Source organism: Serratia silvae (genome assembly GCF_023282985.1).
Lineage (GTDB): Bacteria > Pseudomonadota > Gammaproteobacteria > Enterobacterales > Enterobacteriaceae > Chania > Chania silvae.
This window is the reverse complement of sequence record NZ_JAGQDC010000008.1, coordinates 114692-172362: the sequence shown is the minus strand read 5'-3', so window position 1 is coordinate 172362 and position 57671 is coordinate 114692. Positions and strand designations below refer to the sequence as shown.

The 57671-nt window shown below is 53.8% G+C and carries 50 protein-coding genes and 3 pseudogenes (1 of these 53 cut by a window edge); 33 read left to right on the top strand and 20 right to left on the bottom strand.

Annotated features, from left to right (window positions below):
* Positions 1–1839, top strand: partial view of an ornithine decarboxylase SpeF gene (gene speF, locus KAJ71_RS12285; RefSeq protein WP_248946015.1) — the 3' portion only. It extends 324 nt beyond the left edge of the window; the window shows 1839 of its 2163 coding nt (coding positions 325–2163); its start codon lies off the left edge, out of view; the stop codon is at positions 1837–1839.
* Between the two features lie 147 nt (positions 1840–1986).
* Positions 1987–3105: a GGDEF domain-containing protein gene (locus KAJ71_RS12280; RefSeq protein ID WP_248945984.1), complete on the top strand. Its 1119-nt coding sequence runs from the start codon at positions 1987–1989 to the stop codon at positions 3103–3105.
* 35 nt (positions 3106–3140) lie between these two features.
* On the opposite strand, the gene mltC is transcribed toward KAJ71_RS12280, so the two are convergent.
* From mltC to mutY, 3 genes are all read right to left on the bottom strand, one after another.
* Positions 3141–4217: a membrane-bound lytic murein transglycosylase MltC gene (gene mltC / locus KAJ71_RS12275; RefSeq protein WP_248945983.1), complete on the bottom strand. Its 1077-nt coding sequence runs from the start codon at positions 4215–4217 to the stop codon at positions 3141–3143.
* Between the two features lie 66 nt (positions 4218–4283).
* Entirely contained in the window at positions 4284–4556 is a 273-nt protein-coding gene (locus KAJ71_RS12270; RefSeq protein ID WP_024484083.1) for an oxidative damage protection protein, read from the bottom strand.
* Positions 4553–5653 carry an A/G-specific adenine glycosylase gene (gene mutY, locus KAJ71_RS12265; protein WP_248945982.1) on the bottom strand — a complete coding sequence of 367 codons (1101 nt, stop codon included), beginning with the start codon at positions 5651–5653 and terminating at the stop codon, positions 4553–4555. The genes KAJ71_RS12270 and mutY overlap by 4 nt, the downstream gene beginning before the upstream one ends.
* A gap of 180 nt (positions 5654–5833) precedes the next feature.
* On the opposite strand from mutY, the gene trmB reads away from it, so the two are divergent.
* Together trmB and KAJ71_RS12255 are read left to right on the top strand one after the other, a co-directional pair.
* The gene (gene trmB, locus KAJ71_RS12260) at positions 5834–6553 is read left to right on the top strand and encodes a tRNA (guanosine(46)-N7)-methyltransferase TrmB (protein ID WP_248945981.1); all 720 of its coding nucleotides are present in this window, start codon (positions 5834–5836) and stop codon (positions 6551–6553) included.
* Positions 6554–6814: 261 nt separating this feature from the next.
* Positions 6815–7000, top strand: a pseudogene (locus KAJ71_RS12255) (Arm DNA-binding domain-containing protein); the annotation flags it as partial.
* Between the two features lie 26 nt (positions 7001–7026).
* Here the strand turns inward: KAJ71_RS12255 and KAJ71_RS12250 are convergent.
* Positions 7027–7173, bottom strand: a pseudogene (locus KAJ71_RS12250) (IS5/IS1182 family transposase); the annotation flags it as partial.
* A gap of 157 nt (positions 7174–7330) precedes the next feature.
* Between KAJ71_RS12250 and KAJ71_RS12245 the strand changes: the two are divergent.
* From KAJ71_RS12245 to KAJ71_RS12210, 8 genes and pseudogenes are all read left to right on the top strand, one after another.
* Complete coding sequence (locus KAJ71_RS12245; protein ID WP_248945980.1) at positions 7331–7540, top strand: hypothetical protein; 210 nt, start codon at positions 7331–7333, stop codon at positions 7538–7540.
* Positions 7470–8165 carry a DegT/DnrJ/EryC1/StrS family aminotransferase gene (locus KAJ71_RS12240; RefSeq protein WP_311295004.1) on the top strand — a complete coding sequence of 232 codons (696 nt, stop codon included), beginning with the start codon at positions 7470–7472 and terminating at the stop codon, positions 8163–8165. Before KAJ71_RS12245 ends, KAJ71_RS12240 begins: the two co-directional genes overlap by 71 nt.
* Positions 8166–8169: 4 nt before the next feature.
* Positions 8170–8652, top strand: coding sequence for an NUDIX hydrolase (locus KAJ71_RS12235; RefSeq protein ID WP_248945979.1), 483 nt, complete (start codon positions 8170–8172; stop codon positions 8650–8652).
* A gap of 10 nt (positions 8653–8662) precedes the next feature.
* A complete protein-coding gene (locus KAJ71_RS12230) occupies positions 8663–9787 on the top strand; it encodes an MFS transporter (RefSeq protein WP_248945978.1) in 1125 nt (374 codons plus the stop codon).
* 79 nt (positions 9788–9866) lie between these two features.
* Positions 9867–10118 (top strand): annotated as a pseudogene (locus tag KAJ71_RS12225) (transposase); the annotation flags it as partial.
* Between the two features lie 556 nt (positions 10119–10674).
* A complete protein-coding gene (locus KAJ71_RS12220; RefSeq protein WP_248945977.1) occupies positions 10675–11001 on the top strand; it encodes a YggL family protein in 327 nt (108 codons plus the stop codon).
* Between the two features lie 80 nt (positions 11002–11081).
* Entirely contained in the window at positions 11082–12005 is a 924-nt protein-coding gene (gene glsB / locus KAJ71_RS12215; RefSeq protein WP_248945976.1) for a glutaminase B, read from the top strand.
* Between the two features lie 40 nt (positions 12006–12045).
* The gene (locus tag KAJ71_RS12210) at positions 12046–12762 is read left to right on the top strand and encodes a YggN family protein (protein WP_248945975.1); all 717 of its coding nucleotides are present in this window, start codon (positions 12046–12048) and stop codon (positions 12760–12762) included.
* A 115-nt stretch (positions 12763–12877) separates the two neighbouring features.
* Here the strand turns inward: KAJ71_RS12210 and hemW are convergent, their stop codons facing one another.
* The 6 genes from hemW to KAJ71_RS12180 form a co-directional block, all read right to left on the bottom strand.
* A complete protein-coding gene (hemW, locus tag KAJ71_RS12205; RefSeq protein ID WP_248945974.1) occupies positions 12878–14029 on the bottom strand; it encodes a radical SAM family heme chaperone HemW in 1152 nt (383 codons plus the stop codon).
* A complete protein-coding gene (locus tag KAJ71_RS12200) occupies positions 14019–14615 on the bottom strand; it encodes an XTP/dITP diphosphatase (protein ID WP_248945973.1) in 597 nt (198 codons plus the stop codon). The genes hemW and KAJ71_RS12200 overlap by 11 nt, the downstream gene beginning before the upstream one ends.
* A gap of 17 nt (positions 14616–14632) precedes the next feature.
* Positions 14633–14923, bottom strand: a complete 291-nt coding sequence (gene yggU / locus KAJ71_RS12195) for a DUF167 family protein YggU (protein WP_248945972.1) — start codon at positions 14921–14923, stop codon at positions 14633–14635.
* The gene (locus tag KAJ71_RS12190; protein ID WP_025120085.1) at positions 14920–15474 is read right to left on the bottom strand and encodes a YggT family protein; all 555 of its coding nucleotides are present in this window, start codon (positions 15472–15474) and stop codon (positions 14920–14922) included. Before KAJ71_RS12190 ends, yggU begins: the two co-directional genes overlap by 4 nt.
* Before the next feature lie 82 nt (positions 15475–15556).
* A complete protein-coding gene (gene proC / locus KAJ71_RS12185; protein ID WP_248945971.1) occupies positions 15557–16378 on the bottom strand; it encodes a pyrroline-5-carboxylate reductase in 822 nt (273 codons plus the stop codon).
* A gap of 10 nt (positions 16379–16388) precedes the next feature.
* Positions 16389–17102 (bottom strand): YggS family pyridoxal phosphate-dependent enzyme, encoded by a 714-nt coding sequence (locus KAJ71_RS12180; RefSeq protein ID WP_248945970.1) that lies wholly within the window; start codon positions 17100–17102, stop codon positions 16389–16391.
* A gap of 20 nt (positions 17103–17122) precedes the next feature.
* Here KAJ71_RS12180 and KAJ71_RS12175 point away from each other — a divergent pair, with 20 nt between their 5' ends.
* The 5 genes from KAJ71_RS12175 to KAJ71_RS12150 all read left to right on the top strand — a co-directional run bounded on the left by KAJ71_RS12175 (position 17123) and on the right by KAJ71_RS12150 (position 25239).
* Positions 17123–18115, top strand: coding sequence for a type IV pilus twitching motility protein PilT (locus KAJ71_RS12175; RefSeq protein ID WP_248945969.1), 993 nt, complete (start codon positions 17123–17125; stop codon positions 18113–18115).
* Between the two features lie 166 nt (positions 18116–18281).
* Positions 18282–18911: a response regulator transcription factor gene (locus KAJ71_RS23455; protein ID WP_283106741.1), complete on the top strand. Its 630-nt coding sequence runs from the start codon at positions 18282–18284 to the stop codon at positions 18909–18911.
* Positions 18898–22422: an ATP-binding protein gene (locus KAJ71_RS12160; RefSeq protein ID WP_248945968.1), complete on the top strand. Its 3525-nt coding sequence runs from the start codon at positions 18898–18900 to the stop codon at positions 22420–22422. The genes KAJ71_RS23455 and KAJ71_RS12160 overlap by 14 nt, the downstream gene beginning before the upstream one ends.
* Positions 22423–22546: 124 nt before the next feature.
* The gene (locus KAJ71_RS12155) at positions 22547–22987 is read left to right on the top strand and encodes a DUF1090 domain-containing protein (RefSeq protein WP_248945967.1); all 441 of its coding nucleotides are present in this window, start codon (positions 22547–22549) and stop codon (positions 22985–22987) included.
* An 83-nt stretch (positions 22988–23070) separates the two neighbouring features.
* On the top strand, positions 23071–25239 hold the full coding sequence (locus KAJ71_RS12150; protein ID WP_248945966.1) for a fimbria/pilus outer membrane usher protein: 2169 nt from the start codon (positions 23071–23073) through the stop codon (positions 25237–25239).
* On the opposite strand, the gene ruvX is transcribed toward KAJ71_RS12150, so the two are convergent.
* The 6 genes from ruvX to KAJ71_RS12120 all read right to left on the bottom strand — a co-directional run bounded on the left by ruvX (position 25202) and on the right by KAJ71_RS12120 (position 29349).
* Positions 25202–25624: a Holliday junction resolvase RuvX gene (ruvX, locus tag KAJ71_RS12145; RefSeq protein ID WP_248945965.1), complete on the bottom strand. Its 423-nt coding sequence runs from the start codon at positions 25622–25624 to the stop codon at positions 25202–25204. The genes KAJ71_RS12150 and ruvX overlap by 38 nt on opposite strands.
* Positions 25624–26187, bottom strand: a complete 564-nt coding sequence (locus KAJ71_RS12140; protein ID WP_248945964.1) for a YqgE/AlgH family protein — start codon at positions 26185–26187, stop codon at positions 25624–25626. The genes ruvX and KAJ71_RS12140 overlap by 1 nt, the downstream gene beginning before the upstream one ends.
* Before the next feature lie 65 nt (positions 26188–26252).
* A complete protein-coding gene (gshB, locus tag KAJ71_RS12135) occupies positions 26253–27203 on the bottom strand; it encodes a glutathione synthase (RefSeq protein WP_248945963.1) in 951 nt (316 codons plus the stop codon).
* A gap of 32 nt (positions 27204–27235) precedes the next feature.
* Entirely contained in the window at positions 27236–27967 is a 732-nt protein-coding gene (rsmE, locus tag KAJ71_RS12130) for a 16S rRNA (uracil(1498)-N(3))-methyltransferase (protein WP_248945962.1), read from the bottom strand.
* A 68-nt stretch (positions 27968–28035) separates the two neighbouring features.
* A complete protein-coding gene (gene endA, locus KAJ71_RS12125; protein ID WP_248945961.1) occupies positions 28036–28734 on the bottom strand; it encodes a deoxyribonuclease I in 699 nt (232 codons plus the stop codon).
* A 114-nt stretch (positions 28735–28848) separates the two neighbouring features.
* The gene (locus tag KAJ71_RS12120; RefSeq protein ID WP_248945960.1) at positions 28849–29349 is read right to left on the bottom strand and encodes a SprT family zinc-dependent metalloprotease; all 501 of its coding nucleotides are present in this window, start codon (positions 29347–29349) and stop codon (positions 28849–28851) included.
* Positions 29350–29716: 367 nt separating this feature from the next.
* Here KAJ71_RS12120 and fumA point away from each other — a divergent pair, with 367 nt between their 5' ends.
* On the top strand, positions 29717–31363 hold the full coding sequence (gene fumA / locus KAJ71_RS12115) for a class I fumarate hydratase FumA (protein WP_248945959.1): 1647 nt from the start codon (positions 29717–29719) through the stop codon (positions 31361–31363).
* Between the two features lie 305 nt (positions 31364–31668).
* Complete coding sequence (locus tag KAJ71_RS12110; RefSeq protein WP_248945958.1) at positions 31669–32556, top strand: helix-turn-helix domain-containing protein; 888 nt, start codon at positions 31669–31671, stop codon at positions 32554–32556.
* On the opposite strand, the gene KAJ71_RS12105 is transcribed toward KAJ71_RS12110, so the two are convergent.
* Together KAJ71_RS12105 and KAJ71_RS12100 are read right to left on the bottom strand one after the other, a co-directional pair.
* Entirely contained in the window at positions 32548–33522 is a 975-nt protein-coding gene (locus KAJ71_RS12105) for an XdhC family protein (protein WP_248945957.1), read from the bottom strand. The two genes, KAJ71_RS12110 and KAJ71_RS12105, sit on opposite strands and share 9 nt — an antisense overlap.
* Positions 33522–34103, bottom strand: a complete 582-nt coding sequence (locus KAJ71_RS12100; RefSeq protein WP_248945956.1) for a nucleotidyltransferase family protein — start codon at positions 34101–34103, stop codon at positions 33522–33524. The genes KAJ71_RS12105 and KAJ71_RS12100 overlap by 1 nt, the downstream gene beginning before the upstream one ends.
* Before the next feature lie 235 nt (positions 34104–34338).
* On the opposite strand from KAJ71_RS12100, the gene KAJ71_RS12095 reads away from it, so the two are divergent.
* Genes KAJ71_RS12095 through KAJ71_RS12085 form a run of 3 tightly spaced genes read left to right on the top strand, consistent with a single transcriptional unit; the run spans position 34339 to position 38917 of the window.
* Positions 34339–37128 carry a xanthine dehydrogenase family protein molybdopterin-binding subunit gene (locus KAJ71_RS12095; protein WP_248945955.1) on the top strand — a complete coding sequence of 930 codons (2790 nt, stop codon included), beginning with the start codon at positions 34339–34341 and terminating at the stop codon, positions 37126–37128.
* Entirely contained in the window at positions 37125–37676 is a 552-nt protein-coding gene (locus tag KAJ71_RS12090) for a (2Fe-2S)-binding protein (RefSeq protein ID WP_248945954.1), read from the top strand. The genes KAJ71_RS12095 and KAJ71_RS12090 overlap by 4 nt, the downstream gene beginning before the upstream one ends.
* On the top strand, positions 37676–38917 hold the full coding sequence (locus KAJ71_RS12085; RefSeq protein WP_248945953.1) for a c-type cytochrome: 1242 nt from the start codon (positions 37676–37678) through the stop codon (positions 38915–38917). Before KAJ71_RS12090 ends, KAJ71_RS12085 begins: the two co-directional genes overlap by 1 nt.
* A 168-nt stretch (positions 38918–39085) precedes the next feature.
* Here KAJ71_RS12085 and KAJ71_RS12080 read toward each other — a convergent pair whose 3' ends face one another.
* The gene (locus KAJ71_RS12080; RefSeq protein ID WP_248945952.1) at positions 39086–40462 is read right to left on the bottom strand and encodes an amino acid permease; all 1377 of its coding nucleotides are present in this window, start codon (positions 40460–40462) and stop codon (positions 39086–39088) included.
* Positions 40463–41067: 605 nt separating this feature from the next.
* Between KAJ71_RS12080 and pdhR the strand changes: the two genes are divergently transcribed.
* From pdhR to lpdA, 4 genes are all read left to right on the top strand, one after another.
* Entirely contained in the window at positions 41068–41832 is a 765-nt protein-coding gene (gene pdhR / locus KAJ71_RS12075) for a pyruvate dehydrogenase complex transcriptional repressor PdhR (RefSeq protein ID WP_021179689.1), read from the top strand.
* 165 nt (positions 41833–41997) lie between these two features.
* The gene (gene aceE / locus KAJ71_RS12070) at positions 41998–44661 is read left to right on the top strand and encodes a pyruvate dehydrogenase (acetyl-transferring), homodimeric type (RefSeq protein WP_024484020.1); all 2664 of its coding nucleotides are present in this window, start codon (positions 41998–42000) and stop codon (positions 44659–44661) included.
* A gap of 13 nt (positions 44662–44674) precedes the next feature.
* The gene (gene aceF / locus KAJ71_RS12065) at positions 44675–46564 is read left to right on the top strand and encodes a pyruvate dehydrogenase complex dihydrolipoyllysine-residue acetyltransferase (RefSeq protein ID WP_248945951.1); all 1890 of its coding nucleotides are present in this window, start codon (positions 44675–44677) and stop codon (positions 46562–46564) included.
* 358 nt (positions 46565–46922) lie between these two features.
* Positions 46923–48347, top strand: coding sequence for a dihydrolipoyl dehydrogenase (gene lpdA / locus KAJ71_RS12060; protein WP_248945950.1), 1425 nt, complete (start codon positions 46923–46925; stop codon positions 48345–48347).
* Positions 48348–48446: 99 nt separating this feature from the next.
* Here lpdA and KAJ71_RS23450 read toward each other — a convergent pair whose 3' ends face one another.
* Positions 48447–48569: a hypothetical protein gene (locus KAJ71_RS23450; protein ID WP_283106740.1), complete on the bottom strand. Its 123-nt coding sequence runs from the start codon at positions 48567–48569 to the stop codon at positions 48447–48449.
* Between the two features lie 688 nt (positions 48570–49257).
* Here KAJ71_RS23450 and acnB point away from each other — a divergent pair.
* The 7 genes from acnB to KAJ71_RS12025 all read left to right on the top strand — a co-directional run bounded on the left by acnB (position 49258) and on the right by KAJ71_RS12025 (position 57668).
* Positions 49258–51855, top strand: coding sequence for a bifunctional aconitate hydratase 2/2-methylisocitrate dehydratase (gene acnB, locus KAJ71_RS12055; RefSeq protein WP_121607801.1), 2598 nt, complete (start codon positions 49258–49260; stop codon positions 51853–51855).
* Positions 51856–52075: 220 nt separating this feature from the next.
* On the top strand, positions 52076–53737 hold the full coding sequence (gene mdcA, locus KAJ71_RS12050) for a malonate decarboxylase subunit alpha (protein WP_248945949.1): 1662 nt from the start codon (positions 52076–52078) through the stop codon (positions 53735–53737).
* On the top strand, positions 53737–54591 hold the full coding sequence (locus KAJ71_RS12045) for a triphosphoribosyl-dephospho-CoA synthase (RefSeq protein WP_248945948.1): 855 nt from the start codon (positions 53737–53739) through the stop codon (positions 54589–54591). Before mdcA ends, KAJ71_RS12045 begins: the two co-directional genes overlap by 1 nt.
* Before the next feature lie 21 nt (positions 54592–54612).
* Positions 54613–54912 (top strand): malonate decarboxylase subunit delta, encoded by a 300-nt coding sequence (locus tag KAJ71_RS12040; protein ID WP_248945947.1) that lies wholly within the window; start codon positions 54613–54615, stop codon positions 54910–54912.
* Positions 54905–55741, top strand: a complete 837-nt coding sequence (locus KAJ71_RS12035; RefSeq protein WP_248945946.1) for a biotin-independent malonate decarboxylase subunit beta — start codon at positions 54905–54907, stop codon at positions 55739–55741. The genes KAJ71_RS12040 and KAJ71_RS12035 overlap by 8 nt, the downstream gene beginning before the upstream one ends.
* Complete coding sequence (mdcE, locus tag KAJ71_RS12030; protein WP_248945945.1) at positions 55738–56544, top strand: biotin-independent malonate decarboxylase subunit gamma; 807 nt, start codon at positions 55738–55740, stop codon at positions 56542–56544. The genes KAJ71_RS12035 and mdcE overlap by 4 nt, the downstream gene beginning before the upstream one ends.
* A gap of 164 nt (positions 56545–56708) precedes the next feature.
* A complete protein-coding gene (locus KAJ71_RS12025; RefSeq protein WP_248945944.1) occupies positions 56709–57668 on the top strand; it encodes an AEC family transporter in 960 nt (319 codons plus the stop codon).
* Positions 57669–57671 lie beyond the last annotated feature (3 nt).

Sequence of the window (57671 nt, the reverse complement as noted above, 5' to 3'; positions counted from 1 at the left end):
CCGCCGTTCTTCAAAACGCTGAAAACCTACGTGGAGATGGAGAACTCAACCTTTGCCTGCCCGGGCCATCAGGGCGGCGAGTTTTTCCGCAAACACCCGGCAGGGCGCAAGTTTTTCGAGTTTTATGGTGAAACGATTTTTCGTTCGGACATGTGTAATGCCGATGTGAAGCTGGGCGATCTGCTGATCCACGAAGGTTCGGCCAAGGATGCGCAAAAACACGCGGCGAAAGTGTTCAACGCTGATAAAACCTACTTTGTACTGAACGGCACTTCTGCATCCAATAAAGTGGTGACCAACGCGCTGCTGACGTGTGGCGATCTGGTGCTGTTTGATCGCAATAACCATAAATCCAATCACCACGGCGCATTGATCCAGGCCGGAGCGACGCCGGTGTATCTGGAAACCGCGCGCAACCCGTTTGGTTTTATCGGCGGCATCGATTCCCAATGCTTTGATGAGGGCTACCTACGCGAGCAGATCCGCCATGTTGCCCCGGAAAAAGCCACTGCGACACGACCTTTCCGCCTGGCGATCATTCAGCTCGGCACCTATGACGGCACGATTTACAACGCCCGTCAGGTGATCGATACCATCGGCCATCTGTGCGATTACATCCTGTTTGATTCTGCCTGGGTAGGGTATGAAGGTTTCATCCCGATGCTGAAAGAGTGCTCGCCGCTGCTGCTGGAACTGGATGAGCACGATCCGGGTATTTTTGTCACACAATCGGTGCATAAGCAGCAGGCCGGTTTCTCGCAGACTTCGCAGATCCATAAGAAAGACGATCACATCAAAGGCCAGAAACGCCACTGCAACCATAAGCATCTCAACAATGCGTTTATGCTACATGCCTCAACCAGCCCATTTTATCCGCTATTTGCCGCGCTGGACGTCAACGCCAAGATGCATGCCGGTGCCGCTGGCCGCCGCATGTGGATGGAGTGCGTCAAACTGGGGATCGACACACGTAAACAGCTGCTGGCACGCTGCTCGCAGATGCGGCCTTTTATTCCGCCGCAGGTGGCAGGCAAGGACTGGCAGGACTACGATACCGACCTGATCGCCAACGATGCACGCTTCTTCAACTTTGTACCGGGCGAGCAATGGCACGGCTTTGCAGGCTATGCGCAAGGGCAGTATCTGGTCGATCCTTGCAAGCTGCTGTTGACCACGCCGGGGATTGATGCGGCCACTGGTCAGTACACCGAGTTCGGTATCCCGGCCACCATTCTGGCCAACTTCCTGCGCGAGAACGGCATCGTGCCGGAGAAGTGCGATCTCAATTCGATCCTGTTCCTGCTCACCCCGGCGGAGAACCCGGCGAAATTGGATCGTCTGGTGGATATGCTGGTGCAGTTTGAGCGTTACGTCGAGTCAGATGCGCCACTGAGTGAAGTCTTGCCGACGGTCTATCGCAAGAATCAGCAGCGTTATGCAGGCTACACCATTCGTCAGCTGTGCCAGGAGATGCACGATCTGTACGTCAGCTTCGACGTGAAGCAATTGCAAAAAGAGATGTTCCGCCAGGATCATTTCCCGCCGGTGATGATGAATCCGCAGGATGCCAACGTCGAATTTATTCGTGACAACGTGGAGCTGGTGCCGATCGCTCAGGCCGCCGGGCGTATCGCGGCAGAAGGTGCCTTACCTTATCCACCGGGCGTGCTGTGTGTGGTTCCGGGGGAAGTGTGGGGCGGTGCGGTACAGCGTTACTTCCTGGCGCTAGAGGAAGGCATCAACCGCTTGCCTGGCTTCTCACCGGAGTTACAGGGCGTGTATATCGAGAAGAAAGATCACGGCTGGAAACGTATTTTTGGCTATATGATCAAGTCGTAAAACCTCATCCGACTAGCCGAATTGTAGGGGCGCCGCATGCTGCGCCCACTGCGATCATCTATCCGTATGTTGCAACTGTCTATCTTGCATGACAAAGGCGGATGTCACCACTACATTGAGTAGAGTGGTATGACAACGAGTCCAACGATGAAAGAGAGTAAATACGCCGCCTGGGTCGACAAAGAAAAAAGAAAGTCCACGTTTCACAGTTTTGACTGGTTTTTGCTGGTTAACGCCTTGTTCTCTTTCTACCTGTGCCTACAGCGTCTGGGGTCAGGACTTTACCAGTCGTTAAGCCATTTTCTACGTTCAGCTCCGGCAATCACTGGCGTGATGCTGGTCGCTATCGTCACCTATATGGTATTGAGATTGTTACGGCCATACGGCGAAAATGCCCGTTGGTGCGGGCTGATCGCCAGTGTGACGGTTTTGTCGCTATGTTGGTGTGTCGCCTTTCATCATCTGATTGTCATGGGCAACGTTACCCTGGTCTACCCCTTGCTGATTGGTTTGGTGTTTGCCTCACTGATCCCGTTTTATCTTTCTCCCTTGCTGCTGTGCCTGTTTACGGTACCGATACTGACAATGTCCATCAGCGAGAATATCATCCTGCGCGGTGCGGCCTCACTGGCGAATGTGTTCTCTTATTTACTGATGCTGTTTCTGATCTACTCGGCCAAACGCATGTTGGAGAAATGGTTTATGTTGGCCATAGAGCGGGAAAGGGAGAACAAGCAGCTGATTGACCGCCTGGGGAAATTGGCTAACCGCGATCCGCTGACCGGGCTGGCTAATCGGCGCTATTTCAGCAACTACTTCGACTCGGTGTTTTCTCGGGAGGCGGAGAGTCGGGAGCCTTTCGTCATCATCCTGCTGGACGTGGATTTCTTTAAAAAATATAACGACCATTACGGCCACCAGATGGGGGATGATTGCCTGATCCGCTTGGCCGAATGCTTTGAAAACTGCGTGCGTCGTTCACAGGATCTGGTGGCACGTTACGGTGGTGAGGAATTTATCATTCTGCTGCCAAAATCCAATCGTGCCGAGGCGATAGCGGTGGCCGAAAGGATCAAGACCCAGGTTGCGGCGATCGCGATCCCGCACGAAGGCTCCGATATTGGGCAATGGGTCACGGTGAGCCAGGGGATTGCATTATGGCGAGCAGGCGTGGGGCGTGAGCAACTGGTAGAGATGGCCGACAAGGCTCTGTATCAAACCAAGGCTAATGGACGCAACGGCTATACGTTGGCTGGGGAGGAATAGCATATCTCCCCAGCCCCGTATTTCCCCACCAACGATTACTTCCGCCGGTAGTTTTTCTGCGCGTTGTTAACCTTCACCAGATAACGGCGCGATTCACCCGCCGGATGCTTGGTGGTCAGAGTCTGATAAATATCACCAGGCTGCATGCTGTTGATGATGTTTACCGCCTTGGCCTTGTCACTATTGAACACCCGCAGCACGCTGCCAGCCCCACCGTTGTAAGCGGTGATCACCGCATAACGGCGTGAGGTCGGGTTCTGAATGCCACCCAGGTAGTTGTTCTGCAAGATGGCCAGATAGGCGGTACCGGTATCAATGTTGTTCTCCGGATCGAACAGATAGCTGCGGCTTGGCGTACCCCATTTACCTTTGCTCTGGAACACGTCTTTACCGGCGGTATGCTGCACCACCTGCATCAGGCCCAGCGCATCGGAACCGCTTACCGCATACGGGTTAAAGCTGGATTCTGTCTGCATAATCGCCAGGATCAGCGACTCTTCGACGCCGTATTTCTCAGACGCCTGGCGAACCATAGGCAGATATTTGTGTGCACGTTTATCCAGGTGGTTAGGCACCAGTTGCATAGTCACCGAGTAGATCACATGCAGGCCCGAGGTGCGCCTTTTTAATTTGTTTTGCAGCAGATAGTCGGCGAAGTGCGCTGCCCGCCATTCCCAGCGGATGGGTTGGCCCTTGTTATCCAGCACCTGGCCGTACAGGAACGGCTCTTTGCTGATCTGGATATCATTGGCGTCGGAATAGAGGTCGATCGAGCCTGGATCGTCACCCATCAACAGGGTGCTGATCACCGCCTGGCGCAGATGAGCCGCAGGATCGGTGGTGGCGATGGTTTCGATGGTGATGGTGCCCGACTCAAAGTTGATGTGGCTACGGGTCTGATATTGGTCGGTATATTTGACGTAGTCCTTTGGCCCGGCGATCAGAACTTCGCTCAGCCCCCAGATGTTCTCGATATTGTGGGCAAATTGGCCCATCAGAATATCAAAGGCGTTGGTGTCTTTGACATAGGCTTCACTGACCACGTCGTTTTTTTTGCCGGAACAGGAGATCAGCAAAGGCGCTATCACTAGCAAAGCTAAAATTTTCTTCATCTTGTTAAAGCCGTATACGCGAAGAATTAAACAGGGGGAAAGGGCCAGCGCCTGGCCCGGAAAACATTATTCGCTCGGCGGCGTATAGCCTTCGATGTGGACCTCATGTCCTTCGAACAGGAAACGGACCATCTCTTGTTCCAGCAGTTTACGGTCATCCACGTTCATCATGTTGAGCTTCTTCTCGTTGATCAACATGGTCTGCTTCTTCATCCATTCTCCCCAGGCTTCCTTGGAGATTTCGTTGTAGATGCGCTTGCCGACTTCCCCTGGATAGAGCTGGAAGTCTTGCCCATCGGCGTCACGCTGCAGGAAGGTACAAAAAATGGTTCTGCTCATGCTAATTCCTCGTCAATGGCGCTGTTGCCAAATAAACCGGGTTGGGTCGGGGACTGTTTGGCCAACTGCTGTAGCAGGCGCTCAACCGGCGTGGCCAGCCCGACCGAAGGTGGCTGCGTTAAGTTATACCAGAGACCGGCACCCTCATCCATGGCGCTACCCGCTTTGTCGATGTTCAGCCACATAGGCACAATATCCAGATGGAAATGGCTGAAGGTGTGGCGGAAGGCGGTCATTTGCTCTAAACGGCTACCTTGCAGGCCGCGTTGTTGCAGCCAGAGTTCAAGATCGATCCGCGCGCTGAACTGCGGGAAGCAGAATAGCCCGCCCCACAGCCCGGCACTTGGGCGCTGTTCCAGCCAGACGTCATCACCCTGTTGCAGCATCAGGAAGTAGGCGGTTTTTTCCGGCAGGGTTTGCTTGGGTTTTTTGCCAGGGTAGTTGGCCCAACTGCTGTTGCCGTTGGCAATACAACCGATATTGAGCGGGCATAGCTCACATTTGGGTTTGCTACGGGTGCAGACCATCGCTCCCAGATCCATCATTGCCTGGTTGAACTGGCCAACCCCTTTTGCCGGCGTGACCTCTTCGCTGATTTCCCACAGGCGATTTTCCACCTCTTTTTTGCCCGGCCAGCCAGCTATGGCATAGCAACGGGCCAGTACGCGCTTGACGTTACCGTCGAGGATCGGGAAGTGCTGCCCTTGGGCCAGAGAGAGAATGGCGCCGGCGGTTGAACGGCCTACGCCAGGCAGAGCGACGATTTCTTCAAAGGTTGTCGGGAACTCACCGCCGTGCTGTGCGACAATGGTCTGCGCCGCTTTATGCAGGTTTCTGGCTCGGGCATAATAGCCAAGCCCGGTCCACAGGTGCAGCACTTCATCCTGCGGTGCTTCAGCCAAGGCACGCACGTTGGGAAAACGTGCCATAAAGCGCTGAAAATAAGGAATAACGGTGGCGACCTGAGTTTGTTGCAGCATTACCTCAGAGAGCCATACTTGATAAGGCGTTTTATCGAGTTGCCACGGCAGCGTTTTGCGGCCATAGCGTTGGTACCAGTCAAGCACGACGTGCGAGAACTGTTGCGCTTGCATCATGAGCGAGTTCGCTATCCGGCAGATAAATAATGATGCGCGATTGCAGCATAGAGTGATGGTGCTGTAAACCGGAACTTTCCGCAGTAGCACATCAGGTATGATGATGAACGCTTGCTAAAGCAAAGTATCTTTGCATAATGCGCGTTCCCCTAATTGGCAGCCAAATAGACAGAAAGCACTATGATTAATGACGTCATCTCCCCAGAATTTGATGAGAACGGCCGCGCGATGCGCCGTATCCGCAGTTTTGTTCGCCGCCAAGGGCGGTTGACCAAAGGCCAGCAGCAGGCGCTGGACAACTATTGGCCGGTGATGGGCGTGGAATATCAGGCTGAACCTGTCGATATCGCCGCGCTGTTTGGCCGTGAAGCGCCAACCGTGCTGGAGATTGGTTTTGGCATGGGGGCTTCGCTGGTCACCATGGCGGGCAACAACCCACAGCAGAACTTCCTGGGGATCGAGGTGCATTCGCCGGGGGTGGGTGCCTGTCTGGCCGATGCCCATGAGGCGGAGTTGGCCAATCTGCGGGTGATGTGCCACGATGCGGTAGAAGTTTTGCAGAATATGATCCCGGATGCTTCACTGGATATGGTGCAGCTGTTCTTCCCGGATCCGTGGCACAAAGCGCGCCACAACAAACGCCGTATCGTACAGACGCCGTTTGTTGAACTGGTGCTGCGCAAATTAAAAGTCGGTGGTGTATTCCATATGGCCACCGACTGGCAACCTTACGCGGAACATATGCTGGAAGTTATGAACAGCAGCGTAGGATACCGTAATCTCTCCGAGAGCAATGATTACGTACCGCGCCCGGACTCGCGTCCGCTGACAAAATTTGAATTACGTGGCCAGCGTCTGGGACATGGCGTTTGGGATTTGATGTTTGAGAGGATGGAATAATGGCTAATTATTGTAGCTAACCCATTTTTTAGTAATGGAATCAACAGGGATTTAGCTTCATTAAGTTGATTTAAAAGTGATTTTTATGGGGGCTATAATTTCTTGTTGTCCCATTAGATCTCACTAAAAACCACGGAATCCTACATTTTACTGTAGGTAAAAAAGTAGCTTGCTAGTTAGCTCCATGAGTACCATGTAACAGTGACACTCATGGAGCTAACTAGGTGGAAAAACTAGAGAAAAAACCACTGTCAACCAAAGATGTCACCTGGTGACAAAGACAAAGCTGACACAGGCGAAAATCGAACATTACGGACCACTTGTGGCGCTACCGGAGTTAAAACTTTCTTCTACCGATACACCAGTCCCCTTACTCACAAACTCACCCAAGTTAAGGTCGGTCACTTCCCCAATATCTCTCTGGCGCAGGCTCGCGTTGAACTACAAACGGGCTTTGTTGAATAAATAGGATGTTGTGGACGCCCTCGTGAAGACGTTTTCGGCTCGTTGTACCAGGCCTGAATGACAGACTCATCAAGCCAGAATGTCAACGAACCCCGATTGACGAGAGCCTTGTTGTCGGTTGCCCAGTTAGTGATCTTGAATTTTTGCTTTGCCACGGGATACCGCTATAGGATCAGGAATGTGGTGATCTGATCCTGATTGCAGTCAGAAGTTCGATTTATTCAACAAAGCCGTAGGAATATTAAATCTGAAATATTTTCTTCATAAAAAAATGCATTAATACCGAGTCTGCTATAAAAAAGGAATGAAATAATGGTATTACTGGCAAGGGCAGTGCAAAAACAAAAAGTGGTTCTGGAAAAATCTACGTTAAAAGCAATGAATAGATCCAGTGTTCACATCATCAGTGTTTACTCTTTAGTCAGTACAGGAACTGAAGTAAGCACGATTAATATGGGGTTATCCCTTCAATCAGGACCAAACTCGCAATATCCTGGCAGAACATGGTATTCCCTTGATTGAAGACTGTGCGCATGCCCACGGCACCAAATTCGGCAACAAGTTTACCGGCACTTTTGGTGAAATGAGTTGTTTCTCAACGCACGATCGCAAGATCCTAGCGACCGGAGAAGGTGGATTCGTACTTACAGACTGTCCGGAAACCGCTCAAAACCTGACGATGTTTACCCGGCTGGGAAACCTTTCAGGTAAGAAGTCCGGCGTGAACTACAAGTTAGGTGCTCTACAGGCCTCACTGGGTATTGCTCGATTGCCGGATATCGAGGAGCAGGTCTCAATTCGCAAGGCCAATGCTGGCGCAGTTAAGTCACGACTGAAGTCAGGCCAACCGTTTGACGAGCTCAGCTTTGGCGATGGGCGTCCTAATTACTACAATCTAGTGTTTAAGTTGAACAGTGACGTTTCCGATCCAGAAACTGTGCTTCGTAGAGTGAACAATGCTGGTATCGTTATTGATCAAGTCAAATATGGTTATAACGTGTTTTACAAGCGCGAGGTTTACAGCCATATTTCAGCTCACTGCCCTAATTCAGAAAACATGATTCAGCGCCTTATCCAGATCCCTGTACATCCTGGAATTAAAGAACAGGATATTGAACAAATAACCAACATTCTGAATGAGATTTAATCCTATGCTTCGTGAGGGCGTTAAGCATTTCACCGCTTCGGCGATTATTCTGGATGAACATGATCGTATTCTGATGCATTTTCATAAGAAATTGCAGATATGGCTCTATCCCGGGGGGCATATCGAGGAGAATGAGGAGCCACAGGAGGCACTGTTACGCGAGGTGTTCGAGGAGGTCGGCGTGACGCCGACTATTATATCGTGCCAGATTCAGGGACATAAGTCTTTGGACCTAGATCCTGCCAGCGTAGCTGAACTTCCTGTACCGCTCACCCTACTTTGCGAGAAAATCCCGGAAAAAACGGGTGGATGCCACTGGCACATGGATATGATCTATCTCTGCATGCTGCCGGCCGATCTTATTAAAGTTGAGGGCGAGTTTAAATGGCTGACAGTCTCTGAAATCGAAGCGTTACCGACACCGCGTGAATTCCCGTCATTGATAAGAAGGGCTATTTTGGTGAAGAAATCCTATTCAAATATTTAGCAGGTACCCTATGTCGTTTTTTTACCGCATGTCAGTGGTCATACTGGCTGCAATTAATCCGGTAAGTATGGACTTGTTAGCGCCTGCAATACCCTATTTTCAGCTCAGTTTACCTGCCTTAGATGGGCAGGTTTTTTTTTCAACTTATCTGATCGGACTTGCCGCAGGTCAGTTCATTGGCGCTTTTTTGCTTAATGGCAGGAAAAATGTCCTCTTTGCGCTTTTATTTTGCATAATATTTTGCGCTGGATCTCTCTTAGCCGGTTCAAGTACCAGTCTACAGTCGTTCCTGATTTCACGTTTTGTCACCGGTTTTAGCGCCGGGATCATCTATCTATTCTGTATGCTGCTGGTCGCGAACTCAGAAAATGAAGAGGAAATTGCAGAAAGTTATCGGCTAAGAAATCAGACGCTGCTATATGTTGCGACGTTGATCCCTTTTTTATCCGCAGCGGTGATCACCCTTGCATCTTTTACGCTTCTGGTCAAACTGCAGCTCGCTTATGGTGTGGTTTGTTTTCTTCTGATGACAGGGTTTGTCAGGAAGCCACTAAAAAACAGAGGTATTGTGGAGAAGAAGGGGGGGCTCACTCGCACCCACTTTATTTACAACGTCTTCTCCATGATGTCCTGGTCAGCAATGCTGTATTTCACCCTGTCTCTTATCCCGACATTGTTCGGTAATAATACTTCACATCCTGAATGGATGATCTGCGCTGGCCTCGCAACAAGTGCCATTTTTTATCGCTTAGGAGGCTTACTCAAACACAGAGTCAAGACAGCTGCCGGAGCTGCCTTATGCTTCGGGTTGATCATTACATTCACCTTTTGCCATTACACCTCTAGTCGGTGGGTTGAGTTTCTTATGCTGGGGATCGTATATTTCATTGCTGGCGTGTATCAGTCCCAAACAGCAGCTAAAGTGTTGTCTAGCAACTTATTTGCCTCCCGTCGGAATACCTCATTGTTGACCTTTATAAATTTGTTGGTATCCGCCCTTATCGTTGAACTAGCCAGAAGAATTGGTGTGGCCGACTCTCTGATTTGGATTGGTATTCCACTCGTGCTGTTTGCGATATCTCCGCAGTGGAAAATAAGCAAACACTTGACGCTAGGTTTGAAGTGCGTCCGTTGACAGGCTTTGTTGAATAAATCGAACTTCTGACTGCAATCAGGATCAGATCACCACATTCCTGATCCTATAGCGGTATCCCGTGGCAAAGCAAAAGCTCAAGATCACTAACTGGGCAACCGACAACAAGGCTCTCGTCAATCGGGGTTCGTTGACATTCTGGCTTGATGAGTCTGTCATCCTGGCCTGGTACGACGAGCCAAAAACCGCTTCACGAGGGCGTCCACAACGTTATTCTACGTTAGCTATTTCCACCGTACTGATGCTCAAACGCGTCTTTCGCCTCACGCTGCGTGACTATGATGCGCAGGTCGGTGAGGCTATGGCCATGATCCGTGCATTGAATGACGCATGGAGGCATGCCAGAAAGTGTACGGATTGTCTGAGAAAATGACTGACAGGAGGATCTGTTATCTAAATCCTATTTATTCAACAAAGCCGGTCTATAGCAATAAATGTCATAGTCATGGCTCCTAATTATTACTGGCATTACATTTAATTGCTATTTTTAACATAGCGTTAAGCAATACCGCAAGGTATGACAGCTATCAGGATGACATTCCTTGAGCAATCGGCGGATAGGCCGTTGGTTATCAACGCATCAACAACGATCTGAGTTTCACCAGCGGCTTTGAATGTAAGGCGGTGTTGGTTTGAGTGAGAGGTGTTGCCATTGATGCCACTAAGCTAGGTGAAATTATGCTAATGGTCTAAGCGCGTCCTAGCAGTGGCAAGCTGAGGCCGGAGAGGGTAAAATGGATAGAATGATTGAGGTTGGTACTCATAACAGAAAAATACCGTAAATTCATATGGTTAATTAAATGTAGGTTAAAATTGAGATTTTAGTCATAGCGCTTAAAAATACCATAAAAATCAAATAGGATGGAATAATGGCTAAGAACCGTAGTCGTCGTTTACGTAAAAAGTTACATATCGAAGAGTTTCAGGAACTGGGCTTTTCCGTCGCCTGGCGTTTTGCTGAAGGGACTGCCGTTGAAGATATCGACAGCACTCTGGACGCGTTTATCGATGAAGTGATCGAGCCGAACGGCCTGGCGTTTGACGGCAGTGGCTATCTGCAGTGGGAAGGTTTGATCTGCCTGCAGAAGATTGGTCATTGTACCGAAGAACACCGTGAGCTGATCAAAAACTGGCTGGAAGCACGCAAGTTGAGCGATGTGAAAACCAGCGATCTGTTCGACATCTGGTGGGATTGATCCCGTCCGATTAGCATTGTCGAAGGTGCCTTAATGGCACCTTTGTTTTATCTGGTGTCCTTTCTGGAGTAGTGAGCGCGGTGGTAACAACATTAGATAACGCGTTGCTGGAAGAGATCCTGCAACAGGTACGCCCGTTGATTGGGCAAGGCAAGGTTGCAGACTATATTCCCGCTTTGGCAGAAGTCGCCGCCGATCGGCTGGCGATCGCCGTCTGTACCGTTGACGGTGAGCTGTTTCAGGCCGGGGACGCGACGGAGCGCTTTTCGATCCAGTCGATCTCCAAGGTATTGAGCCTGACGCTGGCGCTAACGCGTTATCAGGAAGGTGAAATCTGGCAGCGGGTGGGGAAAGAGCCCTCTGGCCTGCCGTTTAATTCGTTGCTGCAGTTGGAGATGGAGCAGGGTAAACCGCGCAATCCGTTTATCAACCCCGGAGCGCTGGTGGTATGCGATATGCTGCAAACCCGGCTTAGTGCTCCCAAGCAGCGGATGCTGGAAGTGGTGCGCCAACTGGCAGGCGTTGATGACCTGTCGTATGACATTCGCGTGGCGCGCTCCGAATTTGAGCATTCCGACCGCAATGCCGCCATCGCCTATCTGATGAAGTCGTTCGGTAACTTCGACAATGACGTGCTGACCGTGCTGCAAACCTATTTTCACTACTGCGCGTTACGTATGAGCTGCGTTGAGCTGGCACGCAGCTTTGTCTACCTGGCCAATCAAGGGCGAGCGCTGAGTGGTGAAGAGGTGATCAGCCCCTTGCAGGCCCGGCAAATTAACGCCTTGATGATGACCAGCGGCATGTATGATGGCGCAGGCGAGTTTGCCTATCGTGTTGGCATGCCGGGCAAGTCTGGAGTGGGCGGCGGTATCATCGCCATCGTCCCTGATGAACTGTCGATTGTCGTCTGGTCGCCGGAATTGGATGCGTCCGGTAACTCATTGGCGGGAACTGCGGCGCTAGAACTGTTGTCTCAACGCATTAGCCGTTCGATTTTTTAATTCCATCGCGGATGCGGTTGGAAGGGAGTCAGGAGAAACTATGTTAAAGAGAACCGGATTGGCCTTGCTGTTGTTAACGGCTTCACAAGCGCATGCCGAGTATCAGTGCAGCGTCAGACCACAGGACGACGTGATTATCAGCCCGCAGACCGTACAGGTGGTAGGTGCCAGCGGTAATCTGCAAATCACCGCCGATGGCGATGTCACTCGTGATGGCAAAGCGCTGAGCCTGAACGATAGCCAGCGCCAGAAGGCGTTCAGCTACCAGAACGCATTGCGTAAAGATTTGCCCTGGATCGATCAGGGCGCGCAGCAGCATCTGGAAAAGGCGCGGGTAGCGCTGGATAAAGTCATTGTTCAGCAGTTGGGCACAGACAGCAATGTACGCAACCGCTTGACCACGCTCAACGATCAGTTGAAGCAACAGATGAACCGTATCATTGAACACCGCAGCGACGGCCTCACGTTCCACCACAAGGCGATCGCTCAGGTGGAGCAGGATGGCCGCAATATCGTGCAGCAGAGCATGGGCGGCGTATTGCAGGACAGCCTGAATGAAATGGGCGTCAAGCAGGTCGCCAACAGCAATGGCAACCCGTTGCAGGCGATCATGGGCAACCTGGGGGGGCTACAGCAGGCTATCAAGAACGAATGGAACAATCAGGAGCAGGACTTCCAGAACTTTGGTCGCGACGTGTGCAACCGCGTCACTGCGCTGGAAACCCAGCGCAAGGATCTGGTTAAGGCGTTGAATTAAAGCCTGATGTTAAAGGGTTCCGTTGCTTTAAGAGTTGCACTCCTAACCCGACGGAACCTTTTTTGCTGCCTGGGCAGCATGGGCGCTCCTACATGAGCCCGCAATTCTGCTTAAACTATTCCTCCGGCAAGAACAGTTCCAACAGCGAATTAAGGAACAGTTTGCCATGCTCGGTGATTTGCCAATACTCTGGCGTTTCCAGCAGATAGCCTTTAGCCAATGCTTCGTCCAATGGCGCACGGATCACGCTCTCGTCCAGCCCGGTGTAGTGGGTGAACTCGGCGCGTGGTGCCGCTTCTAGCAGACGGAAACGGTTCATAAAGAACTCGAATGGCCGATCGTGCGCCTCGACTTCATGCAACTTGTCCCGATAGTCACCCCGCATAAAGCCGCGCGGATGCTTGGTTTTGGCGGTGCGCAGTATGCGGCCATCGGCAAAGGTCAGCTTGCCGTGTGCGCCACAACCAATCCCCAGATAGTCGCCAAAGCGCCAGTAGTTGAGGTTGTGCTGACACTGATAACCCGGTTTGGCGTAGGCCGAGGTTTCGTACTGCTGATAGCCGGCGGCGCTCAGCAGTTCATGCCCTTGTTCAAAGATATTCCACAGCGCGTCATCATCCGGCAATACTGGCGGGCGTGAGCTGAACAGGGTATTTGGCTCGATGGTGAGCTGATACCATGACAGATGTGGCGGATTAAGGGCGATAGCCTGGCGCAGATCGTCCAGCGCTTCTTCCAGTGACTGATCCGGCAGGCCATGCATCAGGTCCAGATTGAAACTGCGTAGGCCAAGGCCGGTTGCCAGATGCGCCGCGCGTTTGGCCTCATCCGGGCCATGAATACGCCCCAGACGGGTTAACTTCTCGGCACTAAAGCTTTGTACGCCAATCGAGATGCGGTTCACCCCGGCGCGTTGGTAGCCGCTGAAGCGATCGGCCTCCACGGTGCCTGGGTTGGCTTCCATGGTGATTTCGGCGTCATCAGCGACGTGAATACGCGCCCGCACGCCATCCAGCAGTGCTTGCATGGCTTCGGCACTCAACAGGCTCGGCGTACCGCCGCCGATAAAGATGGTGCTGATTGAACGACCGCTGGCGAGTGGCAAATCGGCATCCAGATCCGCCAGCAGATGATCGACATATTCCTGGTGCGGCACTTCGCCCTTTAAGGCATGCGAGTTGAAATCGCAGTATGGGCACTTTTGTACGCACCAGGGAATATGGATGTACAAGCTGAGTGGTGGCAGTTGTACGCTGTTAGCTGGCATTACGCATCGCTTCCAACATCAACTTCAACGCCTTGCCACGGTGGGAAATGGCAATTTTCTCTTCCCGCGTCAGCTCTGCTGCTGTGCAGCCCAACTCTGGCACATAGAAGATCGGATCGTAACCAAAGCCGCCAACGCCGGCCGCTTCAAAAGTGATCTCACCGTTCCAGCAACCGTGGAATACCAGCGGGGTAGGATCTTCTGCATGACGCATATACACCAGCACACAATGGAATTGAGCACTGCGCTTGCCTTCAGGTACGTCTTTCAACGTCACCAGCAGCTTGTCCAGATTTTGTTGGTCACTGGCCTCTAAACCGGCGTAGCGGGCAGAGTAAATACCCGGAGCGCCGCCCAAGGCATCGACCGCCAGACCTGAATCGTCGGCAATCGCCGGCAGGCCGGTGATCTGTGCGGCATGGCGGGCTTTGAGAATGGCGTTTTCAATAAACGTCAGGCCGGTTTCTTCGGCAGAGTCTACGCCAAGCTCGGTTTGTGCCACCACGTCAAAGCCGAAATCGGCCAGCAGCTCGGCGAGTTCACGCACTTTGCCGGGGTTGCCGGTGGCAAGAACGATTTTTTGCATATTAGATACCTTGAAAATTATTCGATCAGCGCCGCGATGACGTCAGGGATCTGTTGCGGGTTGTGGATGCGCAATTGCTTGTGCCGCCCCAGTTCGCCTTTCTCGATGATCACGTTGCTCTTCGCCACCTTAAACTGCTTGGCGATAAACTTGATGAGATGGGTATTGGCCTGGCCATCAACCGGCGGTGCGGTGATGGCGACTTTTATCTCGTCGCCATGCAGGCCAATAATCTGGTCGCGGCTGGCTTTGGGCTGAATATAAAGCCTGACCACCAGCCCGTCCAGCTGCGGGGTAACTGCACTCACAGCAGGAACCAGAGCTCGCCAAACAGATCCATTCCCAGGTAGTTGATCAAATACAGGATCAGGATCACTACCATCGCGGAGAAATCAATCCCACCCATCGCCGGGATCACGCGGCGGATAGGGGCCATCAACGGCTCGGTAAGCTGGAACATCACATAATCAATCGGGCTGCGGCCCTGGCTGATCCAACTCATCAAGGCGCGAATGATCATCACCCAGAAGATCAGGTAGCCGACGGATTTGATCAGAGAAATCAGGCCAAACAGCAAGTTATACAGGCTGAGTGACAAGGTTCCACTCTGGATCAGCAGCAGTAGCGGATATTTGACGGTCATCAGCAGGAACGCCAACAGCAATGAGGCGCTATCTACCGGCCCCATCGAAGGAACAATGCGGCGCAGTGGGCCGACGATCGGCTGGGTGATTTTCACCACAAACTGCGAAAACGGGTTATAAAAGTCGGTGCGCGTCAGTTGCATCCAGATGCGCAACAGCAGCACCATCACGTAAATATCAACGACGGTCTTGACCAGGAAAGTCAGCGTTAGCATGTAAGTTACCCTTCTCCTTAACTTCTGGGTTATCCCCTTGGTTTGCAGACCACCGTGGCGGCCTGAAACTCATCGGGCATAGTTAAAATGATTTTTCCATTTCTTGCGCACGGGAAACGGCTGCCTGCATGGCTTTAGCAACGGTTTCTGGCAACCGTTGTTCGTTGAATACCCGCAACGCCTCGGCGGTAGTGCCCCCTTTGGAGGTCACTTGTTCACGCAGCGTGGCTAGCGAGATCTCCGGGTTGGCGGCTGCCAATGCCGCAGCACCAATAGCGGCCTGTTGCACCAGATCGCGTGCCGCCTGGCTGCTGAATCCCATACGTTCGGCTTCCTGTTGCATAGCATCCATAAACAGGAAGAAATAGGCCGGTGCGCTGCCTGCGGCGGCGATCACGCCATTGATGCCGTTTTCGTCATCGACCCAGCAGACTTTACCCACCGAGCTCATCAGGTCGCGAGTGTAATCACGATCCTGTTGGCTAACCTGCTCGGGAGCATACAGCCCGCTCATGCCTTTACCGACCAGTGAAGGGGTATTGGGCATGATGCGCACGATATTCAAGCCTTCGCCGAGCATTTGATAGAAACGGCTCACCAGAATACCGGCGGCGATCGACAGCACCAGTTTACCGGAGAAATCGACCTGTTCCTGTAAAGGTAAGCAAACCTGCGCCATCATTTGCGGTTTCACCGCCAGGACCACGACGTCGGCCTGTTTTGCACAGCTGATGTTGTCTGCGCTGCTGTTGATGCCATATTCGGCGGCCAGGGCGTCACGGTTTTTTGCTGATGGCGCGCAAATGCTGATGGCGGCTGCCGGATAGCCACCGGCGACCAGGCCAGCAATGATGGCGCGGGCCATATTTCCGGCCCCAATAAAGGTAATTTTGCGATGTTGCATCAAATCCTCGTTATACGGTGGTGTGCGAGTAGTCACGGGCGCCAAAAATTGCGGTGCCGATACGCACCATCGTGCTGCCAGCGGCAATCGCGGCCTGCATATCATCTGTCATGCCCATCGACAACGTATCCACCTGCGGATAGCGCTGCTTGAGCTGTTGGAAAGCGTCGTTCATCTGGCCAAATATCGCTAACTGGCGCTGATAGTCATGTTCCGGGGCCGGGATGGCCATCAGCCCACGCAGGCACAGGTTAGGCAATGAGGCGACTGCCTCAGCCAGCGCAGGCAACTCACTCAATACAATGCCAGATTTACTCTGTTCGTCACTGATATTTATCTGGATCAGCACGTTTAACGGCGGCATTTCTGCGGGGCGCTGATCGCTCAGGCGCAGGGCAATACGCAAACGGTCAACGGTGTGGCACCAGGCAAAGTGCTCTGCCACCAGCCTGCTTTTATTGGATTGCAGCGGGCCGATAAAGTGCCATTCCAATCCAGCCCCTTCCGGCCGCTGGGCAAAATACTGGATCTTGTCCACCCCTTCCTGCACGTAGTTTTCGCCGAACGCGTGCTGGCCTGCGGCGATGGCTTGTGCGATCGCCTCCGCAGGTTTGGTTTTGCTGACTGCAAGCAAGGTCACTTCTTCTGGAATGCGTGCGCAGTCTTGAGCGACCGCTGCGATGCGGCTCCTGACATCCTGCAGATTCTGTTGGATAGTGCTCATGATTAACCCGGGAGATTGATATGGATATCGATGAATTTGTGGCTCTTAGTGTAAAGCATAATGCCTCCGATCTGCACCTTTGTACCGGCCATCTGCCAATGTTACGTATTGATGGTGAACTCCAGGCCGTGGAAAGTGGGGAAATCCTCACCCAACAGCAGATGGCGGCATGGTGCCAAACGCAGTTGTCGCAGACGATGTGGCAGCAACTACAGCAGGTGGGGCAGCTCGATCTGGCGTTATCCCTGGTTGGTGGTGCCCGGCTGCGTGCCAATTTCTTTTTGCAGAACGCCGGGGTCTCCGTAGCGCTACGCAGGATCGCCAGCCAGTGCCCAACGTTGGCCGAGCTGACCACCCCGGAAATTATTCCGGCGTTGCTGCAGCGTGAAGATGGTTTGATACTCGTCACCGGCGCTACCGGCAGCGGCAAGTCGACCACGTTGGCGGCGATGATCGACTTTATTAATCAGCATCAACGCCGCCACATCCTTACGCTGGAAGATCCTATCGAATTCATCCATCGTAGCCAGCGTTCCTTAATCCAGCAACGGGAGTTAGGGCGGGATACCCACAGTTTTGACGATGCGCTGCGGGCCGCACTGCGTGAAGATCCAGACGTGATTCTGCTGGGGGAGCTGCGTGATACTACCACCGTTCGGCTGGCGTTGACCGCGGCAGAAACCGGTCATTTAGTCCTGGCTACCCTGCATACCCGCGGCGCGGCGCAGGCGGTGGAACGGTTGGTGGATGTATTCCCGGCGGAAGAGAAAGCCTATGTTCGGGCCCAGTTGGCCAACAGCCTGCAGGCGGTGATCGCGCAAAAGCTGCTGAGCAAGCCCGGTGGAGGGCGTGTTGCCATTTACGAGATCCTCACGGCCACGGCGGCGGTAAGCTGCATGATCCGCGAAGGCAAAACCCATCAGTTGGCCAGCGTATTGCAAACCGGTGCGCAGTCCGGCATGCAAACTTTTGAGCAGGGTCTGCAACAGCGTGTTGCGCAGGGAATATTATAATGCCACAATCGATTAACTATTTTCCCCCTTATTTTTTAATTGTAGTCAATAGCGCTGTGGTTGCGTGCGAGAACGAAGTATATTAGTAACTCAAGAGCGAACCGTGTTGCAGTATAAGCAGCAATCTTTGGGATGTTGTTTTTAGGTATAGGATAAGGATATTCTTATGGGTGCCTGGTTGATTGTTGATGATCACCCCGCAATTTGTTTCGCTGTGAAAGCAATTTTATCTCCATTAGGCGATAATTCAATTCTTACCGCCACCAACGGCTTGGACGCGCTAGCGCGAATAAAGGAAAATACGCCGCAGTTGGTGATCCTGGATATCATGCTGAACAAAATGGATGGGCTGCAGATTCTACAGCATATTCGCCAAGTGGATAGTGACATCAAAGTGGTTGTCTACACGAGCCTGCCCGCAGATAGCTATGCAGAAAGAGCGCTGCGGGCCGGCGCTCTTGGCTTCTTCAACAAAGATCGGGACATTAGTCAATTGGCTCCGTTGTGCCAATTGGTACTGCAAGGCTATGCTTGTTTTCCGCAGACCACTCTGTTGCCATTGTTGAATGCCCCGCTACAAAATAAGAATATACTGGCTCGCCTTTCCGATCGTGAATTGACGGTGTTACGTTACTTATCCGAGGGGCTTAGCAATAAAGAAATTGCGGATCGCCTGATCCTAAGCAATAAAACGATTAGCACTTATAAGACACGTCTGATGGAAAAATTAAAAGTTAGCCATCCTGAGGAGTTGGTTAATTTTTATCATCAGGATGAGTGTTATGATGGTAAATAAACTCTTTATCCTGCTGCTGTTTTTTTGCTTTGGTGTTTCTGCACAAGAAGTTCAGGCATTCCGCGAAATTAACCTGCTTAGCCGCAGCCAGATCCAATTATCTGAGCCTGATTTAACCAGCGAGGATTGGCAATGGCTGCGCCGCAAACGTGTGCTGGTTTTCGGCATTGCGGCACCGAATTACCCTCCTTTTGATATCACCAATGGTTCGCGGGATTATGGCGGCATCAATGCTGACTATCTGGGCGCTGTCGGTTATAACCTGAATGTGCAGATAAAAGTGCGTTATTACGAGGATAGCGCAACCTTACGTCACGATCTGGCTGCAGGGACGGTGGATCTTATCGGCAATATTGCGGTAAAAAGCCATGACGATCCTGGCTTGCTGCTTTCTGCTCCCTATGTGCTTGCCTCCCCGGCGCTGATCATGCGCACCGACAGCCTGCTGCAACAGCATCCTTTAAAAAGCATCGCTATTGAGCGCCTTTATAGTGGCAACCAGAAGCTGACTGAACGTTTCGCGGCTGAGGAGTATCAAGTTTTTGACATCCCTCGCCGGGCGCTGGAGGCGTTGTCATTTAAAAAGCTGGATGCTTTTATCGGAGATGCCAAAGTCGCCCGTTATCTTATCAACCAGGGCAATCTGAATAATCTGCGTATGCAACTGCTACCACCGCAGGATATCAAGGGTTTTTCTTTTGGTCTGGCGCCAAACAATGTGCGTTTACAGCGGGTGTTGAATGCCGTGCTGGCCACGATCCCCGAAAGTACACACGCGGAGATCCAAAGCCGTTGGAATGGGGGCATTCCCATGTCTCAAGGGGATGAACACCTGTTGCTAACCTCTCTGGAAAGAAAGTGGGTTGAGGAGCACCCCAGCGTGCGGGTGGTGGTCAACGGTGATTTTGCTCCTTTAGGTTTCTTCGATGTGCAGGGCGAGTTCCGTGGTCTGACTGCAGATGTGATGGATGCTATCTCCAGCCGTACCGGTCTGAAGTTCGAGATTATTCGCGCAGACTCGTTACAAGACTCGTTGAATGCCATCAAGGCGGGCAAAGCCGACATTGTGGCTGGTGTAACGCTGGATGCAATCTGGCCTAACGGTTTGTTGACGACGCGTTCCTATTTATTTAATTCCTGGGTGTTGGTGGGCATCCCGCAGCAAATCAAGCATGATCCTCCACAGTTGATTGCTCTGGTTGCAGGGCATCCTTTACGGGCTCAGCTACAGGAACAGTATCCCGCTAGCCGGGTGATTGGCGTAAGCTCGCCACAGGTTGGTATTGCGGCGTTAAGATCAGGGAAGGTGGAGGCTCTGGTATTGCCGATGATCAGCGCCGATTATTTTCTGGCCCGAAATCCCTCCTCAGGACTGAGTATTCTGAGTGCTCTGGATGCTGAACCCGCCCGTTTTGTCATTGGGGTATCTGGTAATGAATACCCGCTGGCCACCATCCTCGATAAGGCATTGCTGAATATACCCCCAGAGGATATCCATGCGATGACCAGCAATTGGTATAACAATACCTACTTGCTTGAAGGGAGCCAGGGTGATGGAACATTGCCTGCCGACGGTTATTCCACAACGTGGTTACCGATCGCTCTGTTGCTGACCGTGTTGGTGATAGCCTTGTTTATCAGCCGGTTGCGAAGTAAGCGCCGCCTGGTACAGCGTTGTCAGGCGGTAATCGATAGCGTGCCCTTGCCGATTTACATCACCAATCTGAAAGACCAGATAGTGATGGCGAACACACCGTTTTTTGATGCCATCAATGTTCCCGCAGAGACGGTGATCGGTAGCTCACTGGAAAACTACCCACTGCAACTGCCTGTTACGATGGATATTGGTCGGGGCGGTGAACAGGAACAGGTTTTATCTGTTATGCAGTTGGGAGGTCAGTCGCGCACTTTGCAGCAGTGGGGCCAATTGCTGATTACTGAAGATCAGCGTGCCGAAGGTAAAATCGGAGGGTGGTTCGACGTGACCGAACGCGATCGCCTGATTACGCAGTTACAGCAGGCGAAAGAGCGTGCTGACAGTGCCAACCGGGCTAAAACCACCTTCCTGGCCACCATGAGCCATGAGATCCGCACCCCGCTCAATGCCATTATCGGCATGTTGGAACTGTTGCTGAACTGCCCGCAACGGGAGGAAACTTTAGATCGAGAATTGCTGAGTGTTGCACATGAGTCCGCACATTCTCTGCTTGCCTTGATTGGTGACATTCTTGATATCTCACGCATTGAGGCGGATCGTCTGATCCTGCATCCACAACGTGCAGATATCCGTCGCCTGATTGAAGCCGTGGCGATGCTATTTGACGGTGTGGCACGACAAAAAGGTTTAGCGTTCAGGCTGGATATTGATGCGGAGATCACCGGCGATGTGTTAATTGATCCCATGCGTTTTAAGCAGGTGCTATCCAACCTGGTGAGTAATGCCATCAAATTTACCGAGCAAGGGCAGGTCACGCTCAGCGTCGCGGTCGATCAAATTAGCGAAGAACGAGCGGATCTGCGGCTACGGGTTTCTGATACTGGCAAGGGGATTGATGCTGTCACTCAAGAGCGCCTTTTCCAGCCCTTTACTCAGAGCAATGGGGAGACTGGCGGGACGGGGCTTGGGCTGTATATTTGCCGCAAGCTGGTGGAGATGATGGGGGGGACCATCGTATTGAACAGCGAGGTGGGTATTGGCAGCGACGTCACCGTGCTACTTTCGGTGCCGAGATTGCTGAAATTCTCCTCTCAAACACCTCTGGAGGAACCAACCCCGGTGGCTGCATCCCAACTGCGGGTACTGATCGTTGAAGATCATCCTGCGGGCAGAATGTTATTGACCCAACAGTTACATTTTCTTGGCCATCGGTCCATTGCGGTTGGGGACGGGGAGCAGGCTCTGCAGTTGTTGGCGCGGGAGAGCTTCAACCTGATCATCACCGACTGCCAGATGCCTGAACGTGATGGGTACAGCCTGAGCCGTCAAATCAGACATAGCGAGCGTGAACAGCAGTCCGTTCCTACGGTGATCTGGGGGCTGACGGCCAATGCGCAAGAAAGTGCACGTGAGGCTTGTCTGCAGGCCGGAATGGATGACTGCCTGTTTAAGCCGGTTAACCTGAGCATATTAAAAGCGAAATTGTCTACGCTGCCACTGACTGAGGCGGGGCAAAGTGAAGAGGAACCCGCATTTGCCGTGGAAGAGTTGCCAGTGGAATTGCGCCAGCCAAAGGTATTGCAAGAGTTCATCCAAACCTTGCTGGATTGCTTGCATGAAGACTACACGCAGCTTGCCGTAGACATTCAGCAGCAACCGATGGATCTGATAAGCATACGGGCATTGGCCCATAAATTGGCCGGCGCGGCCCGGTTGGTGAATGCTAAAAGTCTGAATCAAGCTTGTCAGGCATTGCATGACAACCCCGCGCAGGCAACCGCAACGGCGGTGCTGGGAGAAGCGCAACGGATGCTCAATACCCTAAGGAAAGTACAACGGACTACAGGAGAATAGTCCCTTCCTACAGAGTGATTAAGGCTTCTGTAGATTTTAAGGTAATCCGTTTCATCTTATTCTTTGCCGCACAGGAAGGGGGGCGCGGTGTTCCCCATGTGTAGTGACGTTTAAGGATAACATTATGAAAAAAATAACTAAATTAGCGGTTCTGCCACTGGTTTTGGTTCTGGGTGCCAGCTTCTCTACCATGGCTAATGCGGCTTATGACTGTAACGCAAAACGTGCTGCGATCGAATATCAGATCCAGCAGGCTGAGAAGTATGGTAACTACAACCGCGTAGCGGGTCTGAAGCGCGCGCTGAGCGAAGTGAATGCCCATTGCACCAACGGCAGCGTGCTGCAGGACGCTCAGAAGAAAGTCACCAAGCTGGAACAGAAACTGGCTGACAAGCAGCAAGACGTTCAGGAAATTAAAGCCGACCTGCGCGAAGCTCAGGCTAAAGGCGACGCCAAGAAAGTGGCTAAGTACCAGAAAAAACTGCAAGAAAAGCAGGCTGACGTAAAAGAAATCAAACAAGAGCTGAAGCAGGCTCGTGCTGAACTGGCGGCAGCACAGAAATAAGCAGCCATGATTTGGTATTTAAGGGGCGCAGATGCGCCTCTTTTTGTGTTGAGTAAATATTGTGGTTAGTACTCAGGGAACGAATGAAACCCACTTTTCATATTGCCATTATGTCGTTAGGCCTGTTGGTTAACGGTGCCAGGGCTGAAATAAATAACGTTTATCTCATTATTAACGATAACTTTAAGGGCGAGGTAGCCGTTAATTTGGGGCGGGATGAGCAGCCGTGTATTAATGCCCCATTGCTACGTGAGTGGGGGATACGTGAAGCCGCGATGGTGATGGAAACGACCCCTGAGGGCTGTATTCTGCCCGACGTATTGAGTGCGCGAAAAATAAAAGTATTTTACGAGCCTATAGCGCAACTGCTGACGGTGGATATCCCGGCTGGGATATTAGGTGACAGCAAGCTGGCAGGTCGCTGGGATGATGGTATCAATGCGGCATTTGTTAACTACCAGCTTAATTATGGCCATTATGCAGGTGAAAACTATCGCGCTGCGCAACGCCACGACAGCCTGTATGCCGATGTTACCGCCGGGGCCAACATCGGCCCCTGGCGACTGCGTTATCAACCCGTTTATCAGAAAGATACCTGGGGGGAGCCGACCTGGCACACTGAAAAGGCGTTGGCTTATCGCGATATCAAAGCCTGGCGCGCCACACTGACCGTAGGCGACAGCGAAACGCCGTCGGCTTTGTTCGACAACGTCCGCTTCCGTGGCATGAGCCTGGTGTCAGATAGCCGGATGCTACCTGATGGCCTACGGCAATTCTCGCCCTGGGTCCGAGGTTTCGCCCGCAGCAACGCGGAAGTGAGAGTGCGGCAGAACGGTGAAGTGATCTACCAAACGTTTGTTTCCCCTGGTGCTTTTGTGTTGAAAGATGTCTATCCGCCCGCGCTGGAGGGGGATCTTACCGTCACAATACGGGAAAGCGATAGCACCGAAACTGAACGAAAAATACCTTACTCCTCTATGCCCAACCTGGTTTACGCCGGTCAGTGGCGCTACGACGCCACGGTGGGTAAATACCAACCCTATTACGGCATGGAAGAGGAGCAGCCGAGCTTTGCGCAGGCGTCACTCAGCTACGGGTTACCGGGAAAGGTTACGCTGTATGGTGGTTTGCAAGGGGCTGATATTTATCGCAGTGTGGCGGCCGGGATTGGCAAGAGCCTAAATCAGTGGGGAGCGATCTCGGTGGATTACACGTTCTCTGTCGCTCAGCAGCCAAGGCGCTTAACACCGGATACCGGTGGTATGGCGCGTGTCCGCTACGCGAAGGCTTTCCCAGCCTGGGAGTCTTCCCTCAGCCTGATGGCGCAATACTATCCGCGGCAGCGTTATCGTACGTTTGGCGAGGCGATAGAGCAGCAGAGCACCTATTGGTGGGACTGGGAAGACGGCATTTTTGTCGGTGACTTTGACGAGGAAAAAAAGTATCGCTTGGAGGCGCGCTATAACCAGTATCTGCCCGATTCAGACAGCCTTTACCTGACGTTGGTTCGAGAGGCCACGCGGGGTAATCAAAGAGGTGAGACCAGCGTCGAGATGGGCTTCAGCGCCAGCCTGGGTAAGGTAGATGTTGCGCTGTATGCGGAATATAACCGCCCCTCTTATGGTAAAGAGCAGGCACAGTTGGGGCTTTCTCTCTCGCTGCCGTTGAGCGCACTGGGCGCACCCCGCATGAAGCTTAACTACGATCATACGCTGGCTAACGAGCAGACCGACAGCAGGAGGATTGGCGTCAGCGGAACCATGCTTTCCGACTATAGCCTGAGCTACAACGTCAGCACCAGTCAGAGCCAGCGATACGGCAACAGCCAGGATGTGAGCGCCAATTATCAATATAACGCTGGCGAGTTGCGGGGCGGCTATTCTCAAGGTAAAGGGTATCGCCAGCAGAATCTGGAGCTTTCCGGTAGCCTGATGGCGCATCAGGAAGGGATCACGCTGGGGCAGACGTTAGGAGATACGATAGCTATCGTCAGCGTACCGGGTACGCCGGGGATCGGGGTTGATAATCAGTATGGTGTAACTACCGATTGGCGGGGCTATGCGCTGATAAGTAATCTGACGCCGTACCGCATAAACAGCCTCACGTTGGACAGCTTTGAGCTACCGGATACGCTTGAGTTGCCTGAATCTGAGCAGGATATGGTGCCGACGGCTGGCGCGATCATGTTCAGCCGCTTTGCCCCGGCACGGAAAATCAGCCCGGCTGTTGCTCAAACCAGCTTTCCAGAATAATGACGGCAGAGGCGGAATCGACGCTGCCTTTATCCAATGCGCGGAACCCCCCATGGTCAAACAGATTTGCCCGTGCCTCAACGGTGCTCAGGCGCTCATCATGCAGGGCAATCTGCACACCAAAGCGGCCATGCAGGCGGTTGGCAAATTTACGCGCTCGTTCGGTCAGTGGCTGTTCGGTGCCATCCATATTCAGCGGTAAACCAACCACCACCAGGTCTGGCTGCCACTCTTTCAGCAGGCGTTCGATCTTCTGCCAGTCAGGTACACCGTCCTGAGCTTTAAAGGCCGCCAGTGCCCGAGCGGTGCCGGTAATTTCCTGGCCAATAGCTGCGCCGATGCTTTTGGTGCCGAAGTCGAAGGCGATAATGGTGCGGTTAGTCATCAGGCGTGTCCTGCGTGGCTGGCAATACTGCGAATATCGATGCCCAGGCGGTTGGCTGCCTCGCGCCAGCGGTTGGCGATTGGCGTGTGGAACAGAATGTCGGTATCGGCCTCGGCAGTTAGCCAGGCATTTTCCAGCAGTTCCTGTTCCAACTGACCCTTTTCCCAGCCCGCATAGCCAAGAGCCACCAGTACATCGGCGGGTTGATCCGGCGTGCCGAGCGTTTCCAGCACGTCTTTTGAGGTGGTGATCATGGTGGCCGGTGAGATCTGAATGCTGGAGCCAAAACCTTTGCGCGGGGTATGCAGAATAAAACCGCGATCGTCGGCCAGCGGGCCACCAGCGAACACTGGCTTATCCAGGCTGATCGCCGGATCGCGCGGTGAAGGCTTGATGTCGAGTTTATCCAGCACCGTCTCCACGGTGAAATGTTCCACGGGCTTGTTGATCACTAATCCCATGGCTCCATCGTCATTGTGTTCGCAAACGTATATCACCGAACGTTTGAAGCGCGGATCTTGCATCGCGGGCATGGCAATCAGGAAATGGTGCTGTAAATTCATGGCGTTAATTCAATTGGGAAGTAAAATACATGCCCTCTCCCAATGAGAGAGGGCGCGTCGTCTGCCTACTTCGCGGCCAGACGTTTTTCAATGGCGTCCATCAGCATACCGGTGACGGAAACCGGGAATGCGGCTTCGATCTCACGGGCGCAGGTTGGGCTGGTGACGTTGATCTCGGTAAGGCGATCGCCGATCACGTCCAGGCCAACAAAGATCAGCCCTTTCTCTTTTAGCGTTGGGGCAACCGCGCGGGCAATTTTCCAGTCGCTTTCGCTCAGTGGACGCGCTTCACCACGGCCACCGGCGGCCAGATTCCCACGGGTTTCGCCTTGGGCAGGGATGCGCGCCAGGCAGTAAGGCACCGGTTCGCCATCCACCACCAGAATGCGTTTGTCCCCATCCTTGATGGCTGGCAGGAAGTTTTGCGCCATGCAGAAACGGCTGCCGTGTTCGGTCAGGGTTTCGATAATCACCGACAGGTTGGGATCGTCCTGTTTCACGCGGAAGATAGAAGCTCCGCCCATGCCGTCCAGCGGTTTGAGGATGATGTCGCCATGCTGCTGGTGGAATTTGCGAATATGGGCGGCGCTGCGGCTGACCAGGGTGTCTGGCGTCAGCTCCGGGAACCAGGCGGTGAACAGCTTTTCATTACAGTCACGCAGGCTTTGTGGCTTGTTGACCACCAGCGTACCTTTCACTTCGGCCCGTTCCAGGATGTAGGTCGCATAGATGTATTCAGTATCGAACGGCGGATCCTTGCGCATCAGGATCACATCCAGATCCTGCAACGCCAGATCCTGCTCATTGCCAAAGCTGAACCAGCTCTCTTTATCTTCTTTCACGTTCAGCAGGCGCGTGTGGGCACGGCCATCACCGGCATGCAGATAGAGATCGTTCATCTCCATATAATGCAGTTCCCAGCCGCGGCGCTGCGCTTCGAGCAGCATGGCAAAGCTGGTGTCTTTTTTGATATTGATGGATGCGATAGGGTCCATCACGATGCCGAGCTTGATCATCTCTTCTCCTTACGAACCTGTGAGACAGGTCCTTAGCCCAGGTCGCCGAAACGGACCTGCAAAGCGGTAATTGCGGTGAGCGCGGTGGTTTCTGTACGCAAAACGCGTGGCCCCAGCAGGATATCAGTAAATCCATAGTCTGTGGTCATGGCAATTTCTTCGGTGGATAATCCGCCCTCCGGCCCAATGAGCAGACGCACGCTCACTACCGGCAACGGCAGGGTATTGATACTTTGGCTGGCGCGTGGGTGCAGGTTCAGCTTGAGGCTTTCGTCCTGCTCGGCGCACCAGTGTTCCAGAGACATTGCTGGGCGAATTTCCGGAATGCGATTGCGGCCACATTGCTCGCAGGCCGCAATGGCGATTTTTTGCCACTGCTGGCGCTTTTTCTCCAGGCGTTCACCGTCGAGTTTAACGCCGCAGCGTTCGGAAAATAGCGGAGTGATTACGTTCACCCCCAACTCAATGGATTTCTGGATGGTGAATTCCATCTTTTCGCCACGGGAGATCACCTGGCCAAGATGTAAATTGAGCGGTGATTCGCGATCTTCCTGTTGCCCGGCGTTGACCTGAACCAGCACGTTCTTTTTGTCCACCCGGGTGATTTCTGCCTCAAATACCTGGTTGCTGCCATCGAACAGTTGTAGTGCCTGCCCGGCGCTCATCCGCAGCACGCGGCCGACATGATTGGCGGCATCCTCGCTCAATGCAATTTCTGCACTGGCGCTCAAGGGCTCTGGATGGTAAATGCGGGGTTTACGCATAATGATTGTCAGATCCTGGCTCAATGAAACGGCGCTGCCAGAGGGCAACGCGAAAACACTATAGTAGGTCAGCCTTTTTGCTGCTGACAAGCTTGTTGAATATAAGGGTTGTGATTCCTTTGCACCGTGGCGATGCGTTCTTCACGTTGACATTCCCAGGCGCTGACCGGATACAGCCTGTTCCAGGCTTCAAACAGCTGGGTTTGCTGGCGTGAAAGCGGCAGTTGGTAGCGATCGCGCATGTAGAAGTAGGTGCGGGCGATTGCGCCTCGCGCACGGGCCGGTGGCTCAGCCTGCTTGTTCTTGAAGTCTACCTTCATCTGGCACTGTCCGTATTGCCCTTCACCGCCACGCCACTGGCTGTACATAAAGTTATTGCGATCACCGTTGACTTCGCCGATAGCGGGTTGCAGGTTGTGCATATCGATCTCCATCTGGCGATAAACCGGATCTTTATTGCAGTTTTTACGTCCACCATGCTGCCAGCACTGCAACTGATGGCCGAACTGCCAAGCCGGAACCACATGCTCCCACTCGATACGCCCGGCGCGTTGGGCATTTTTACGTACCTGATAGCCGCAACTATTGAGATCGGGAATGCCTTTCTTACCTTGCCAGTCGATCTTGCAGCCACAGTAAAAGCTGCCGGGGGCACCCTGGTTGATTTTGGCAGCGGCAGCCTTGGCCTGGGTAAAGTTATTAATTCCTTTGGCTAGCGTGCCGCTGGAGGCCGTTAATACGACCATGAATAAAATTTTGCGATGCATATTCCAAAACAGCTCAAAATTGGAAAGGCAGGCAGGGTAACGGAAGTCTCCGGCGGTAGCAACTGTAGGTAGTAGATTGTTTTTTCTTATAAATATTTTTTTTAACGGCTTTGACTAACCGGAAAATGTCAGTTTTTCACCGCACTGGCGGCAGCGGTATTCGCTCTCACCGCGCATCACTCGATTATGGCGGCGCAGGGTTAGTTGATGTTGCTGGCAATGGCAGCGGTAGGGAAAGGTTTTGCTCTGTACCGAACGGGTTTCAAACTGGTGGGTACGGCTGGCGGGAACCTGTAATACGCTTTCCATCATCCAGCGCCATTCCCGGCCATGCGGTGGCACACGGCCAAACTGGCGGAAGACCAGCAGATGAGCCAACTCATGGGGGACCACTTCGTCGATAAACGGCTGTTGGTTTTCCATCAGCAGCACCGGATTGAGGCGGATTTCCCAGGCTTGCAGCCAGGCGGTACCCGCGCTGGTGCCGCGTTGTTGATACAGGATCTTTGGTTCTGGGAACTCGACGGCAAAATGCTGCTGCGCCAGCTGCAACTTGTCTCGCAGGCAGCGCATTACCGCCTGTTGCAGCGCTATAGGGATTCTTACTCTGTTCATAGTGGCGCTAGCTTAAGCAATGATGCGACGGCTGGCAACGGGAGCGGCAAGGAAATCGTTTCTGGGGCGGCGCAGCTATTTTCCCACAATGATAAGCTGATCGACTCACATAGATTGTAATCATTGTGTTAACTGCGGGATAATAATCCGTGCATGATGAGTCTGTACCCGCAGTTCTCACCGGATGAGGTCAGAAAAACATCGCCAGCACTATATCCCTACGTTAATAGAGGTTAATTTGCGATTTGGCGCAATAACTGACTACCTAAAAATACGTAAGGTGTGGGGAGTTTTTTTGACGCAGCGCGCCCCGAGCACGCTGGGTAAGTGTGAATTTAACGCAGCTGATGTTGCAAGTGAGAGATCAATGTCGAATAAACCGTTCCATTATCAAGATCCGTTCCCGCTGAAGAAAGACGATACCGAATACTATCTGCTAAGCCGTGACCACGTTTCCGTCGGCGAATTTGCCGGTCAGGAAGTGCTCAAGGTTGACCCGCAAGCCCTGACCCTGCTAGCCCAGCACGCTTTCCACGATGCCTCGTTCATGCTGCGCCCAGCGCATCAGCAGCAGGTGGCGGATATCCTCAATGACCCAGATGCCAGTGAGAACGACAAGTACGTTGCGCTGCAATTTTTGCGTAACTCAGAAATCGCCGCCAAGGGTATTTTGCCGACCTGCCAGGATACCGGCACGGCGATCATCATGGGTAAAAAGGGTCAGCGCGTCTGGACCGGTGGCGGGGACGAAGAAGCCCTGTCGCGTGGGGTGTACAACACCTTTATCGAAGACAACCTACGCTATTCGCAAAACGCTGCGTTGGATATGTACCAAGAGGTCAATACCGGCAGCAACCTGCCTGCGCAGATCGACCTCTACAGCGTAGATGGTGACGAGTATAAATTCCTGTGCATCGCCAAGGGCGGTGGTTCGGCCAACAAAACCTATCTGTATCAGGAAACCAAGGCACTGCTGTCACCGGGTAAGCTGAAAGACTATCTGGTCGACAAGATGCGTACTTTGGGTACCGCGGCTTGCCCACCGTACCACGTGGCCTTCGTGATTGGCGGCACCTCGGCGGAAGCCACGCTGAAAACCGTGAAGCTGGCTTCAACCAAATACTATGATGCGCTGCCGACCGAAGGCAACGAGCATGGCCAGGCATTCCGCGATGTGGCGCTGGAACAGGAACTGCTGAAAGAAGCCCAGAATTTGGGCCTGGGTGCACAGTTTGGTGGCAAATACTTTGCTCACGACGTGCGCGTAGTGCGTTTGCCACGCCATGGCGCTTCTTGCCCGGTGGGGATGGGGGTTTCTTGCTCCGCAGACCGTAATATCAAAGGCAAGATCAACCGTGAGGGGATCTGGCTGGAGAAACTGGAGCATAATCCAGGTAAATTTATTCCGCAGGAACTGCGCCGCGCGGGTGAAGGGGAAGCGATCAAGGTGGATCTGAACCGCCCGATGAGCGATATCCTCAAACAGCTGTCGCAATATCCGGTTTCTACCCGTCTTTCCCTGAGCGGTACCATCATCGTTGGGCGTGATATTGCCCACGCGAAGCTGAAAGAGCGTCTGGATCGTGGGGAAGGTTTGCCGCAGTACGTGAAAGATCACCCGATCTATTATGCGGGGCCGGCCAAAACGCCAGAAGGCTATGCTTCAGGTTCTCTGGGGCCGACCACGGCAGGGCGTATGGACTCCTATGTCGATCTGTTGCAGTCACACGGCGGCAGCATGATCATGCTGGCCAAAGGTAACCGCAGCCAACAGGTGACGGATGCTTGCCACAAGCACGGCGGATTCTATCTTGGCAGCATTGGCGGCCCGGCGGCGGTGCTGGCACAGCAGAGCATCAAGAGCCTGGAGTGCGTGGAATATCCTGAACTGGGTATGGAAGCGATCTGGAAAATCGAAGTGGAAGATTTCCCGGCCTTTATTCTGGTGGACGACAAAGGTAATGATTTCTTCCAGAAGATCCAGGAATCTCAATGTACGCGCTGTGTGAAGTAAGCTGATTGATAGCCGCTCATGCCGGTCAGTTAAGGAATCGAAGTCCGTTAAATCAGGGCCTCGATGAAGGAAAACAGGGCTGCAAGCCTGATTCCTTCGTTATCCTGTTAAGCAAAAATATGAATTTATATTCATAAAAGTGCTTAACTGACGGGCATTACGCCTGGTGGGCGGTTTTTACTTTGAGTAACAATCTGTGATGTTTGTGATGAATTCGTTAGCCTTTGTAAAATAGTGTCGTCGCTTTGGACGCTATAAATAAATCTGTATACCATTACCGTGGACAATTTTGGCTGGGAAAAGTAATGGTGACGCAGGAAACGCATATCAAAGAATTACTGGTCTGGATAGAAAACAACCTACGCAACCCACTATCACTGGATATTGTTTGCGATAAATCCGGCTATTCCAAATGGTATCTGCAGCGTATGTTCCGCCAACAGACCAACCTGCCACTTGCTGCTTATATCCGCGCCCGTCGCCTCTATCTGGCGGCCTTCTCGTTACGCTTTACGCAGAAAAGCATCCTGGATATTTCGTTGGAGTATCAGTTCGATTCCCAACAGACATTCTCACGCTGTTTCAAAAAACATTTTTCCCAAACGCCCAGCAGCTATCGCAAGGCACGGAATTGTGATTTCAGCCATTTGGTACAATCGCTGTCGCTGAATCAACCTAGCGATATCTCTATTGACTATGTTGAGGTTAAACCAGACAGCTACTCGCTGGTCGGTCAGTATTATTCTTATCACATCGATATTGAACAGTTGGGCAAATCTCACGCGGCAATTCGTAATGAAATAAGGGAGCGTTTTTGTGATGAGTTTCATTTACATCCAGACAAACTTTATGCGCTAACCAATTTTACGCCGGATGGTGCGCGGGTGAAGGTCGACTATTTTGTTGCGGTAGATAAAGCGATCGCCAAAGGTAAATCGTTGCAGGAACTACCGGAAATCAGCGGCGATTATTGCCGCTTTCGCTATGCTGGCAAGCCGGTGGCCCTTCACGAGTATATCGCCAGCGTTTATACCAAACTTCTGCCGCAGTTTAATCTGGTACGCCGGGAAGGGTACGATATCGCGCAGCATAGCTACTCGCTTGATGGCGGTGAAGAGCTGTACCTGGAATATGAGTATCTAATCCCGATAGTGCCAGACAAAGCCTTCGCAGAGAAGGCTGGCTCACGCTAACTGACGAACGTGATTCTTCTGCTGCACGATATCGGCCATCACGGCCAGAGCGATCTCCGCCGGAGTTTTACTGCCAAGCGGCAGGCCGATCGGCGCGTGGATACGGTCAAGCTCTTGCGGGCTGAATTCGGCGATCTGTTGCAGCCGTTGGCGGCGGCGATCGCTGTTCCGTTGGGAACCCATCGCGCCGATGTAAAACGCCGGGGTGTGGATCGCCTCCATCAGGGTTAAGTCATCCATGCGCGGATCGTGTGTCAGTGCCACAATCGCGGTGTTGGCGTGGCAGCCGCCTTTCTCAATGAATTTGGCCGGGAACTGGCGCAGCAAGGTGATATGTGGCTTGAGCTGCGTAGCGAAGTTTTCCAATGCTTCCGGGCGGCTTTCGCAAACCAGCACTTCAAAGCCGAGTGCGCTGGCAAAGTCGGCGCAATACAGCGCCACGCTGGAAAGCCCGGCAATCAGCAACCGAGGAGCGGCGGCGATGTGCAACTGGATCTCCTGTTGGTTGCGCACGACTTGGGTGGCGCTGGCAAAGCTGGTGGTTTCCAGCGCGCTACAGGCATTGGGCAAGGTCAGGTGTTTGACCAGGGCATGATGGCCAGCCAGTGCCTCAGCGATATTGCGTAGGTAGCTAATGCTGGCAGGGCCTGCGGGCAGATGTTCGATCAGCACGTCTAGTACGCCACCACAGGGCAGCGCCACGCTGGGGGTTAGCCCGCCAGCACCGTAGCGGATCACCTGGCTGGCCGCTTGATATTCCCCTTCTGCCAGACGGCGCAAAAAGTCCTCTTCCACGCAGCCCCCGGATAACGATCCACAATAGTGTCCGTCACGGGTGGCCACCATCAAAGCGCCAGGAGAACGTGGTGATGAGCCATAAGTGTTCAATACGGTACATAGCCATACCGACTGCTGTTCCAGCCAGTTTATTGCCTGGCCGACTACGGTGATATCAAGGTGTTGCATTAATTTTTGGACTCGCTGGCCACTAGCTGAGAGGGGAGATCGATATCTTGCACGATGCCCGGTTGGTCGAGATGGAGCAGGTAAACCTGCCCGTGACTGCGTAGCAGTTCCCGCGCGCCATTATCGCCACGCAATACACACAGTTGTTTGCGCAAAATGGCGGTGAACCCCACCGGGTGGCCGGGTTGTTCCTGGAAGCTGGGACGTACGATGCTATGTTGGCGCAGGGCGGCGGCAACTTGCACAAAGATCTGCGGCGAGACAAAAGGCATATCCGCTAAATGGATCAGCCAGCCGTCCCAGTTTGCGGTTGCGGCAACGCCCGTGGCAATAGACTCACCCAGCCCACCGCTGGCCAGTAAGGTACAGGGAACCTGATGCGCAGCACAAACCTGTTGCACCAGTAGATTTTCTGGCCGGGTGACGACCTGCACTGGTAAGCCGGAGGCCAGCGCCTGTTGCAGCGTATGTTCGAACACCGTCTTGCCCTGCAATAGGGCGTTAAGCTTATTACCATTGCCACCGGCCTGAATGAAGCGTTCACCCCGTCCGGCGGCGGTAATCACGATACCTGTCGTCATCTTGTCTGCCTGCATTTGCGCAAATCAACCACACTATAAAATCATTTTATGAAAACTAAATGTTAATGCTCACATTATTTTGGTTATAAGCATATGATTATAATGTTTCCGGCAAGGTTACCAGCGCTTGCGCAACAGAACCGATAAAAAAAACGACTTACCTACAGTCTTCGGGTGACGGCGTTAATGCCCGCATCTGGATGCTAAGGGTAGATAAGAACGTAAAGGATATTTTATGAGCAATTTCAACCCGTCGCGACGCCGCTTTATCAAGGGGGCCGTGATAGCGGGGGTGTCCGTCTACCTCGCCCCCCTCTACAGCCGCGCCTATGCTGCTCTGTTTGAGCAGAAGATCCTGCAATCACCGAACTGGGATGCGCAGACCAAACGTATACGCTACCGTATTGATGGCCGTTCCAAGGTCATGGGTCAGAAAGTGTTTGCCCGCGATATTCGCGCCGTTGATATGCCGCACTGGCCGCAGCAGCAGGCTCATGCCTTTATTCTGCGCGCGACTAAAGCTGATCGTCTGTTTACCGGTATCGATCTCTCCCTGCTAGGTGACGATCTGCAACCGGATCGTTTAGTGACGGCGGAAGATCTTGAGCGAGACGGTTTGGCCTTCCCGGCGTTTTATGGCGATGACATGCTGCTGCCTACGGGGAAAACCCCAGCCTATCTCGGCCATGCGGTGGCAATCCTGATCTATCATGATTTTGCTCGTTTCCGCTTTGCTAAAGACAAGCTGAAATTCCACGACGAAGTGATCCAGTATGGTAATGAAACCGGCCCGTTACAGCGCGATCCTTGGGGCAGCTTCCGCTACGTGCGCGTCGGGGGCGAACAGCCATTCGATGACGATCGCTTCTCCAGCCTGAAAGATACGCCGATCTTCCCGCTGTCGATGCGTAGACATCTGCCGGTATGGCCAGAAGGGCGTGAGGGCGGCAAGCTGGATCAGGAAGGCATGTATTACGCCGGGATGATAGCCGATCAACTGCAAACCCCACCGCAGGACTGGTTGGTAATGTCACGCCGTTATACCACGCAATCCGTTGATACTTCGGCCCTGGAGCCGGACAACGCCAATGGCTGGTTTGATACTGCCAGCCAGACCCTGCATCTGGTGATCCCGACCCAGTCCCCGCAGGAGGTGGCGGACGAAATGCCACGCATGTTGGCCAAACGTCATCAGCCGGTCAAACAGCTGATCCTGCACCCTTGTTACACCGTGGGCTACGGCTCGAAAGATCACTATAACTTCCCGTATTACGGTGCGGTTGCCGCGCTGTACGGTGACGGGCTACCGGTGCGGCTGGCTAATGACCGCTATGAGCAGTTCCAGACCTCGATCAAGCGCCATGCCTTCGATATGGATTACCGCATTGCGGTAGACAAGCAGACCGGCGTATTGCAGGCCTTCCAAGGGGCGATGACCGCCGACGGTGGCGGGCGCTGTAACTTTACGCCATCGGTGGTGATGGTTGGCGCGACGGCAGCCCAGTCGATTTACTACTTCCCGAAAAGCGATCTTTCCTCGGTCGGGCTGGCCTCTCGTGCCATCGATGCTGGCTCCGCACGCGGTTACGGCACGTTGCAAAGCATGGCCGCCACCGAGATGATGATGGACGAATTGGCACAGGAGCTGAAGCTCGATCCAATCGAGTTCCGTTTGCGCAACGTGCTTAAGTCCGGCATGAAAAACACCCAGGGGGCGATCCCGGCAGGGGCTATTCGCGCCGATGAAGTACTGGTGAAAGCCTCACAGCATGAGATGTGGCGCAAACGCGCCGAACGCAAGGTGGAGTTTGAAAGCCAGAATCCCGGCAAACGCTATGGCGTAGGCTTTGGCTGTGTGCAGAAAGATTTTGGTACCGGGGCCGAAACCTCCTTTGCTCGCGTGGAGTTCAGCGAGGACGGGCGTATCTCGCTGTATCACAGCGGGGCCGAAATGGGCACCGGTATGTCGACGTCGCAGTCGGTACTATGTGCGCAATGGCTGGGGAAACCGGCGGATGAAGCTCATTTCTCGGTGACCGATTGGGCGCTGTTACCGATGGTGACCAGTGGCGATCCCTACACGATGTCGCAGGATGAGCAGGACAAGCTGCAAACCAATCCGAACTGGACGCCAAGCTACTGTTCACCTTCCAGCGCCAGTAACTCCGCTTACTATTTCTCGCACAGCACGCGTGAAGCGGCCCGGTTGGTGTTTGAACAAGGGCTGTGGCCTGCCGCGCTGTCTATCTGGCAGTCTGGTATTGGTGGTGGCCAGGCGGCACCGCTGGTGGTGCGTAAAGAAGATGCTCGCTGGGTCGAAGGTGGCCTGACGGCGGCCGGTATGCAGATATTGCCGTTTGAGCTGTTGGCTAAGAAAGCCTATCAGATGGGCAACCTGACTGGCGCAGTCGTGCACGTCTTCAATCGCTGGCAGTGGGCTGAAGCGGACTTCAAGCTGAATAATCACAGTGAGCGCCTGCCTGTTGACGGTTTGTCGGTACGCATTGGCAACGGCGAATTCAGCACTCTGGCACGTGAGCAGGTTTATTACCCGCCAACCCAACGTAATAATGCCGCTGTGACCTATTACAGCGCCGTGGGTACGCTGACGGAAATAGCGGTGGATATCGCTACCGGTAAGGTTGAACTGCTGAATCATCATTCGATTATGGAGTGCGGCAACCTGATCGTGCCTGAGCTGGTTTCTGGCCAGTTGCAGGGTGGTTTGGCGATGGGTATTGGCCATGCGCTGCATGAGTATTTACCGCTGTACGAAGATGGGCCGGGTAACGGCACCTGGAACTTTAACCGTTACCATTTGCCGCGCGCCAGCGATGTGGCGGTCTGGAAACAGACCGGTGACATCCTGCCAGCGTTGTCGGAAACCGATCCGCCGAAAGGAATGGCGGAAGTAGTCATGATCCCAGTGGTCGCCGCATTGGTTAACGCCATTGCCCACGCCACCGGTCATCGTTTCCGTGATTTGCCTGTCCGTGCCGAAAATATTCTTGAGGTGTTACCATGAGCATTAAAACCCAACCCATTACCCTGACCGTTAACGGCAAACAATATGGCCCCGTCGAGGTACCGGAAGGGCTGATGATGATCGATTTTCTGCATGAATATCTCGATCTGACCGGCTCACGCCTTGGCTGCGGCCAGGGCATCTGCCACGCCTGCGTGGCGATCCTCGACCATCCAAGCGGCACCAGCGAAGAAATCCGTACCTGTATCACCGGCGCTCACTTTTTCAATGGTAAACAGGTGCGTACCATTGAGGGCCATGCGGAGGTGGATAATCAGGGCGAAGTGGTCGAACTCTCGCCGATCCAGCAGTCGTTCCTCGATCATTACAGCTTCCAGTGCGGCTATTGCACGCCGGGCTTTGTCAATGCGGCCACCATCTTTGTCGAGAAGCTCCAGCGTGAGCCAATCTTGCGTGACCAGTTGGAAGGCGCGATTGAGCAGGCGTTGGAAAACCATATCTGCCGTTGCACCGGTTATGTCCGTTATTACGAAGCGGTGCGTGACGTGGTGTTGAAAACCCCTGGCTTGCTGAAGGAGACGGTGTAATGAAAAAACGTCTCGCATTGTTGATTGTGCTGATTGCGGCGATTGTTATCGCCGTGCTGTGGTGGCGGGAAAACCGCAGCTACGACGGCCCAGTCCAGCAGGTGACCGCCAGCAGCGAACAGATTGCTCGTGGGCGTTACCTGACGCAGGCTGCCGACTGCGCCGCCTGCCATACCGCCGCTGGTGGGGCACCGCTGGCGGGAGGTTATCCGCTGGATACCCCGTTCGGCACCATTTATGGCAGCAACCTGACGCCTTCCGCCGACCAGGGTATTGGCCGCTGGACCAAGGATGATTTCTTCCTGGCGTTGACACAGGGGGTTGCTCCGGGTGGCCGCCATCTGTACCCGGCGATGCCTTATACCTCCTACAAAGGCATTTCGCGTGAGGATGCGGATGCTATTTATTCCTATCTGATGTCGCGCCCGGCGGTGGATGTGGCCATTCCTGCCAACGATATGCCATTCCCGTTCAACCAACGGATGGCGCTGATCGGTTGGAATTTGCTGTTCCGCAACAGCGATCCATTACCAGCCAGTTCTCAGGGGAACTCCGCCGAATGGCAGCGTGGCCGTTACCTGTCCGACGTGCTTGGGCACTGTGGTGAATGCCATACGCCACGGGGCATGCTGGGGCAGATGGAACTGAGCAAGCCAATGCAGGGCGGCGATCTGGGGCGGTTTATCGCACCGGATATCACGCCACAAGCTTTGGCACAGCGTGGCTGGACGCCAGAGGATCTGAGCCGTTTCCTCAGCACCGGGTTAGCGCCACAGGGCTCGGCGTTTAGCGAAATGCACATGGTGGTCGATCTCAGCACTCGCCATTTGACGCCGCAAGATCATCGGGCGTTGGTAACTTACCTGATGGGAGATAAACCACCACAGCCGGTTGCCGCTAAAATCGGACAGGGCAGCGATGCCGGGCGTATCACCTATCTCGATCAGTGTTCCGCCTGCCATGAGCGTGATGGCGCGGGTAAACCGCACGTGGCGGTGGCGATGCGTGATAATGCCACGCTGCGCCAACCAGACGGCAAGAACCTGATCGTGTCGGTGCTGGATGGGTTACCAGCCCAGCAATTCCCCGGCAACGAAAGTATGCAGAGCATGCCGGGCTTTGCCGATCGTCTGGATGATGCGCAAATTGCCGAGCTGGTGAATTATCTGCGAGTCACCTGGGGTGGGTTGCCAGCGGATATCACCGCCGAGCAGGTGAAGGCACTGCGCAAAGCTCATTAACAAGGTTGCAGCCCCCATAGGAAGGGGGCTGGTACACCGCAGTGGTCAAGTACAGCTTTACAACGAGTTCTGATCCTGTGCCGTGGCGGGAAGAAGTGTGAGGCAGTTTGCGAAATGCGTAGGGTAAAAAAAGCCCGCGTTGGCGGGCTTGATAATCACTTTAAAAAATTAACGGCTTGCGGCACTGGCCGGTTGTTGGCCACGTTGCTTGATGAAGTAACCGATACCGAGAATAGCGAGCCACACCGGGATCAGTAGCACGGAAATCTGAATCCCCGGAGTCAGATACATGATCACCAGAATGCCAGCCAAAAAGGCCAGGCACAGATAGTTACTGAACGGATACCAGAAGGCCTTGAACTTCGGCTCGACGCCTTCATGATTTTTAGCTTTGCGGAATTTCAGGTGTGCCAGGCTGATCATCGCCCAGTTGATCACCAGGGCAGACACCACCAGCGCCATCAGTAGCTCAAAGGCGCGGCCTGGGATCAGGTAGTTAATCAGCACGCACAGCGCGGTTGCCAACGCGGAGAAACCAATGGCAACTACCGGCACACCGCGGCTATCTACTTTCAGCAGGGCTTTCGGGCCATTGCCCTGTTTGGCCAAACCGTACAGCATGCGGCTGTTGCAATAGACGCAGCTGTTGTAGACCGACAGCGCGGCCGTCAGCACCACGATATTGAGCACCGTTGCGACCATATTACTGTTCAGCGCATGGAAGATCAGTACGAACGGGCTGCCGCCTTCGACCACTTTGCCCCACGGATAGAGTGACAGCAGAATAGTCAGCGAGCCGATATAGAACAGCAGGATGCGGTAGATCACCTGGTTGGTCGCTTTAGGAATGCTCTTCTCAGGGTTATCGGCTTCGGCGGCGGTAATGCCCACCAGCTCCAATCCACCGAAGGAGAACATGATCACTGCCATCGCCATGAGCAGCCCCATGGTGCCGTTCGGGAAGAAACCGCCCTGGGCCCACAGGTTGGTGACGCTGGCTTCCGGGCCGCCCAGGCCGCTGAACAGCAGGTAGGCACCAAAGGCGATCATGCCAATGATAGCGACCACTTTGATGATGGCGAACCAAAACTCCATTTCACCATAGACCTTCACACTCGACAGGTTGATGGCGTTGATTGCCAGGAAGAACACGGCGGCGGAGATCCAGGTTGGGATATCCGGCCACCAGTACTGCACATAAATGCCCACCGCGGTCAGTTCCGCCATGGCAACCAGCACGTACAGCACCCAGTAGTTCCAGCCGGACGCAAAACCGGCGAAGTTCCCCCAGTATTTATAGGCGAAGTGGCTGAAGGAACCGGCCACCGGCTCCTCTACCACCATTTCACCCAGTTGACGCATGATCAGGAAGGCAATAAAACCGCCAATTGCATAACCAAGGATGACCGACGGGCCGGCCATTTTTATTGTTTGAGCGATACCGAGGAACAGGCCGGTACCTATAGCGCCACCTAAGGCGATCAGCTGGATATGGCGGTTTTTTAGGCCGCGCTTCAACTGGTCGCCATGCTGTTGACCATCCATTAATGAAACCCTCTGTGCTGACATAATGTTCATTACAGTAAAGTAATGATTACGATGTGTGTTGTTTTTTGTTTACGACGTTATAGCTATAAATTCCACGGCGTCGCTACCGTTTGGCAGAGAATAATGGTATGTGCGAAAGTTTGCACCTGCTTTGTTGTTCGAATGATGAAGATTGCAGCAGTTTAGGCAACAAAATGCGGGTTGTGTGACGAGCGGGAGGATTGCGTGCACGAAATAAGCAATAACTCACAGAATTGGCAAAAATAATCGCCATTATTGTTGTTTTTTTGTTAACGGGCGGGGCTGGGTAAGCGGTAATAAAGCGAAAATAACCCTTAATCTCCTTGCCATATAACCCGGGCATTCTTCTAACCAGAGGTTTCACAAAAGTTAAATTGGGCGGCTACCTCGTAAATGGTATTACCAACGCTGAGTTGCCGGTTTGCAAAGGCTTATGGATTGAAGTGTTAAAATGTACGGCATTCATGATTTCGATCAAGGCCCATATGGACAGGAGGTGAATACTTTGTTACTTTACCGTCACGTTTTTGAAATTGGTATTACCAATTGACTCCGGGCACTTCGCAGAGAAGAAATCACCCATGGCCTACAGCAAAATCCGCCAACCCAAGTTGTCAGATGTTATCGAGCAGCAACTCGAATACCTGATCCTCGAGGGTACGCTGCGTCCAGGCGAAAAGCTGCCTCCAGAGCGCGAGCTGGCGAAACAGTTTGATGTTTCCCGTCCCTCTCTGAGAGAGGCAATTCAGCGTCTGGAAGCTAAAGGGCTGCTCCTGCGTCGCCAGGGAGGCGGCACCTTTGTACAAACTAATCTGTGGCAGAGCTTCAGCGATCCGCTGGCTGAACTGCTGGCCGATCATCCTGAATCACAATTCGATCTGCTCGAAACCCGTCATGCTCTTGAAGGTATCGCTGCCTATTATGCGGCGTTGCGTGGGACTGACGAAGATCTGGCGCGCATCCGCGACTGCCATCATGTGATCCAGCAAGCTCAGGACAGCGGCGATCTAGACGCCGAAGCCGACGCGGTCATGCAGTATCAAATTGCCGTGACCGAGGCTGCCCACAACGTTGTGTTACTCCATCTGCTGCGCTGTATGGGCCCGATGTTGGAACAGAACGTTCGTCAGAACTTTGAATTGCTCTACTCGCGCCGTGAGATGTTGGCAACAGTGAGTAGCCATCGCGCCGGGATTTTTGAGGCGATTGTGGCACGCGAACCTGAAAAGGCCCGTGAAGCCTCGCACCGCCATTTGGCGTTTATCGAGGAAATTTTGCTGGATCTCAGCAGGGAACACACCCGGCGTGATCGATCGCTGCGGCGTCTCCAGCAACGCAAGGATTAAGAGTGGTTCTCTTCAAGGCACACCAGCTTGTAGAGATAAAGCTCGGAGTGCTTAGTTAAGTACTTAAGCGGCAACCAAACTGATGAGCCTGTCTTCGTGCGTTTTACGATAGAGCGCAGGAAGACAGGCTCCAAACAAACCATTAGACAGATAAGGAATACCACCATGTCAGAACGTTTAAACAATGACGTGGATCCGATCGAAACCCGCGACTGGCTGCAGGCGATCGAATCGGTCATCCGTGAAGAGGGTGTTGAACGCGCTCAGTTCCTGATTGATCAGGTTCTGGGAGAAGCCCGCAAGGGCGGTGTTAGCGTTGCAGCTGGTGCTGCGGCTAACAACTACGTCAACACCATCGCGGTAGAAGACGAACCGGCATACCCGGGCAACCTGGATCTGGAGCGTCGTATTCGTTCTGCTATCCGTTGGAATGCCGTGATGACCGTGTTGCGTGCTTCCAAGAAAGATCTGGATCTGGGCGGCCACATGGCTTCCTTCCAATCTTCCGCGACCTTCTATGAAGTCTGCTTTAACCACTTCTTCCGTGCTCGCAACGAAAAAGACGGCGGCGATCTGGTTTACTTCCAGGGCCACATCTCTCCGGGCGTTTATGCACGTGCCTTCCTTGAAGGCCGCCTGACCGAAGATCAAATGAACAACTTCCGTCAGGAAGTGCACGGTAAAGGCCTGTCCTCTTACCCGCATCCAAAACTGATGCCTGAATTCTGGCAGTTCCCGACCGTCTCCATGGGTCTGGGCCCAATCAGCGCCATCTATCAGGCCAAGTTCCTCAAGTATCTGGAACACCGTGGTCTGAAAGACACCTCTGGCCAGACCGTTTATGCCTTCCTGGGCGACGGCGAGATGGACGAACCGGAATCCAAAGGTGCGATCACCATCGCAACCCGTGAGAAGCTGGACAACCTGGTATTCGTCATCAACTGTAACCTGCAACGTCTGGATGGCCCGGTCACCGGTAACGGCAAGATCATCAACGAGCTGGAAGGCATCTTCGCAGGTGCTGGCTGGCAGGTACTGAAAGTGATCTGGGGTGGTCGTTGGGATGAACTGCTGCGTAAAGACACCAGCGGCAAGCTGATCCAACTGATGAACGAAACCCTGGACGGTGACTACCAGACCTTCAAATCCAAAGACGGCGCTTACGTGCGTGAGCACTTCTTCGGCCGCTTCCCAGAAACCGCCGCACTGGTCAAAGATATGACCGACGACGAAATCTGGTCGCTGAACCGTGGTGGTCACGATCCGAAGAAAGTCTTTGCTGCACTGAAAAAAGCGCAGGATACCCAAGGTAAACCAACCGTGATCCTGGCCCATACCATCAAAGGTTACGGCATGGGTGAAACCGCGGAAGGTAAAAACATCGCTCACCAGGTGAAGAAAATGAACATGGAAGGGGTTCACCACTTCCGCGATCGTTTCAACGTGCCAGTGGCCGATGCTGACATCGAAAAACTGCCATACATCACCTTCGAGAAAGACTCCGAAGAGTACAAGTATCTGCACGAACGTCGTCAGGCGCTGGAAGGCTACGTGCCAACCCGCATGCCGAAATTCACCGAGAAGCTGGAAATGCCAGCTCTGGAAGATTTCAGCTCCTTGCTGGAAGAGCAGAACAAAGAGATTTCTACCACCATCGCCTTTGTGCGTGCCCTGAACGTGATGCTGAAGAACAAGTCGATCAAAGATCGCCTGGTGCCAATCATCGCCGACGAAGCCCGTACCTTCGGTATGGAAGGTCTGTTCCGTCAGATCGGTATCTACAGCCCGAACGGCCAGCAGTACACTCCGCAGGACCGTGAGCAGGTTGCATACTACAAAGAAGACGAGAAAGGCCAGATCCTGCAAGAAGGTATCAACGAACTGGGCGCAGCCTCTTCCTGGTTGGCCGCAGCGACTTCTTACAGCACCAACAATCTGCCAATGATCCCGTTCTACATCTACTACTCCATGTTCGGTTTCCAACGTATCGGCGACCTGTGCTGGGCAGCGGGTGACCAACAGGCGCGTGGCTTCCTGATCGGCGGGACTTCAGGGCGTACTACCCTGAACGGCGAAGGTCTGCAGCACGAAGATGGCCACAGCCACATTCAGTCTCTGACCATCCCTAACTGCATCTCTTACGATCCGGCTTACGCGTATGAAGTGGCGGTGATCATGCATGATGGTCTGGTACGTATGTACGGTGACGCGCAAGAAAACGTCTACTACTACCTGACTACGCTGAACGAAAACTACCACATGCCAGCCATGCCGAAGGGCGCAGAAGAGGGTATCCGTAAAGGTATCTACAAGCTGGAAACTCTGGAAGGTAGCAAAGGTAAAGTACAGCTGCTGGGCTCCGGCTCAATCCTGCGCCATGTGCGTGAAGCTGCGCAGATCCTGGCGAAAGACTACGGCGTGGGTTCCGACACCTACAGCGTAACTTCCTTCACCGAATTGGCGCGTGATGGTCAGGACTGTGAGCGTTGGAACATGCTGCACCCAACCGAAACCCCACGTGTGCCTTACATCGCTCAGGTGATGAACGAGGCGCCAGCGGTAGCTTCTACCGACTACATGAAGTTGTTCGCAGAGCAGGTTCGTACTTTCGTACCAGCCAGCGATTATCGCGTACTGGGTACTGACGGCTTCGGTCGTTCAGACAGCCGCGAAAACCTGCGTCACCACTTCGAAGTTGATGCTTCCTACGTGGTGGTTGCTGCTCTGGGTGAACTGGCTAAACGCGGTGAAATTGAAGCTTCTGTGGTCGCTGATGCGATTAAGAAATTCGACATCAACCCAGAAAAAGTTAACCCGCGTCTGGCATAAGAGGTACTGAACAATGTCTATCGAAATCAAAGTGCCGGACATCGGTGCAGATGAAGTTGAAATCACCGAGATCCTGGTGAAGGTTGGCGATAAGGTTGAAGTTGAACAATCGCTGATCACCGTGGAAGGCGACAAAGCCTCCATGGAAGTGCCTTCGCCGCAGGCTGGCGTGGTGAAAGAGATCAAAGTGGCCGTCGGTGATAAAACCGAGACGGGCAAACTGCTGATGATCTTTGAAGCAGAAGGTGCGGCCGCTGCCGCACCAGCCGCCAAGGCTGAAGAAAAACCGGCCGCAGCTCCTGCAACTGCCGCAGCCAAAGATGTTGAAGTGCCAGACATCGGGGCTGATGAAGTTGAAGTCACCGAGATCCTGGTGAAAGTTGGCGATACCGTGACTGCCGAGCAGTCTCTGATCACCGTAGAAGGCGACAAGGCCTCTATGGAAGTGCCTGCGCCATTCGCTGGTACCGTGAAAGAGATCAAAATCAACACCGGTGACAAAGTGAAAACCGGTTCCCTGATTATGGTCTTCGAAGTGGCTGGCGCAGCTTCTGCTGCCCCTGCTGCTGCGGCTACCCAGGCGGCTCCGGCTGCTGCCCCTGCGGCAAGCGCGGCGAAAAACGTCGAAGTGCCAGACATTGGCGGCGACGAAGTAGAAGTGACCGAAGTGATGGTGAAAGTGGGCGATAAAGTTGCCGCTGAGCAGTCACTGATCACCGTTGAAGGTGACAAGGCTTCTATGGAAGTTCCGGCTCCGTTCGCGGGTACCGTGAAAGAAATTAAAATCGCTACCGGCGACAAAGTGAAAACCGGTTCTCTGATCATGATATTTGAAGTAAATAGCGAAGTGGAAGGCGCTGCACCAGCACCTGCCGCTGCTAAAACTCAAACTTCACAAACGGCATCGGCTTCAAATTCTGCTCCAACCAAACAAGCTGCACCTGCACCTGCCGCTGGTAAAGGCGAGTTCACTGAGAACGATGCCTACGTTCACGCTACCCCGGTCATCCGCCGCTTGGCGCGTGAGTTCGGTGTTAACCTGGCGAAAGTGAAGGGCACCGGTCGTAAAGGCCGTATCCTGCGCGAAGACGTTCAGGCTTACGTGAAAGACGCGGTCAAACGCGCCGAAGCCGCTCCTGCCGCTACCGGTGGTGGCCTGCCAGGCATGCTGCCGTGGCCGAAAGTGGACTTCAGCAAGTTTGGTGAGATCGAAGAAGTTGAACTGGGCCGCATCCAGAAAATCTCTGGTGCCAACCTGAGCCGCAACTGGGTAATGATCCCGCACGTGACTCACTTCGACAAGACCGATATCACCGATCTGGAAGCGTTCCGTAAGCAGCAGAACGACGAAGCTGCCAAGCGTAAGCTGGACGTGAAGTTCACCCCGGTGGTGTTCATCATGAAGGCCGTTGCCGCTGCCCTGGAGCAGATGCCACGCTTCAACAGCTCACTGTCCGAAGATGGCCAGAAGCTGACGCTGAAGAAATACATCAACATCGGCGTGGCGGTAGATACGCCAAATGGCCTGGTGGTTCCGGTATTCAAGGATGTGAACAAGAAGAGCATCACTGAGCTGTCCCGTGAACTGATGGCGATCTCCAAAAAAGCGCGTGACGGTAAGTTGACCGCAGGCGAAATGCAGGGCGGTTGCTTCACCATCTCCAGCCTGGGCGGTATCGGGACTACTCACTTCGCGCCGATTGTTAACGCGCCGGAAGTGGCTATCCTGGGCGTCTCCAAGTCTGCGATGGAGCCGGTCTGGAACGGTAAAGAGTTCACGCCGCGTCTGATGATGCCGATGTCACTCTCCTTCGACCACCGTGTGATTGACGGTGCTGATGGTGCACGCTTTATCACCATCATCAACAACATGCTGGCCGACATTCGCCGTCTGGTGATGTAATGAAAAAAGGGCGCAGTATGCTGCGCCCTTAGTAATTCAGTAGCAGTTTTGTCGGGTTTTGCATGACTCGACAGAATTGTTGGGACACGGGTCACTCGAACACGCTTTGCAGATTATTAACAATTCTGTAAACTGCTCGCGGTGTATGCGTCCCGGTGGATGAAGGGCGTTATGAGATTGATTAATAACATACCCAAAATAATTGGAGCTGCATCAAGGCGGCAAGTTCGTGAATCCTGATGAGCTTACTTTCAGTAAGTGATTCAGGTGAACGAACGCAGCCAACGCCGAGGCAGCTTCAAGGATGACGGGTATAAAATGACGTCTGACCCGCCGGACAACTAATTAAGAGGTCATGATGAGTACTGAAATTAAAACTCAGGTCGTGGTACTTGGGGCGGGCCCTGCAGGTTACTCTGCTGCTTTTCGTTGCGCTGACTTAGGTCTTGAAACCATTCTGGTTGAGCGTTACTCCACTCTGGGCGGTGTTTGCCTGAACGTGGGCTGTATTCCTTCCAAAGCACTGCTGCACGTTGCCAAAGTGATCGAAGAAGCCAAAGCGTTGGCCGAACACGGCATCGTTTTCGGCGAGCCGAAAACCGACATCGACAAAGTGCGCGTCTGGAAAGAGAAAGTCATCAATCAGCTGACCGGTGGTCTGGCTGGCATGGCTAAAGGCCGCAAAGTGAAAGTGGTCAACGGCCTGGGTAAATTCACCGGCGCCAACACGCTAGTGGTTGAAGGCGAGAATGGTGCTACCACCATCAACTTCGACAATGCCATCATCGCCGCAGGCTCCCGTCCGATCCAACTGCCATTTATTCCTCATGAAGATCCACGCGTGTGGGATTCCACCGATGCACTGGCGCTGAAAACCGTTCCAGAGCGCCTGCTGGTCATGGGCGGCGGTATCATCGGCCTGGAAATGGGCACCGTATACCATGCGCTGGGCTCACAGATCGACGTGGTTGAAATGTTCGATCAGGTGATCCCGGCTGCAGATAAAGACGTGGTAAAAGTCTTTACCAAGCGTATCAGCAAGCAGTTTAACCTGATGCTGGAAACCAAAGTGACTGCGGTAGAAGCCAAAGAAGACGGCATCTACGTTACGATGGAAGGTAAAAAAGCGCCTGCGGAACCACAGCGTTACGACGCGGTGCTGGTAGCGATCGGCCGTGTGCCGAATGGTAAACTGCTGGACGCTGGCCAAGCCGGTGTCGAAGTTGACGAACGTGGCTTTATCCACGTCGACAAACAGCTGCGTACCAATGTGCCGCACATCTTCGCGATTGGTGACATCGTCGGTCAACCGATGCTGGCGCACAAAGGCGTGCATGAAGGCCACGTAGCTGCTGAAGTTATCGCTGGTATGAAGCACTACTTCGACCCGAAAGTGATCCCATCGATCGCTTACACCGAGCCAGAAGTGGCATGGGTAGGGATGACCGAGAAAGAAGCCAAAGAGAAAGGCATCAGCTACGAAACTTCCACCTTCCCGTGGGCAGCTTCAGGCCGTGCTATCGCTTCTGACTGTGCTGACGGTATGACCAAACTGATCTTCGACAAAGAAACGCACCGTATCATCGGTGGCGCGATTGTTGGCACCAACGGCGGCGAACTGTTGGGTGAAATCGGTCTGGCTATTGAGATGGGTTGTGACGCAGAAGATATCGCGTTGACTATCCACGCTCACCCAACCCTGCACGAATCCGTAGGCCTGGCAGCAGAGATCTACGAAGGCAGCATCACCGATCTGCCAAACCCGAAAGCCAAGAAGAAGTAACTTCTGCGGTTGGTAAGGTTGATAAGCGGCTCCTGTAAAGGGGCCGTTTTTATTTGGTGAGTAGCGGATAAAAGGCCGCTCAAAAGAGCGGCCAGTAGCTTACTTGTTCTGGAATACGACGTTGAAGATCAGTTGATTGCCGGAAACTGACCAGCCACCTTTACTGACTCCAAACATCGATCCCAGTACAATGAGCAGGATAAAGAAAAATCTCCCTTTCATTGCGCGTTCCCTGTGGAACCACGACCACCGCGACTTCACCGGGAAAGCCCCAGTGGAACAAGCACTTGGTAATGCTTGTATCGCAGTAGTTGCAGCACTGTTCTCAAGCCCGATGACCGGCTGCTAAACCGGCAGAACAGACCCAAAATCAGAGTACATAAAACAGCGTTTTTTTGCATCAAATCGGTTGATTTTTTAACCATCTTTACGCACAATGTTGGAACTTGGTAGTGCTTGTATCGTTCTTTAACGATGTAAAAAATCCGTTCGGTGCCTGCTAACACCGCACGGATACAAAAGAACCGTCTTTATGGCGGTTTTTTTGTGCTCAACGCCCGCCAATTTCTCCCAACCCTATCGATAACCATTGTAAAAGTATGGACGTTATGTTGTGCTCATTGGGCTGAGATTGCGGTTGTGCCGTAACGAACCCGAGCCCGTCCCGCCTGCTTTGCAGCCGATTACGCTGCGGTCAACGATTCAGCAAAGATTTAATGTTGCTTTTATGTGAACGAATTAACAACCGATTCAAATCCTGATATGCTGGCTGGGCGGAACCGGGCACTGTACCTTACTTACAGTCCAGGATATCGACAGCAGTGCCCCGTCAAATATCGCCGTGCGCTAAACCCGGTTTGAATATAAAACGCCAGGCACAATAAATGACAATGAGAGCGAGGAGAAAGTCGTGCTAGAAGAATACCGTAAGCACGTGGCCGAGCGTGCTGCAGAGGGCATCGTCCCTAAGCCATTAGATGCGACACAAATGGCAGCGCTGGTTGAATCATTAAAAAATCCGCCAAAAGGCGAAGAAGAATTTCTGTTAGACCTGCTGATTAACCGTGTACCACCGGGCGTCGACGAAGCCGCCTATGTCAAAGCAGGTTTTCTGGCAGCCGTTGCCAAAGGCGAAGCCACTTCCCCCCTGGTTACCCCCGAAAAAGCCATTGAACTGCTAGGCACCATGCAGGGCGGTTACAACATTCATCCGCTGATCGATGCGTTGGATAACGAAAAGCTGGCACCGATTGCTGCCAAGGCGCTTTCCCATACGCTGCTGATGTTTGATAACTTCTACGACGTAGAAGAGAAAGCCAAAGCCGGTAACCCACACGCCAAGCAGATCATGCAGTCCTGGGCCGATGCCGAATGGTATCTGTCTCGCTCACCGTTGGCGGAAAAGATCACCGTGACCGTGTTCAAAGTGACTGGCGAAACCAACACCGATGATCTGTCACCCGCTCCGGATGCCTGGTCACGTCCAGATATCCCACTGCATGCGTTGGCAATGCTCAAGAGCGAACGTGAAGGTATTTTCCCGGATCAGCCGGGTAGCGTTGGCCCGATCAAGCAGATTGAAGAGCTGAACAAGAAAGGCTTCCCGCTGGCCTACGTCGGTGACGTGGTTGGTACCGGTTCTTCCCGTAAATCTGCCACCAACTCGGTGCTGTGGTTTATGGGGGACGACATCCCCTACGTGCCGAACAAGCGTGGCGGCGGTGTGGTGCTGGGCGGCAAGATTGCGCCAATCTTCTTTAACACTATGGAAGATGCCGGTGCGTTGCCAATTGAAGTAGATGTCTCCAACCTGAACATGGGCGATGTGATCGACATCTTCCCGTATAAAGGCGAAGTGCGTAACCATGAAACCGGTGAACTGGTTGCCAGCTTCGAGCTGAAAACCGATGTGCTGCTGGATGAAGTGCGTGCCGGTGGCCGTATCCCACTGATTATCGGCCGTGGCCTGACCACCAAGGCGCGTGAAGCGCTGGGCCTGCCGCACAGCGAAGTGTTCCGTATTGCCAAGCCGGTAGCGGCTAGCAGCAAGGGCTTCTCGCTGGCGCAGAAAATGGTTGGCCGCGCCTGTGGCGTTGCTGGTGTTCGCCCTGGCGAATACTGCGAACCCAAGATGACCTCGGTAGGTTCACAGGATACCACCGGCCCGATGACCCGTGACGAGCTGAAAGATCTGGCTTGCCTGGGCTTCTCTGCCGATCTGGTGATGCAGTCGTTCTGTCATACTGCCGCGTATCCGAAACCGGTTGACGTCACGACTCACCATACGCTGCCGGACTTCATCATGAACCGTGGCGGTGTTTCGCTGCGCCCTGGTGATGGTGTGATCCACTCTTGGCTGAACCGTATGTTATTGCCGGATACCGTTGGTACCGGTGGCGACTCCCACACCCGCTTCCCGATCGGCATTTCCTTCCCGGCCGGTTCTGGTCTGGTGGCCTTTGCTGCCGCGACCGGCGTGATGCCGCTGGATATGCCTGAGTCGGTGCTGGTGCGCTTCAAAGGCAAAATGCAGCCTGGTATCACCCTGCGAGATTTAGTGCATGCTATCCCTTACTACGCGATCCAGCAGGGCCTGTTGACCGTAGAGAAGAAGGGCAAGAAGAACATCTTCTCTGGCCGCATTCTGGAGATCGAAGGTCTGCCGGAGTTGAAGGTCGAGCAGGCGTTTGAACTGACCGATGCCTCGGCAGAACGTTCCGCTGCCGGTTGCACCATCAAGCTGGATAAGGCACCGATCGCCGAATATCTGAGCTCTAACATCGTGCTGCTGAAGTGGATGATCTCCGAAGGTTATGGCGATCGCCGTACCCTGGAGCGCCGTATTCAGGGGATGGAAAAATGGCTGGCGGATCCGCAGTTGCTGGAAGGCGATGCGGATGCGGAATATGCCGCAGTGATCGAAATCGATCTGGCCGATATCAAGCAGCCAATCCTGTGTGCGCCGAACGATCCGGACGACGCGCGCCTGCTGTCCGACGTGGCCAACAGCAAGATCGACGAAGTGTTTATCGGTTCCTGCATGACCAACATCGGCCACTTCCGTGCGGCGGGTAAACTGTTGGATCAGCATAAAGGCCAACTGCCAACTCGCCTGTGGGTGGCTCCGCCAACCAAGATGGACGCAGCGCAACTGACTGAAGAAGGCTACTACAGCGTCTTTGGCAAGAGCGGTGCGCGTATCGAGATCCCTGGCTGTTCACTGTGTATGGGTAACCAGGCACGCGTGGCGGACGGTGCGACCGTGGTTTCCACCTCGACTCGTAACTTCCCGAACCGTCTGGGTACTGGAGCCAACGTTTATTTGGCCTCCGCAGAGCTGGCAGCAGTGGCATCACTGCTGGGCCGTTTGCCAACGCCTGATGAGTATCAGACCTATATGGCACAGGTCGACAAGACGGCGGCGGATACCTATCGCTACCTGAACTTCGACCAACTGACCCAGTACACGGAAAAAGCCGACGGTGTGATCTTCCAAACCGCGGTGTAATTCGGTACTGAGTTAGCATCATCACGGGGAGCCTTTGGGTTCCCCGTTTTTTTGTGATCGCTCCCCGCTTTTATTGATGTTAACCGGCTGATTAGTATTGTTTTGATGAAATCATTACTCTCAGGCTAACAAACCATCCCCCTGCTTGATTGATGGCGCTCTCCTAGACTCTTACTCTAACCGTACTGAACAGAACCAAGTAAACCCAGGAGGTTGAGGTATGTCGCTTCATCAAAGCCCCACGCGCGTTTGGGATACCCGGCGGCAGGAAAAAAAACGCCGTATCGCGAGTGTGCAAGGGCAGTCGCAGGGCAAAGTGATCCCCACCGCCGATCTGACCAGCGTGCTGGAAAAACTGCTGGTTTCTGGCGATCGGGTGGTGCTGGAAGGCAATAACCAGAAACAGGCCGATTTTCTCTCCCGTATGCTCGCCGAGGTCAACCCCGCCAAAGTCCACGATCTGCATATGATCATGCCAAGCGTTGGCCGCGCCGAGCATCTGGATATTTTTGAAAAGGGCATCGCCCGCAAGCTCGATTTTGCCTTCTCTGGTACCCAGAGCCTGCGCATTTCCCAACTGCTGGAGGATGGGCAGCTCGAAATCGGTGCCATCCACACCTATATCGAACTCTATTCCCGCCTGTATGTGGATCTGGTGCCGAACGTGGCGCTAGTGGCCGGGTTCAAGGCCGATCGTCATGGCAATCTGTACACCGGGCCAAGTACCGAGGATACCCCGGCACTGGTTGAGGCCACCGCGTTTAAAGACGGCATCGTCATCGCTCAGGTTAACGAACTGGTCGATGATGAAACGGATCTGCCAAGGGTCGATATCCCCGGTTCCTGGATCGATTTTGTGGTGGTGGCAGACAAACCATTCTTTATTGAGCCGCTGTTTACCCGCGATCCGCGTCTGATCAAACCGGTGCATGTGTTGATGGGAATGATGGCAATCAAAGGCATCTACGCCAAACATCAGGTGCAATCGCTGAACCACGGTATCGGTTTTAACACCGCAGCTATCGAGTTGCTGTTACCTACTTACGGCGAGCAACTGGGCCTGAAGGGCAAAATCTGTAAACACTGGACTCTGAACCCACATCCAACCCTAATCCCGGCGATCGAAAGCGGTTGGGTGGAGACCGTGCACTGTTTTGGCGGTGAGCTGGGGATGGAGAATTACATCGCCGCCCGCCCGGATATTTTCTTTACCGGTAGCGACGGTTCCATGCGCTCCAACCGTGCGTTTTGCCAGATGGCCGGTCAGTACGCCGTAGATATGTTTATCGGCTCTACCTTGCAGATCGACGGTATGGCTCACTCATCTACCGTGACGCGTGGCCGTCTCTCCGGTTTTGGCGGGGCACCGAACATGGGGCACGATCCACACGGTCGTCGCCACGCTACGCCTGCCTGGTTGGATATGATCGAAGAGCCGGATCCGTTGGCCCGTGGCCGCAAGCTGGTGGTGCAGATGGTGGAAACCTTCCAGGCAGGAGCCAAACCGACCTTCGTAGAAAAACTTGATGCCGTCGATGTGGCGCAAGAATCTGGTATGCCGTTGGCGCCAGTGATGATTTACGGCGATGACGTGACCCACGTGCTGACCGAAGAGGGCATTGCTTATCTGTATCGTGCGCGCTCGCTGGAAGAGCGCCGCGCTATGGTGGCTGCGGTGGCCGGTATCACCGATATCGGGTTGGGTGTGGACGCCAAACGCGTGGCCGAGCTGCGCCGTGAAGGCAAAGTGGTGTTCCCGGAAGATCTCGACATTCGGCGCACCGAGGCTTCGCGTTCTTTACTGGCCGCGGGCAGCGTAGCGGATCTGGTCGAGTGGTCCGGCGGCCTGTATAACCCGCCAGCTAAATTCCGGAGCTGGTAATGAAACTTTCCCCCTGTTTGATCGCCTCCGATGCGGATGTTGTTGCCACACGATTGGCGGAGCTTGCTACGCAGGCGCTAGTGGATGAGGTGCACCTCAGCCCGAAACCGGGGCTGGTGGATGCACGAGGCTCCGGTGCGCATCAGGATCTGACGCTGGCGTTGATGGAGCGTTCGGCCAACAGCCTGACGCCAATCTTCCATCGGTTGGCGATTGCCGGTTGGCAGCGTCCGGCAGATAGCGCGTTACGTCAGGAAGTGGGCCGGATTGGCCGGGAAGGTGAACAGCGGATGATGGCAGCCACCGCCGGTGTTAATACACATCGCGGGGCGATCTGGGCGATGGGCCTGCTGGTGACGGCAGTAGCCATGCAAGGGGGTAACGCAACACCTTCCAGCAGTTGTGCATTAGCCGCCCAGTTGGCGCAGTTGCCGGATCACGCCAGCCCGAAGGTGTTCAGCAAAGGCTTGCGAGCCACTCAACGCTATCAGGTACCCGGCGCGCGGGAAGAGGCACAGCAAGGTTTTCCGCATGTGATGCAACGGGCGTTGCCGCAGCTGTGGCACAGCAGGAGCCAGGGGGCCAGTGAGTCAGCCGCACAGATCGATGCGTTGATGGCCATCATGACCACCCTGAGCGATACCTGCGTGCTGTCGCGTGGTGGGTTAACGGCGCTGAATGCGATGCAGCAGGGGGCCGCCGAGGTACTGCATGCCGGAGGATATCAACATCCGGCAGGGCAGGCGGCGTTGGTCAGACTGGAACAACGGCTATTGGCGAGCAACGCTTCACCCGGTGGCGCGGCCGATTTGCTGGCTGCGGCTCTGTTCCTCGATCGGGCTACGGCCCGCTGAATAATCAATCCAGAGGATGTTATGGAACATATCGATTTGAGTTATCCGGCCAGTCTTACGCTGCCGGGTAAGGCACTCACCGGCGTCGTAGGCTCCGGTGACATGGAGGCTTTGTTTGAGCCTGCGGCTGACGGCACGCTGACGGTAGCGATCAAAACCTCCGTAGACGGTAGCCGGCAGCGTTGGCAACACCTGTTTGAACGCCTGGCGTCATTGCGCGATTTACCTGCCGGGCGGTTAGAGATTAACGACTTCGGCGCTACGCCGGGAGTGGCTCGGCTGCGTATTGAACAGGTATTTGAGGAGGCCGCCCATGCGTGATGATCTCAGCTTTATCGAACTCAGCGCCCGGGAGCGCGCCCGCAATTTGTTGGACAGCGGCAGTTTCCGTGAACTATTGGGGCCATTTGAGCGTATTACTTCACCCTGGCTGGAGCCGCAGGGCATCGTCACCCAGGCCGATGACGGCATGGTGGTCGCTAAAGGCACCATTGACGGTAAACCGGCAGTGGTGGTGGCGGTAGAAGGGGCGTTCCAGGGCGGCAGCATGGGGGAGGTTTCCGGTGCCAAGATGGCAGCGGCCCTGGAACTGGCCGCAGAAGATAACCGTAACGGTATTGCGACCCAGGCCGTATTGCTGCTGGAAACCGGCGGCGTACGTTTGCAGGAAGCCAACCTGGGGCTGGCGGCGATTGCGGATATTCATGCGGCGATTGTCGATCTGCGCCGATATACCCCGGTGGTGGGCATTATTGCCGGTACCGTGGGTTGTTTTGGTGGGATGTCCATTGCGGCGGCTTTATGTAGCTATTTGATCGTCACCCGTGAAGCGCGTCTGGGCTTAAACGGCCCACAGGTAATTGAACAGGAAGCCGGTATCGACGAATACGATTCCCGCGATCGGCCTTTTATCTGGAGCATGACCGGCGGCGATGTGCGCTATCGCAGCGGCTTTGTCGATGAAGAAGTCCCGGATGCGCTGCATGCGGTCAAGGCGGCGATGACAGGTTGCCTGCAACGCGGCGTGCCTGCTCAGCACCGCTCCGACAATTATCACTACTACTTGCCGAAACTGTCGCAGTTCGATACCCGCCAGCAGGCGGACTCGGCAGTCATTGCTCAACTGTTTGCTGCGGAGGATCGGGTATGAGTACGTCATCATCAAGCCGTGGAGAATATTGGTTCTCTTTGCTGACGGCGGGGGCCGAACAGCGCCAGGGGCAGTGTGCCTCGATCCGGGTCGCGGATGGTGAGCTTGAGGGCCAGCCGGTGCGTTTTATCGCCGTGGTGCCGGATGCCAATAACCATTACCCACGTGCCGCACGCGGTGAAGTCGGTTTGCTGGAAGGTTGGACGTTAGCCCAGGTAGTCAGTGAAGCGCTCGCGGCTGACGTTGGTAAAGCACAAAAGCGCACCATCGTGGCGGTGATCGATGTGCCAAGCCAGGCCTATGGCCGCCGTGAAGAGGCCTTTGGTATTCATCAGGCGTTGGCCGGCGCGGCCGGAGCTTATGCCAAGGCTCGGCTGGCAGGCCATCCGGTGATTGGTTTGATCGTCGGGAAAGCCATGTCCGGCGCGTTTCTGGCGCACGGCTATCAGGCCAACCGCTTGATTGCCTTCAACGATGCAGGCGTGATGATCCATGCGATGGGTAAAGAGTCTGCGGCGCGCATCACGTTACGTTCCGTAGAGGCGCTGGAGAAGCTGGCAGCAACCATTCCACCGATGGCTTATGACATTGAGCATTACAGCTCGCTGGGCCTGCTGGAACAGTTACTGGATATCCGTGACCCGCTGCAGGCCAGTGAGCAGGAACTTAATCTGGTACGCTACGCGTTGACCCAGGCGATTGCCAAAACTCGCAGTGAAGGCGTTGGTTTAACTAACCGCTTGGGGGCAGATAACCGCCATAGTTCTTCGCTGGTGCGTGAACGTATGCGCGCAGGGTGGTAATGCCACGTTAGCCATTTTTACGTCAGAACTCAGGGATTTAATACCCCGCCGAGAGAGCGCATATGATGCGCTCTAGCTTGGCATATAGCTTCACCTGCATATAACAATATAACTAACACCATCGCACCTGATCTGACTGATTTTTTCTTTTTAACAGGTGATTTATGACATACGTAATTATTCATGCCTTGGCGCCGATTTTTGTCATTATGCTGCTGGGCTTTTTTGCCGGTAAGGCAAAAATGGTCGATAACCAGAACGTTTCATTACTCAACATCTTCGTGATGGATTTTGCACTGCCGGCGGCCCTGTTCGGTGCCACCGTACAAACGCCTTGGGCGGGGATCGTTGAGCAGTCGCCGCTGATCGTGGTGTTGGTGCTGGCGATGTGGATCACCTATGCGGCGATCTATTTTACCTACACCGGGATCTTCCATAAGTCTCCGCAGGATGCCGCGGTGCTGACGCTCACCGTGGCGTTGCCCAACTATGCCGCGCTTGGCCTGCCGATCCTCGGTAGCGTACTGGGGGAAACGCCGGGAACCTCGCTGTCCGTGGCGGTGGCAATCGCCTGTGGTTCGGTACTGATGACGCCGTTCTGCCTGCTGATCCTCGAGCGTGAAAAAGCCCGCGCAGCTGGTGCGGTTCAAGGTTCCAGCCTGGGCATGTTGCCGGTGCTGATGTGGCGCTCGGTGAAAAAACCGATCGTCTGGGGGCCGCTGCTTGGGGTGGTGCTGTCGGCGGTAGGCGTCCATATGCCTGAGATGGTGCTGGCCGCGATTAAACCGCTTGGCCTGTCGGCTACGGCGACAGCGCTGTTCCTGACCGGGGTGATCCTGTCTGCCCGTAAGTTGCAGATCAACGGCCCGGTGCTGCTGTCGAGCGTAACCAAACTGCTGATCCAACCGTTTATTGCCTGGGGATTGGTTTTGGCATTGGGCCTGCACGGTAGCGTGGCTATCACCGCTATTTTGATGATCGCCCTTTCCGCTGGTTTCTTCGGTATCGTCTTTGGTAACCGTTTTGGCGTGCAGTCGCCGGATGCCGAAGCCACGTTACTGATCAGTTCCGTGTTGTGTATCATTACCTTACCGTTGTTTATCACCCTGACTTCAGGGATGTAACTG

Coding starts and splice junctions, on each gene's coding strand:
- mdcA (WP_248945949.1), top strand. CDS start 52,076: ATGTCGCTTCATCAAAGCCCCACGCGCGTTTGGGATACCCGGCGGCAG.
- KAJ71_RS12190 (WP_025120085.1), bottom strand. CDS start 15,474: ATGCTAACGCTGACTTTCCTGGTCAAGACCGTCGTTGATATTTACGTG.
- KAJ71_RS12270 (WP_024484083.1), bottom strand. CDS start 4,556: ATGAGCAGAACCATTTTTTGTACCTTCCTGCAGCGTGACGCCGATGGG.
- KAJ71_RS12085 (WP_248945953.1), top strand. CDS start 37,676: ATGAAAAAACGTCTCGCATTGTTGATTGTGCTGATTGCGGCGATTGTT.
- KAJ71_RS12180 (WP_248945970.1), bottom strand. CDS start 17,102: ATGAGCACTATCCAACAGAATCTGCAGGATGTCAGGAGCCGCATCGCA.
- KAJ71_RS12120 (WP_248945960.1), bottom strand. CDS start 29,349: ATGAACAGAGTAAGAATCCCTATAGCGCTGCAACAGGCGGTAATGCGC.
- ruvX (WP_248945965.1), bottom strand. CDS start 25,624: ATGACTAACCGCACCATTATCGCCTTCGACTTCGGCACCAAAAGCATC.
- gshB (WP_248945963.1), bottom strand. CDS start 27,203: ATGATCAAGCTCGGCATCGTGATGGACCCTATCGCATCCATCAATATC.
- KAJ71_RS12235 (WP_248945979.1), top strand. CDS start 8,170: ATGCTTCGTGAGGGCGTTAAGCATTTCACCGCTTCGGCGATTATTCTG.
- KAJ71_RS12025 (WP_248945944.1), top strand. CDS start 56,709: ATGACATACGTAATTATTCATGCCTTGGCGCCGATTTTTGTCATTATG.
- KAJ71_RS12280 (WP_248945984.1), top strand. CDS start 1,987: ATGAAAGAGAGTAAATACGCCGCCTGGGTCGACAAAGAAAAAAGAAAG.
- endA (WP_248945961.1), bottom strand. CDS start 28,734: ATGCATCGCAAAATTTTATTCATGGTCGTATTAACGGCCTCCAGCGGC.
- KAJ71_RS12230 (WP_248945978.1), top strand. CDS start 8,663: ATGTCGTTTTTTTACCGCATGTCAGTGGTCATACTGGCTGCAATTAAT.
- KAJ71_RS12080 (WP_248945952.1), bottom strand. CDS start 40,462: ATGGATGGTCAACAGCATGGCGACCAGTTGAAGCGCGGCCTAAAAAAC.
- aceF (WP_248945951.1), top strand. CDS start 44,675: ATGTCTATCGAAATCAAAGTGCCGGACATCGGTGCAGATGAAGTTGAA.
- lpdA (WP_248945950.1), top strand. CDS start 46,923: ATGAGTACTGAAATTAAAACTCAGGTCGTGGTACTTGGGGCGGGCCCT.
- trmB (WP_248945981.1), top strand. CDS start 5,834: ATGATTAATGACGTCATCTCCCCAGAATTTGATGAGAACGGCCGCGCG.
- KAJ71_RS12040 (WP_248945947.1), top strand. CDS start 54,613: ATGGAACATATCGATTTGAGTTATCCGGCCAGTCTTACGCTGCCGGGT.
- KAJ71_RS12105 (WP_248945957.1), bottom strand. CDS start 33,522: ATGCAACACCTTGATATCACCGTAGTCGGCCAGGCAATAAACTGGCTG.
- KAJ71_RS23450 (WP_283106740.1), bottom strand. CDS start 48,569: ATGAAAGGGAGATTTTTCTTTATCCTGCTCATTGTACTGGGATCGATG.
- KAJ71_RS12155 (WP_248945967.1), top strand. CDS start 22,547: ATGAAAAAAATAACTAAATTAGCGGTTCTGCCACTGGTTTTGGTTCTG.
- aceE (WP_024484020.1), top strand. CDS start 41,998: ATGTCAGAACGTTTAAACAATGACGTGGATCCGATCGAAACCCGCGAC.
- KAJ71_RS12200 (WP_248945973.1), bottom strand. CDS start 14,615: ATGCAAAAAATCGTTCTTGCCACCGGCAACCCCGGCAAAGTGCGTGAA.
- KAJ71_RS12160 (WP_248945968.1), top strand. CDS start 18,898: ATGATGGTAAATAAACTCTTTATCCTGCTGCTGTTTTTTTGCTTTGGT.
- rsmE (WP_248945962.1), bottom strand. CDS start 27,967: ATGCGTAAACCCCGCATTTACCATCCAGAGCCCTTGAGCGCCAGTGCA.
- KAJ71_RS12245 (WP_248945980.1), top strand. CDS start 7,331: ATGGTATTACTGGCAAGGGCAGTGCAAAAACAAAAAGTGGTTCTGGAA.
- KAJ71_RS12110 (WP_248945958.1), top strand. CDS start 31,669: ATGGTGACGCAGGAAACGCATATCAAAGAATTACTGGTCTGGATAGAA.
- KAJ71_RS12140 (WP_248945964.1), bottom strand. CDS start 26,187: ATGAATTTACAGCACCATTTCCTGATTGCCATGCCCGCGATGCAAGAT.
- fumA (WP_248945959.1), top strand. CDS start 29,717: ATGTCGAATAAACCGTTCCATTATCAAGATCCGTTCCCGCTGAAGAAA.
- KAJ71_RS12095 (WP_248945955.1), top strand. CDS start 34,339: ATGAGCAATTTCAACCCGTCGCGACGCCGCTTTATCAAGGGGGCCGTG.
- proC (WP_248945971.1), bottom strand. CDS start 16,378: ATGCAACATCGCAAAATTACCTTTATTGGGGCCGGAAATATGGCCCGC.
- KAJ71_RS12210 (WP_248945975.1), top strand. CDS start 12,046: ATGTTAAAGAGAACCGGATTGGCCTTGCTGTTGTTAACGGCTTCACAA.
- KAJ71_RS12175 (WP_248945969.1), top strand. CDS start 17,123: ATGGATATCGATGAATTTGTGGCTCTTAGTGTAAAGCATAATGCCTCC.
- mdcE (WP_248945945.1), top strand. CDS start 55,738: ATGAGTACGTCATCATCAAGCCGTGGAGAATATTGGTTCTCTTTGCTG.
- KAJ71_RS12220 (WP_248945977.1), top strand. CDS start 10,675: ATGGCTAAGAACCGTAGTCGTCGTTTACGTAAAAAGTTACATATCGAA.
- hemW (WP_248945974.1), bottom strand. CDS start 14,029: ATGCCAGCTAACAGCGTACAACTGCCACCACTCAGCTTGTACATCCAT.
- mutY (WP_248945982.1), bottom strand. CDS start 5,653: ATGATGCAAGCGCAACAGTTCTCGCACGTCGTGCTTGACTGGTACCAA.
- pdhR (WP_021179689.1), top strand. CDS start 41,068: ATGGCCTACAGCAAAATCCGCCAACCCAAGTTGTCAGATGTTATCGAG.
- KAJ71_RS12100 (WP_248945956.1), bottom strand. CDS start 34,103: ATGACGACAGGTATCGTGATTACCGCCGCCGGACGGGGTGAACGCTTC.
- KAJ71_RS12035 (WP_248945946.1), top strand. CDS start 54,905: ATGCGTGATGATCTCAGCTTTATCGAACTCAGCGCCCGGGAGCGCGCC.
- KAJ71_RS12150 (WP_248945966.1), top strand. CDS start 23,071: ATGAAACCCACTTTTCATATTGCCATTATGTCGTTAGGCCTGTTGGTT.
- mltC (WP_248945983.1), bottom strand. CDS start 4,217: ATGAAGAAAATTTTAGCTTTGCTAGTGATAGCGCCTTTGCTGATCTCC.
- KAJ71_RS23455 (WP_283106741.1), top strand. CDS start 18,282: ATGGGTGCCTGGTTGATTGTTGATGATCACCCCGCAATTTGTTTCGCT.
- KAJ71_RS12045 (WP_248945948.1), top strand. CDS start 53,737: ATGAAACTTTCCCCCTGTTTGATCGCCTCCGATGCGGATGTTGTTGCC.
- KAJ71_RS12090 (WP_248945954.1), top strand. CDS start 37,125: ATGAGCATTAAAACCCAACCCATTACCCTGACCGTTAACGGCAAACAA.